Origin of the sequence: Flavobacterium sp. FlaQc-30 (assembly GCF_044005885.1) — a bacterium.
Lineage (GTDB): Bacteria > Bacteroidota > Bacteroidia > Flavobacteriales > Flavobacteriaceae > Flavobacterium.
Genome location: NZ_JBIPCO010000012.1, coordinates 1 through 57,671 on the forward strand (window position 1 = coordinate 1; position 57,671 = coordinate 57,671).

Here is a 57,671-nt window from a genome sequence, read left to right on the forward strand (position 1 = left end):
TTCCAGCGCCAATTCCAGTTAAATCCTGAGAAGTTGCAGCAATTGCATTGGTATCTTTTTTCCAAGAGTAAGTGTATGTTCCAGTTCCGCCGGTTACAGTCAAATCGATAGCTCCAGTTAATTGTCCAAAACATTTTACATCTGTCTTAGAAGTTTCTGTGATAGTAATACCGTCTGTTGGTTGTATAATTGTTATTTGTTTAGTATTACTACATCCTTTTGAATCGGTTACAGTCACGGTATAGGTACCAGCAGCTAAGTTTGTTGCTGTTGCACTAGTTTGAACTGGTGTTGTGTTCCATGAATAAGTATAAGGACCTGTTCCGCCAGAGGCTGTTACAGTTGCAGTTCCTGTCGTACCTCCTTTACATTTAACATCGACGTGAGATGCTGTAGTTTCGGTAATAACGATATTGGTTTGACTCACAACTACAGGTTTGATGTCAGAGCATCCCGATTGGGTATTAGTTCCTTTGATGTAATAAGTTCCAACAGGAGCTGCAGTTGGTGTGTTATAAGGAATAGTTGCAGCAGAGTCTGTCCAATAAGTATAAGTCAAACCAGCAGTACTTCCTGCAGTAATTGCCGGCAAGGTAAGATTCGCAGTTCCATTAACGCAAACTGGCGCCGGATTGGTGATAACTAATGTATTTGTTGCAAAACTTTTTGCTTTTAAAAATACACCCGCGTCCCATTTTTGGTCAGAGGCATCAGCAATTGCCATTTTTATTTTGTAGTTTTTTCCTGCTGTAACAGCATATGTTGCAGTTAAAACTACTGTTGATCCATCAAATTCCATAGTAGCAGAACCTGGCGGGTTATTTACATAATAAGCGACATTATGATCTGGAAAAGAATTGCCGTCTTCATTTGATCCTGCAGAGTGTATATTATTAATTGTTACTGCGTCACCATTTGGGAGCTGCGCAAGATTTATAGCATTGTTGGTATAAGTTCCAGTAATTCCAAAACCACTTAAGAAAAATCCAAAGGCATCATTAAAAGCAGTATGAACATATTCCAAGTACTCTTCTGATGCAAAAACAAATTTAAATTCAACTAAATTTCCATCAGGAATAAAGTCAAATTCTAATATTGATGCATCATGCATTGTTTTACCAGAAATTGCAGTTAAATCGGGATCGCTGGCATCATTTACCATTTCATCCGTTTTGTTGGTATAGGTATTAGGTCCCATTGCAGAGCTTATTTTTCCTGTAGATAAAAGAATACCTTCATCAATAGGAAATGTCGAGGTTGCCTTACTGTAATACCCTAACTGGCGATCTCCAGCAGTATTTGACCAAGAATGATTATTCCAGGTCCAGCTATTGTTGTTGTTCTTTTTGTAATAACCAAAGCGAACATTACTAATGGTTAAACAGCCTGAGGTCAAAACATTTCGAACTAATTGATCGGCAGTATAGCCATTATAACCTGCTGCTGCATTGGCAACATCTATTGAACCAGCAGCAGCTAATGCACTAATGGCAGCAGTTTTTGCAGTGGTTTTTGATGCGGCCTTGTTTGTAGACAGGGTGTTCCCAATTCGCACAGGAACTTCCTGTGCGGAGACAGTCGAAGAATAGAACACGATACCTAAAATCATTATAAAAATAGATTTTAAATTAATTTTAGGAACATCTCCGTTCTGAGTTCTTTTTTGAAAGGGGAAAATATACTTACAACATTCAATCAATTTTCCCACTTTTTGTAGAGTAGATTTAGTTCTCATATATTAGGATTTTGTTTTTGTGGTTTTTGTAAAATGTTAACACAATCAAAATTATAGTAGAGTTTTTGGATTTGTTTTTTTTTCTCTGTAACTAACCTAAAAACTCGTTTAAGTGCTCTTTTTTTATCAAAAAAGGCATGAAAAAAATATTTTTTTTGCCAAATATTGGTAAATTTAATAGTGAGATTTTTTCTCTTTTTGGCTGAAAATCATTTTTTGATATAGGTGTAAATAATTAATAATCAGTTATTTAGTTAAAATTTTACTGATTTGCAAAATATCGACGAACTGTATTGTTTACTAGGTGAAGTACATTTTTTTAGATAAAATTCTAAAGACGGTTTTATGAGTTTTAAAAGTCATGGAATTAATTATTCTTGTTAAAATTTACTTAAAATGTTAACACTAATAAAAAATAGAGAAGGTTTAAAATATCTTTTGTAAATTAGAACTTAAAAAAAATAATGACCTCTTTTTGAGGTTTCAAATCTTCGGCTTATGAAAAATTTAATTTTAATACGTCATGCTAAATCAAGTTGGGAAGCTCCTCTAAAAGATTTTGATCGGCCACTGATGAAGAGAGGAATTATAGATGCGCATGATGTTTCTGCTATTATTTCGAAATATCTTCCAAAAACATATATTATTTGGAGCAGTACTGCGGCACGAGCTTCAGAAACGGCATTAATTTTTGCACAAAACATTTCATATCCTATAGAAAGTATTGTTTATAAAGACGACCTTTATACTTTTGATGATAAACAACTCGAAAAGGTTATTAAATCATGTGATAATAGTTTCGAAAGCGTTATTCTTTTTGGACATAACGAGGCTATTACAAATTTTGTTAATAAATTTGGGGATGTTTTTATAGAAAATGTCCCAACCTCAGGCTTTGTATCTTTACAGTTTGATTCAGAAAGCTGGGATACTATAAATAAAGGCAAAACCCATAAAACAATTTTCCCCAAAGATTTAAAATAAATAGAGTGTACGAACAAAAATATATCGATAGAGAAAAAAGCTGGTTAGCGTTTAACGCAAGAGTACTTCAGGAAGCGGGTGATAATACGGTTCCCCTTTTAGACAGACTGCGTTTTGTTGGAATTTTTTCAAACAATTTAGATGAATTTTTTAGAGTTCGTTACGCTGCAATTAGAAGATTAAGTCTCTCTGGAATTTCTGGCGAAAAATACTTAGGCGGAGTTTCGGCACATCAATTAATTAAAGATATTACCGAAATTGTAATTCAACAGCAATCAGAAAGCTTACGTATTCTAGGAAATATTGAAGCAGAACTTGAAACAGAGAATATTTTTATTATAAACGAAGATCAAATTACCAAAAATCAGGAAAGTTTCCTGAAAGACTTTTTTATGCAAAAATTAAGTCCAGAATTGGTAACTATTATATTGAATGATTTGGCAGAATTCCCTGTTTTAAAAGATACTTTAGGATATCTAGCCGTTCGTTTAGAAATGACAAACAACGAAGTACGTTACGCTGTTATAGAAATTCCAAAAACGATCAACAGATTTGTTGTTCTTCCGTCTGAAGATGAAAAACAGTATGTAATTTTAATTGACGATGTTATTCGTTACAACCTAAAAAACATCTTTAACATATTTGATTATAAAAGTGTTTCAGCACATATGATCAAGATTACTCGTGATGCACAGTTAGATATTGACAGTGATTTGAGTAAAAGTATGCTTGAAAAAATCGCAACATCTGTAAAAGACCGCCGTATAGGCGAGCCAGTTCGTTTTATCTATGATAATTTAATTGAAGATGATACACTGCAGTTCTTTTTAGATAAGATGAAAATTGTTGAAACAGATAGTATAATTCCTGGCGGAAGATATCATAATCGCCGTGATTATATGAGTTTTCCTAATTTAGGACGCTACGATTTATTATACAAACCAAACGAACCTCTGCCAATTCCAGGTTTAAGCCTTGGTGGAAGCATACTAGAAAAAATTAGTAAAAAAGACTATTTATTACACGCGCCCTATCAGTCATTTTCATATTTAACCAAGTTTTTGCGTGAAGCAGCCTTAGATCCAAAAGTAATCAGTATCAAAATTACTTTATATCGACTGGCAAAGAATTCGCAAATTATTAGTTCATTAATTAATGCGGCTAAAAACGGAAAAAAAGTTGTAGTTCAAATTGAGCTTCAAGCGCGTTTTGATGAAGCAAGCAATATTTCTTATGCAGAGCAAATGCAGACCGAAGGAATTGAGCTTATTTTTGGAATAAAAGGTCTTAAAGTGCACAGTAAAATATGCGTTATAGAAAGACTTGAAGAGGGAAAAACGCGCCGTTACGGATTTATTTCTACAGGAAATTTTAATGAAGCAACAGCAAAAATTTATACAGATGTTACTTTGTTTACCTGTAATCAAGGGATTTTGAAAGATGTTACCAAAATATTCGAATTTTTCGATATAAATTATAGAGTACACAGATACAAACATTTAATAGTATCACCGCATTATACAAGATCAAAATTTGTAAAACTTATCGATCGTGAGATTCTGCACGCTTTAGCTGGAAGAAAAACACACATTAAGTTGAAAATGAATAGTTTATCTGATTTTAAAATGATAGATAAATTATATGAAGCAAGTAATGCAGGTGTGAAAATTCAGCTGCAGGTAAGAGGAATTTGTTCTCTGATTCCGGGAATTCCAGGAATGAGCGAAAACATTGAAGCTATAAGTATTGTCGATAATTACTTAGAACATTCAAGAGTTTATATTTTTGGAAACGCAGGTCTTAATGAAGTGTATATTTCTTCGGCCGATTTTATGACCCGTAATCTTGACGGAAGAGTAGAAGTAACCTGCCCAATTTATGATCTTGAAATTAAAAAAGAATTAATCGATAACTTTAATATTGCTTGGAAAGGAAACGTTAAAGTAAGATACCATTCTTATAAATTAGACAATAAGTACAAACCCCGAAATCATCATGCATCGTTTAGAGCACAGTTTGAAACCTATAAATATTATCAGAATAAAATTAAAAAGTTCGAAGAAATTCCACAAAAAGTAAATCAATAATAACAAAAACAATTTCAAATCATAAAGTGAGCATGATTAATATAAGGAAATTTGCAGCAATAGATATTGGATCAAATGCCATGAGGCTTCTGATATCGAATGTTGTAGAGCAAGATGGCAAAGAACCGCAGTTTAACAAAAGTTCACTTGTTCGTGTGCCAATTCGTTTGGGACAAGATGCCTTTACAGTAGGTGAAATTTCAGAAGAAAATATAGATCGAATGGTTGATGCGATGAAAGCATTCAATCTTTTGATGAAAGTACATAAAGTAGAACGCTATATGGCGTTTGCAACTTCGGCAATGCGCGAGGCATACAATGCAAAAGAGGTTGTAGCTCTAATTAAGAAAAAAGCCGACATAAAAATCGAGATTATTGATGGTAAAAAAGAAGCTGCTATCATAGCTTCAACAGATTTGCATCATTTACTAAAAACAGATGAAACCTATTTGTTTGTTGATGTTGGAGGTGGAAGTACTGAGTTTACTTTATTCTCTGACGGAAAATTGATTAATTCCAGATCTTTTAAAGCAGGAACCGTTCGTTTATTAAATAATATGGTGCACGATGTAGTTTGGGATGAAATTGAAAAATGGATTAAAACCAATACCGCAGATTACGACGAAGTAACTCTTATAGGTTCTGGTGGAAACATCAATAAGTTGTTTAAAATGTCTGGAAAACAGCAAGAAAAACCGCTTTCCTATATCTATATAAATTCGCAATATGCGTTTTTAAATTCACTTACTTACGAACAACGAATTGCCGAATTAGGATTAAATTCAGATCGTGCCGACGTAATTATTCACGCAACAAGAATTTATCTTAATGCAATGAAATGGAGTGGAGCACGCCAGATATACGTTCCTAAAATTGGACTTTCAGATGGTATTGTAAAAGCAATGTACTACGGAAAAATTTAATTTTAAATATTCTTTTGCCACTAATTTCACGAATTGTTTTTTTTTAGTTTTTATTGAAAAATTAGCGAAAATTAGTGAAATTCGTGGCAAACTTTATACTTTAACTACATGAATAAAACTAGACTCGAAGCCTTTAGTGATGGTGTTTTAGCGATCATTATAACTATTATGATTTTAGAAATTAAAGTGCCCCAAGGACATGAGTTTGCAGATTTGAAACCACTTATTCCGAAGTTTTTAAGTTATATTTTGAGTTTTATTTACGTTGGAATTTACTGGAATAATCATCACTATTTAATTCATGGATTATCAAAAGTAAACGGAAAAATTCTTTGGAGTAATCTGCATTTACTATTTTGGCTTTCTTTAATTCCAGTTTCAACAGGCTGGATGGGAGAACATAATTTTGAAAAAGCAGCAATGGCTTTGTATGGTATTATTCTGCTGCTTTGCGCGATTTCTTATGTAATCCTACAAAAAACAGTTCTTGATGTTGAGGGGAAAAATTCGGCTTTAGCCAAAGCTTTAGGAAGAGATTTAAAAGGAAAAGCCTCAGCAGTTTTATATGTAATTGGCATCGCAGCTTCCTTTTATAATGTTATTATTTCTGGAGCCGCTTATTTTATAGTTGCCATGTTGTGGCTTATTCCAGATAAAAGAATTGAAAGAGTTTTTTCTTAAAAGAGTAATTTTAATACTATAAATGAAAGCTGTTTTTCAATCCATTCAGGATTTATCCAATGAAGAATTATCACATTTAGATGATTTAATCACGTTTAGAAAACTCAAAAAAGGAGATTTTTTACTGGAAGAAAATCAGGTTTCTAACGAAATCGTATTTATAGAAAAAGGAATTCTTCGTTCCTTTTTTATGAATCATAAAGGTGATGAAATCACCAATTGTTTTGCTTTTGAAAATGATTTTATGGCGTCATTTGCCAGCTTCATAACACAAGAAAAAGCCGAAGAAAATATTCAAGCATTGGTTGATACAGAACTGCAGGTTTTAGATCGAAATGCATTAGAAAAACTTTATAAATCAAGTTACAACTGGCAGGAAATAGGCAGGAAGTTAACCGAAATGGAGTTTGTAAATCTTCAAAAACGAATGGTTGATTTTCAAAAATTATCTGGTGCAGAACGTTATGAAGCACTTTTTAGAAATCACCAAAAATATCTTCAACTGATTCCGTTACAATATTTAGCATCCTATTTAGGAGTTACACCTAGACATTTAAGCCGAATTAGAAAAGCTGTTTTTTAAGCCGCTCAATTTTTTTTTATTTGGAGGAAAAGATCGGTCCGAATTTAAATTTGTGTTTAGCTTTTTTTAGGACATTTGTCTAGTAAAAGAAAACGGGCAAAAAGTATTTTTGAAAAAAGAAAAGCATGAAAAAAATACTGATTATAAATGGACATCCAAATCCGGACAGCTTTAATTTTGCCATGGCTGCCGAATATCAAAAAGGCTCATCAGCTTCTGGAGCAGTTGTGGAAACAATTACAATTGCAGCGCTGAATTTTAATCCAAATTTAAAATTCGGATATCAAAAACGAACCGAATTAGAGCCCGATTTATTAGAATCGTGGGAAAAAATTCAAAGAGCCGATCATTTAGTTTGGGTACATCCAGTTTGGTGGGGTGGACTTCCTGCAATTACAAAAGGCTTTATAGATCGATTATTTTTACCTGGAATGGCATTTCAGTACAGAGAAAATTCTGTTTGGTGGGATAAATTATTAAAAGGAAAAACAGCGCATATTATCACAACTCTAGATCAGCCCGGCTGGTACTACAGATTGTTTTTTGGAAGACCAAGTGTGAATCAATTAAAGAAATCGACTTTAGAATTTTGCGGTGTAAAACCAGTAAAAGTAAGTTATATCGGAATCATAAAAACAGCAAAAGAAAGTCAAAGAAAAAAATGGCTTGAAAAAGTGTATAATTTCGGGCTTCTAAATAAATAATGCTGCTAAAGTTAATTGCTGTTTTCTTGTAAAAACAATTTTGCGAAAATTCGCAATGAAAAGAGTATAAAACTATCCAGGTAAATCTAATCCAAATGTTGAACGTAAAAGCTCAATGTTTGGATTTATTTCATGCAAACGATTGTATTTATCTTGATCGTTAAAACTTCTTTTAGTCTCGAGTTTTTCATTTACAATTACTTCAATTGTGATATCGTGATTGTGCAGGTGACCTCTTAAATGCCCTAAAAGAGCATTCATCTGACTTTCGAATTCTAGCTTAGAACCTTCGTTTGGAAGTTCGTAAGTAATATTGGTTCCATTTAAAACAGGATCGTTGATTAACAAGATCGACTCCATAATCTTCAAGCCTTTTTGACCTAAACGCTCTGCATATTTATTCCATTGCACAAGCATTTCAGTTTCGGTAAACTCTTCAATAGGTAGAATAGATGTGGGTTTAACGTAAGTTTTACCACTTTGCTCTAATTCTTTTTTCTTGCGAATACTAGCCAAAGAAAAGGCAGAAACTTTTGGCTCGCCTCCAGTTTCATTTCTTGGAGTTTCAACTTTAGGAGTTTGAACTTTTGGTGTTTCTGGAACAGCAGTATTTGTAACGACAGAATCAGTATTGACTTTTTCTTCTGTTTTTAAAGTTTCAGTTTGACTTTCGACTTTCGTCCCGATACTTTGAGATGGACTTTGAACTTCAACAATAGAAAAACTTCCGTTTTTATAATAAGTAGGCGGTATTATGTATTGCTCAACTTTTTTTTTTCTCCATCAAAGTTGATAGAGGCTAACTGCATCAAGCATAATTCAACTAAAAGACGTTGATTTTGACTCAATTTATATTTTAAATCACAGTCATTTGCAATATCAATTCCCTTTAATAAAAATTCTTGGGAGCATTTTTGAGATTGAACACCATACATTTGCTGCGCTTGTTCTCCAACTTCTAATAAAGAAATAGTTGCAGGAGTTTTACTAACTAACAAATCTCTAAAATGAGATGCTAAACCAGCAATAAAATGATGCCCGTCAAAACCTTTTGATAAGATATCGTTGTAAGCCATTAAAAGATCTGGAATTTTATTTTCCAAAATCAAATCAGTAATGCTGATGTAAGTTTCGTAATCTAAAACATTTAGATTTTCAGTTACAGCTTGACGTGTTAAGTTTGTTCCGCAATACGAAACTACACGGTCAAAAATAGATAAAGCGTCACGCATTGCGCCATCTGCCTTTTGAGCAATAATGTGCAAAGCATCATCTTCAAAATTGATTCCTTGACTTTGAGCAACATCTGCTAAATGTTCTTTAGCATCTTTTACTGTAATTCTTTTAAAATCAAATACCTGACAACGAGATAAAATCGTCGGAATGATCTTGTGCTTTTCTGTCGTCGCTAAAATAAAAATAGCATGTTTTGGCGGTTCTTCTAATGTTTTTAGAAAAGCATTAAAAGCAGCCGAAGACAACATATGCACCTCGTCAATAATATAAACTTTGTATTGCCCAGTTTGTGGCGGGATTCGAACCTGATCAATAAGATTACGAATATCATCAACCGAGTTGTTTGAAGCGGCATCCAACTCAAAAACGTTAAATGCAAAATCTTCATTAGGATCATCATATCCAGGCTGATTTATTTTTCGAGCCAAAATACGTGCGCAGGTTGTTTTTCCAACTCCACGCGGTCCTGTGAATAAAAGAGCAGAAGCAAGGTGATTGCTGTCAATAGCATTCAACAAAGTGTTCGTAATGGCTTTTTGTCCCACAACATCCTTAAAGGTCTGCGGGCGATACTTACGAGCCGATACTACAAATTGTTCCATATTCTTTTTTATTCGATAGCAAATATAGGCTGAAAATTACCAAATCACAAATATGAAATTCATAAATCTCGGAGAAGATTTTGAGTGGTTTGAATATGAGAAAGTAAGATGTGTAAATTAATAATTTAAAAACTATGATTTATAAAATTGAACGTACATGAAATGAAGTCCCTATTGTAAAAATGCAGATATAATTAAGCTTTTTTCTTGCAAAGTGTCGCCCTCACGGAAATTGTAGAATTGCAATCATCATCAATAATTGTTGGTCAGTTTTGAGAACTAATATTGGAGTATGATTTAGACTAAAAAAAATGATCAATTAATTCCATCTTTTTTAAGTTTTAAAAGCTTACTATTTTGTAATAAATAAAGTACTATTTTTATCTTCAAAAAATACTTACAAAAGAATTGTTCTTAATGTAAATAAAAAAAATAATCAGAGTTTTAAAAAGTAAGGGATGAGGTATTTATTGTTAATTTTTATATTATTATTTAATGGTTTGGTTTTTAGTCAAAACAATAAAATCGAGAAAGAGCGAATAATACCTTCTGATATTGATTTTAAGGGACACGTAAGAAAAATTACAATTAGAAGTTTAATGCTTTATAGAATGAGTGAAAAAAATGACTCTATTCGAAGTGTTTCAGAAGTTTATTTTTCAAAAAACGGAAAAATCCAATCTCTTTTTCTTTATGATAAATTCACTAAAGATTCATGGAGAAAGGTCGAATTTGATGTGTTGGAAAGAATTACCACTATTACAAGAATTAATGATAGTGTGAAATTTGATATTGTGAATCAGTATTTCAGTAATAATTCCGAATTTCCAGACTCAACAAAAACATTTAGTAATAAGAATTATAAAGAAAAATATATAAATAGATTTACTAAAAATTTAGTTACTAAGCAAGAGCGCTATGTCAATGATGTTTTGCAGGATTTTAGGGTTTATAAATACAATGACCAAAATCAATTGATTGAAGATTTGTATACTAATCCAGAAAATGAAAAAGGAGAAAGATTAGTGATAAACGAATCTGGTAAAGGTACCAAATTGTCATTCTATCCAGAAAAACAAACGCTGTATGAATACATGAAAAATAAGGATACCACAATCGTTGTAAAAATAAGCCCAAGATATTCACATAAAGAAGTGACAAAAAAACTAAAAAACAAAGAGTTTGAAATAACGATTGAGGAGAAATATAATAAGGATTTTTTAGAAAGTACCGTGAGGACTTGGATTTCAAAAGACTCATTATCAAGATGTAATTACATATACGGAGTAAAAGGCAAAATTAGAAGCTATTATAAAACCTTTAAAAATCCTAAGAAAATAATTTATATATCAAAAAGTGATTTTTCTGATGACGATCAAGAAAAAGTTATTACACATACTGGTGAGATCGTTTATGATAAATTTAAAAACTGGATCAAAAAAACATATTTTAAAGAAGGAGTAATAGAAAGTAGGATAGAAAGAGAAATTGATTATTATTAATAAATGCAAAATGCGGTAATTCAATTTTGTAAAGCAGAATCTAATTATCGAAGTCAAAAATCCCCGTTTGTAATTTTAAAACCTTAATTTAAATGAAAAAATATCTGTTATTATTCGCAATTGCATTTAGTTTTATTCAGCTTCAAGCACAAACCGCTCAAGATACATTAGAAATTAAACGAGCAGCTTTGGCATATATTGAAGCGCAGCATAATCCAAATCTAAAATTGATGGAAAGTGCCTTGCATCCTAGAATGGTAAAAAGATCAGTTTTTAGAAATAAAGCAGCACAGAAGGATTATATCTCGGAGTTTTTCGCTGAAAACATGGTTATACTGGCAGAAACTTATAATGTAAAAGGCGATAAATTTCCAAAGAATCCAAGAAAAGAAGTCAAATTGTTAGATGTTTCTGCAAAAACAGCATCGGTGAAATTGCTTGCAGATGCATGGATAGATTATATGCATATTGTAAAGACAAATGGTGAATGGAAAATTATAAATGTACTTTGGCAATACAATGATGTAACTCAGCATGAATAAATAATTACCTTCTTTTTTATTGAAAAGTTTTTTTTAAATCAGACAGTATTAGTTACCAATTTTGGGTAACTTTGTAGTCTAGAAAGTTAAATCATGGGAAGAAATACGTCAATATCGCTTGGAAATCATTTTGAAAACTTCATTGAAAATAGCCTTTCAGAGGGAAGGTTTAAAAACGCAAGTGAAGTTGTTAGAGCAGGATTACGTCTTTTAGAGGAAGAAGAGAATAAATTACTTCTTTTGAAAAAAGCTGTTCAGGAAGGATTTGAGAGCGGACGTGCTGAGAACTTTGATTCTAAAAAACATCTTGAAAGTTTAAAAGCAAACAGAAAAAATGGCTAAATATCATTTGACAAATAAAGCTGTTGAAGATTTAGCAGATATTTGGAATTATACTTTTGATGAATGGTCAGAAAATCAAGCTGATAAATATTACCTATTACTTTTAGATTCGTGTCAGGAAGTGGCTGAGAATCCAAATCTTGGAAAAAAATATGATAATGTCGCAAAAAGTTTATTTGGTTTTAAGTCAAACGAGCATATTCTTTTTTATCAAATTATTTCAGAGAGCGAAATTGAAGTTGTTAGGATTCTTCATGGAAGAATGGATTTAAAAAGTAAGTTTTAATTCTTTTGTAAAAAAGGCACTAAGATAAAATTCTTTTTTATGTCATCCCGAGGAACGAATAATTTTCGCAAGAAACTCTGCAATGTAAATAACCAATTTTTTGGCGAGCTGCTAATGAAAATTTCTTAATTCTTCAAGATGACATAGATTGTGATTACTTTAATAAAATGAAAAGTTACAACAGGATCAAGTCCTGAAAATTACCTTCCTTTAATGCTTAAATCAAATAAAAGTTTGGCAGTTTCTTGATCTGCATCGGCAGAAAAACCTGCTACAAAAACACCTTTTTTGCCATTACTGGACTTAATTCCGTATACAACTGCCTCATCGCCTGGGTCTGATTCCCCTTCGTATCGATACACATGTACAATTTCAAATTTCTCAGGATTTTTTTTAAGAATGTCTGAGTTGAGATTAAAATCGCACGTAAACCCTTTTTCATGCAATTGATCTAAAGCTTTTGAAACAGTTGCGTAGTGATACATCCTAATCATAATATTTGAATTTAAAAATTATCGAATTTTAAAGATAACTATTTTAAAATTAAAAAGTTATGATAAAATTCATAAAAACGGAAATTTAAAATCATTATTCTTAGTTCATAAATCGTTACTTTTGTAGAGCAGACCGCCTTATCGCTGCCCGCTACGGTGGGGAGAGGAAAGTCCGGACACCATAGAGAAGCATAGCGGGTAACACCCGTCGGTCCCGATAGCTATCGGGATTAGGACAAGTGCAGCAGAAAGTATGTACAGGTAATGCTGTAGTGAAACCAGGTAAACTCTATGCGGTGAAATACCAAGTATATCAGCATTTAAGGGCTTCTCGTCCGTTGTTGAAGGGTAGGTAGCTCGAGTTCCGAAGTAATTCGGAATCTAGATAAATGATAAGGCCTTGATTTATCAAGGACAGAATCCGGCTTATAGGTCTGCTTTTTTTATATATTTGTGAAACTCTACTAACCTGTTTTCATGAATATAACCGCTCCAAAATCTTCTTCAAAGGCAAAAAAAAGCCTTTTTAATACCATAATCACAAATCTTACTTTTTGGGTTTTAATAGCCATAATTGCGGGTATTTTACTTGGACATTTTTCGCCTGAAAATGGAGTGAAAATGGAAATTTTAGGAGCGAAATTTATAAGTCTTATCAAGTTGTTTATCGGCCCGATTATTTTTCTGACGATTGTCTTGGGAATTTCTGGAATGGGTAATTTAAAAAAAGTGGGGCGAATTGGTGTAAAAGCCTTAGCTTATTTTGAAGTTGTTTCCACCGTAGCTTTAGCTATTGGTGTTGCAGTTGCTTATATTTTTAAACCAGGAAAAATTGATAAATCGGGATTAACTTTAGGCGACGCAAGTCAATATACAAACGGCGCGGCAAAAGATTTTTCATGGCTGGAGTTTTTTCTTTCCAATTTTACATTGCAGGTTTTGCTAGCGGCTATTGTATGCGGAATCGCTTTAAATTTTTATAAAAAAAGAGAACAAACCATTTTAGTTTTAGAACGTTTTTCAAATGTCGTTTTCTTCGGTTTAAAATACGTTATGTATCTTGCACCAATTGGTGCTTTTGGTGGAATGGCTTACACAATTGGAAAGTTTGGATTAGGAACTTTAATTCCGCTTGGTAAATTAATGCTTTGTGTTTATTTAACGATGGCGTTGTTTGTTTTTCTAATTTTAGGAAGCATTCTGCGTTATTATAAAATAAGTATCCTTTCGATTTTAAAATATATAAAAGAAGAACTTTTATTAGTTCTAGGAACATCATCTTCAGAAGCTGCTCTGCCAAGTATTATGGTTAAACTAGAGCAAATGGGCTGCAGTAAATCAGTTGTAGGATTGGTGATTCCAACAGGATATTCTTTCAACCTCGACGGAACTTCGATTTACTTATCAATGTCGGTAATATTTTTGGCTCAGTTGTATGATGTACATTTGAGTTTCTTTGAAATTCTTACTGTTATTGGTATTTTAATGATTACTTCAAAAGGTGCTGCAGGTGTTACGGGAAGCGGATTTATTGTTTTAGCTTCTACTTTAACAGCACTTCATAAAATACCAGTCGAAGGTTTAGCGTTTCTATTAGGAGTAGATAAATTTATGAGTGAAGTCAGAGCCATTACAAATCTAATTGGAAATACGGTGGCGACAATTATAATTTCGAAAACTGAAAGAGATTTTACAGAGCTTGATTTGAATCCTGTTTTGGAGGAGTAATAGTAATGCTCAGGTGAGAAATGGATTTAAGGTTTTTTTTGTCATTTCGAGGAACGAGAAATCACACTTGTAATTCGACAAAGATTCGAGACTCTTGTCACGGAGTTTCTTGTGCGATTTCTCGTTCCTCAAAATGACAGAAATATGCGTAATAACGGGTGTAATTAGCGACAAAAAAAGACTATGAAAAGAATTGGAATTTTAGGACTTGGCGGCGTTGGCGGCTATTTTGGCGGACTTTTAGCGAAAGCATATTATAAGTCTGATGATGTTGAAGTGATTTTTATTGCGCGCGGTGAAACTCAAAAAGCGATTGCCGAAAACGGATTAAAAATTGTAACCGATGATTCTGAGACAATTGTTTTTCCTAGTATAGTTTCTAATAACCCTGACGAAATTGGCGAATTAGACTATTTAATTTGTGCAACAAAAACGTATGATATTGAAGAAAGTTTATCGTCTTTGAAAAAATCAATTAAGAATGAAACAGTGATTCTGCCTTTATACAATGGTGTTGATGCACAAGAAAGAATTCAGAAAATATTTCCTGAAAATGAAGTTCTGCAAGGTTGTGTTTATATTATTTCGATGATCTTTTCGCCCGGAACAATTCGGAAAATTGGCTTTTACGAAAAGTTGTTTTTTGGTTCTAAAACCGCACCATTTTCAAAATTAGAAGAGCTGCAAAACATCTTCAAAAAAGCAAAAATAGAAAGTTACTTGGCTGCGAATATAGAAGAAACAGTTTGGGAGAAGTTTATTTTTATTTCGGCATTAGCTTCTGTAACTTCTTATTTAAATCAGAATATTGGCGAGATACTGCATCATTTAGAATCTAAAGTAATTTATATCGAACTGCTTCATGAAATCGAAGATGTGGCGCAGGCAAAAGGTTTAAAATTACCAGAAGATATTGTTGCACAAACTATTATAAAGTTAGAGAAATCTCCCAAAGAAGCAACATCATCTATGCATAGAGATTTACTAGCAGGCAAAAATACCGAAGCAGTTTCGCTCACACAATTTGTTGTAAACGAAGGAAAGAAATATGGTGTAAAAACGCCTCTTTATGAAAAGATTGCAGCTATTTTAATTAAATAATGCAATAATATATTGTAAGAAAATAATTTGTTTTTTTAAGTTGTGGTATGTTTTTAATGTTATTTTTGTCGAAACCAATTTAAAAACAACCAATGAAGAAAAATTACCTAATTCTATTACTTTTTGTTCTTTTTATAAATGCTGTAAATGCACAAGATGATGCTCCGACTGCAGTAGCAAAACATCAATTTAAAATAAATTTATTACTGCCTGGATTTGTTTATGAGCACGGATTTAATTCTAAAAACACCTTATATTCTGAAGCAAGTTTAGGTTTAGGTTTTCAAGCCAATTCAAACAATTCGAATTTTGCCATTTATCCTACCATTAATGAACAGTTTCGTCATTATTATAATCTTGAAAAAAGAGCAGAAAAAGGAAAAAGAACAGCAAGAAATTCTGGAAATTATTTAGCAGCAAACGCGGTTTATAGTTTTGGTTCGATATCTACAAATGATGATTATAGAGAAGCTTCTTCTTCGTTTACGCTTGGTGCTCTTTGGGGATTACAGCGTACTTATAAAGGAAGATTTAACTTAGAATTTAATGCTGGTCCGGGAGTTAATTTTGACGAATATGACACGGAATTTGTTCCAATCATAAATTTCACCTTAGGTTGGGTAATTGGAAAATAAAGTTCGTTTAAAATAGAAAAACCTTGATTCGTCAAGGTTTTTCTATTTTAAATTCTAAGCCAATACTTCGAACGCTTTCAATACTGATTTTTGGATCTGAATTAAAATACTTTCTAAGCCTGCTTATAAAAACATCCATGCTGCGCCCCGAGAAATAATCGTCTTTTTTCCAAACAGACATTAAAATTTGTTCTCTTTTTAACAGCTGATTATGGTTCAGATATAAATATTCAATAAGTGAAGCTTCTTTTTCTGTGAGCTGCTGAACGTGATTTTTGTTGTTTAGAGTTAAACGCTCGTTGTCAAAAATATATGAGCCAATTTCAATTGTGTTATTTCCTTCTAAACTTCTCTTTTGCTCGATTCTCTTAAGTATGTTTTGCAAACGCAGAATCAGTTCGTCGACTTCAAAAGGTTTCGCTATATAATCATCGGCACCTAGTTTTAATCCAATGATTTTGTCTTCCTGCAGCTTTCTTGCTGTTAGAAAAATAAATGGAGTTTCGGGATTGATTGTAATCATTTTTTCAGCCAATGAAAACCCGTCCAATTTTGGCATCATAACATCCAGAATACAAATATCAAAAGTCTGGTTTTTAAAATGATCTAAAGCTATTTCGCCATTTTCTGCCCAAGTTACTTCAAATTGATGAAGCTCTAAATATTGTTTTAAAATTGCTGCAAAGTCAAAATCGTCTTCAGCTAAAAGTAATTTTTTCAAAATAGGGTAATTAAACTTTTAATAAAATAGTAAACTGAGTTCCTTTTCCTAAATCGCTAATAACGTTAACAGAACCCTGATGCGCTTTTACGATTTGATCAACATAATATAATCCTAAACCCAAACCTTTTGTATTGTGAAGATTTCCTTGCTCTACACGATAAAATTTATCAAAAAGAAGTGATTGTTTGTTTTTTGCAATTCCAATTCCGTCATCTTCAAAACAAATAGAAAACTGATTTTCTACGATTTTTGTTTTTACTGTAATTGTGTTCGATCCATATTTTACGGCATTTTCTAAAACATTTAAAAAAGCAGTTGTTAAATGAAATTTATCCAGAACTAAAATCGTTTTCTGAGTTTGAAAATCAGTTTTAAGATTGATTTTTGGAAAAGCAATTTTAAAATCATCAACGATTATCTGCAGGAAATGCTCAGTTTCAATTTTTTCCTTTTGCAATTCGATTTCATTTTCGGCCAAAGAATTTGCCATAACTTGATCAATCAAACTTTGTAGACGATTGTTCTGGCGTGAAATTGTATTGACAATTGAATTAAAATTTTCGTCGTTGTCACGAATGTGTTTCTGCTCTAAAATTTTGGTCGAAATGCCCAACGTTGCTAAAGGAGTTTTAAGTTCGTGAGTAATATTATTGATAAAATCTGTTTTTACATCACTTACCTTTTTTTGCTTAATTAAAGCTTTGAGTGCGATTACAAAAAGCGAAATGAGTGTAAGAATTGATAATAATGACAAAACAAGAATAAAAGTCATTCGTTTTAAAATAATCAGTTCCCAATCGATAACCGAAACATACATAGAATCTTCGGTAAGTAATTTATATTCCTGATTTCCAAAAGTTCCGTTTGTAGTGCCAACATAATTTCGAACTAAAAAAGCGTGATTCAGCGAATTTAGGTTTCCGTACAATTTATTCTGAATAAAAGGCTTTTCAGAAAAAATAGTATCTCTTTTTTTTGCGTGTTTGTAAAGAATAAATTTGTTGAGAACAATAGCAAAGTCAATTTTGAAATTGGGTAAATCTCTTTCGAACTTTCGTTGAATTCTTTCTGTTAACACGTCATTATATTTACTCTCTAAAATGCCTTTTTTAATATCAATTTTAGAATTTTTGCCTTTAATATATTGTTCCGATAAATTCTTATAAAGCGCTTCTTTTTTAGAAACTAAAACGGCATCAATATCACTGTAATTATTTGTAATTGCTGCAATTTCATTCTTGATCTGAGTATGAAACTGAGCCACTTTATAATCATAAGCAGTTTTTACCAAATAATATTGTACGGTCGACAAGACAAGCAGAGCGACAACCGAAAGTGTTATTAATAAATTGATTCTTTGTTTCATAAACGTAAAAATTCATTTCAAAAATAGTGCTTTTACTAGATATTCTAGACATTAACTCCGCATTAACCTTCAATTAACCTACGTAATTCTTTTTTAGAAGCATTTTTGCATCATCTCAAAACAAAAAACTTTGTATGCCATTAAAACTCCTTTTAGCACTTTTACTTTTTGTTCTTTCGTTTATTGCAAATGCACAAAATGAAACTACCAAAGACTCGATTTCAAATCAATTGAACGAAGTTGTTATCAATCAGAATAAAAAGATTTTTACAAACTCAAACGGAAATATAAAAGTTGACGTTGCCAATTCTATTTACAATTCAATTCCAAATACAGTCGATTTGCTGGCGAAATTACCAACCGTTTTAGTGAGTCCAGATAAAGAAAGTATTACGGTTGTAGGCAAAGGAAGTCCGTTGATTTATATTGACAATCAAAAAGCAGGAATGAACGATTTGAATGCTTTGGTTCCAGCCGATATTAAAACTATCGAAATTATTCAAAATCCATCTGCAAAATATGAAGCCGAAGGAAGATCTGTAATTTTGATTACAAGAAAGTTTAGTAAAAAAGATAGTTTTAGAACCGATATTTCTGAAACAGCGTCTTTTAAAAAACAGTTAAATAATTACCTCGGATTTAATTCCAGTTTTAAAAAGAATAAATTAGAATGGAAAGCAAACTTTAATTATAATCGTTTAAATCCATGGGAGAATCACAGTATCAATTACCAAATTCCAAATGCAGAAATCGCTTCCAAATATGATGTAACGGCGCAAACCAATAGAAAACAATTTATTTTGGGAGGCGGCGTGTTTTATAAAATAAACGAAGAGGATTATTTCTCGTTTAGTATCAATAGTAAATTGCAGACGGATACTTTTCCTATAAATACAATTACCGATAATAAAAATAAGGATGTAGAGAATAATGTTGTTACGTATAGTGATAATGAGGGAGACAAGAATTTTGTAAACGCATTTTTGAATTATTCTAAAAAAATAAAAGCAATTGATCTGCTTGTTTTTAGTGGTTTTCAGTATTCAAATTTTGATCAAAAATCTTGGAGTAATGTGCAAGATAATTTTAATGATACACAATTTGAGAGAACTCAAAATCGAGATCAGGATTTTAAAGTGAATGTTTTTTCGGGAAGAATTGATATGGAGAAAAAGTTTAAAAACGATCTGAAATTAGAAGTAGGAGGATTGTATTCATCAGCAAATTCAAAATCGGATATTGATATTTATTATTATAAAACGGATGTTGATGAAATAAGTAATTATGATTTTAAAGAGCAGAATTTGGCAGGATACAGTCAGTTTTCAGGAAAGATTAAAAAGGTTAATTTTTCATTTGGAGTCAGAGTTGAAAATACGAATGTTAACGGAAAGTTTAAAAGTGATTTATTGCCTTTGGTTGATAAAAACTACACAAATTTCTTTCCAAAAGCACAATTCACATTTCCGATTGACAGTACAAAAAACATTCGTGTAAACTATTCAAAAAGTATATCAAGACCCAATTATTCGTCTTTAAGTCAGGGAGCAACCTATATAAATCCGTACTTTTTATATGCCAGAAATATATTTTTAGATCCTACCATAATCAACGAAATTTCGTCGACTTTTCAGTATCACGATAAAACGGTTAAGTTGAGTTATTATAAAAATACAAATCCAGTTTATAATAGTTTTACGTTTGATGACCAGAATAATATAATGACTTTTAAAGATGTGAATTTTGATAAAGAAACAGGTTTTAATCTTGATTTCGAAGTGCCTTTTACTTATAAGTTTTGGACAACAAATAATTCGCTGCTTTTTATTTTAGAGAAAATTGAAGATGCTTCGGCAGTATTTATGACTTCAAAACCCTATTTTTATTATTACTCTAATAATGAATTTAAGCTTCCAAAGGAATATAATTTTGTATTGAATTTTTGGGGATTGACAAAACAGAAAGTTGGCGTTTTTGAAAGAAACCCAATGTTTGTTGCTGATATGGCGGTTTCGAAAACCTTTTTCAAAAAATGGAATTGTACTTTAAGCTGGAACAATATTTTTAAAAACACGATTAGAACCGAAGATTTTACCATTAATACTGTGAGTTCTAAAGCACGATATGTAGTCGATTCTTATGAAATTTCGATAGCCTTAAAATACTCTTTTGGAAAAGTAAAAGAAAGTGAGTTTAAAGGAAAAAGTATTGATGAGAACGAAAGCAGAGTTAAATAAAAAAGAAAAAACCTTGAAAGTTCAAGGTTTTTGTACTGTAAAAAGAAAACTATCCTTCGTCTTCTTCTGTAATTTTTATTGGAGTATCACCCGGTAATTCCTCATCGTCATCAGTCGAATTTAATTCGAAGAAACTAAAGAACGAACCACCGTAGCTTTTTTGAAATGAAAAATTACTCAAATGATCTAGTTTTGTGTATTTAGAATGTTCGATAATCATCATGCCGTCTTCGTGAAGTAAATCTCTTTCGAAAACCGTTAAAACAATTTTTTCAAAAGTGTTTTGATCTAATCCATAAGGAGGATCGGCAAAAATAATATCGTATGATGTTTTGCAGTTCTCCAGAAATTTAAAAACATCGCTTTTTGTAGCTGCAATGTCAAAATCATATTCTGATGAAACTTGTTTAATAAATTTTACGCATCCAAAATCACCATCTATAGAGGTAATTGGTGCGCTTCCGCGTGATGCAAATTCGTAGCTGATATTTCCGGTTCCCGAAAATAAATCTAAAACCTTTAAGCCGTCAAAACTAAAATGATTATTCAAAACATTAAATAATGCTTCTTTACTCATATCAGTCGTAGGTCTTACAGGAAGGTTTTTTGGCGGAAAAATGCGGCGTCCTTTGTATTTTCCTGAAATAATTCTCATGATTGAAATAAGATATAATGTTTTTGATTCTGAGCAGTTGTGTAATTGTTTTTTTCTTGTAATGCACTCACGTCTAAGAAAGATACATTACGAATATATTTGTATGCAATTGCATAAAACGGATCGTTTTGGGTTATTGAACCCAATAATTCCAGTTGAAAAAGCTCTGGATTTAAATTGGTTTGTTCGGCTGTAAAAAGCAAATAATAAATAAAATCTTCTGGAGTTTGATACTCGAAAGAGTTAAATAATAATAGTTTTTGGTTTTGAACTACGATAACCTCAAAATGATTTGGGTTAAAGTTTACCACCATTTTTTTCTCGTCATTATTTCTTGAACCTTCCAAGATTTTTTCGACTAGAATACTATTTACGTGTTTGTACTCAAAAGATCCTACATTATCAATTAGAAAATTATTGATATTTATGTACGGGATATAAACAGAGTTCATTTCGTAGTTTGAGATTTTATCAAAAGTGAAAAAATCAGATTCAAATACTTTTGTACTATACTGTAAGTAACTGCCTAGATAATTTTCATCGAATAAAGCAGTTGGTACAAAAGTCGAAAGGTTGTTGTTGTGAATGACTAGAATATCATCGTAGGTTTCTTTTAATTCAGGATAATTTTTAAATGATGCTGAAAATAAGTCCTCGATTTTATTTTGTTTTTGAGTAGTATCAAATTGAACTTCGTTAAACGAAGTAATGGTATTATTTAAAGTATCAAAACAGCAAAATGAAAATCCGTTCAGTGAAACCTGAATCGAAAGTTTTTTATAATTTTTGGAAATAATGTTAGTGTTTTGTAATGACATATTGATTTACAATTCGTTACCTGTTTTACAAGAAAGAATTTAAGGCGACTACAAACTTACAAATTAAAAAGGAACAATTATAATTGCAATTTCAAAAAACAATTTCAAAAACATTTTAAAGTAAGGTTAAGTTTTCTTTATCATATAAGCGAGATAAGGAATTAAGCCTAGAGTATGTTTGTTTTAATTTTTAAGATCATTTAAGTAATGTCAACAACAAACGGTTAAGATGTTTAGCATAATCTTAAGTTTACTTACATCACTTATATGGTTTCAAATTATTGCCATTGCCATTAAAATAAGCGACCTTTGTATTTCAAATTTTCTTTATGAATTCAGCATTGTTTTACGGCATTTTACAAAAAAGATTTCCATTTGCACCTACATACAAACAGGATATTTTTTTTCAAAAAATTGCTATTTTTTTAACCGAACCGGTTAACGATACCATTTTTGTATTAAAAGGATACGCAGGAACTGGAAAAACAACGGTGATTTCGACAATTGTAAATAATCTTGGCGATATTAATAAAAAGTTTGTTTTGCTTGCACCAACTGGACGCGCGGCAAAAGTAATTGCTAATTATTCGAATACACCTGCTTTTACGATTCATAAAAAAATATATTTTCCTAAAAAGTCTTCGGGCGGAGGAGTTGCTTTTACCAAACAAGTCAATAAACATAAAAATACCATTTTTATAGTCGACGAGGCTTCGATGATTTCAGACAGCACTTTAGACAGCGGTTCGCTTCTGGATGATTTGATTAACTATGTTTATTCGGGAACCAATTGCAAAATGATTCTTTTAGGAGATACAGCACAGCTTCCGCCGGTAAATTTAGATATAAGTCCAGCGTTAGATATTCAAACTCTCGGAATACATTACGATAAAGAAATTGAACATATTGAACTAGATGAGGTAATGCGTCAGGAAGAAAGCTCGGGAATTTTGTTCAATGCAACTGAATTACGTGAGTTATTGAAGGAAAGTTTTATTACAGAGTTTAGATTCAATGTAAAAAAGTTTAAGGATATCGTGCGTCTTATAGATGGTTATGATATTCAAGATGCAATAAATACTGCTTATAGTAATTATAGTATTGAAGATACCGCTTTTATTGTACGATCTAATAAAAGAGCAAATCAATACAATGAACAAATTCGGACTAGGATTTTGTTTAAAGAAAGTGAACTTTCTGTAGGTGATTTTTTGATGGTAGTTAAGAATAATTATTTCTGGCTTAAAGAAACAGATGAAGCTGGTTTTATTGCCAATGGCGATATTATTGAGGTTCTGGAAATGTTTGGAATCAGAGAACTGTACGGATTTACTTTTGCGAGAGTAAAAATAAGAATGGTCGATTATCCAGATCAAAAGCCTTTTGAAACAGTATTGCTTTTAGATACCATAAAAAGTGAATCTCCGTCATTGACTTACGAAGAATCAAATCGTTTGTACGAAGAAGTAATGAAAGATTACGAAGATGAAACAACTAAGTATAAAAGGTTTCAAAGAGTAAAAGAAAACGAATATTTCAATGCTTTGCAGGTGAAATTTTCCTATGCTATAACGTGTCACAAATCACAGGGAGGACAATGGAATACGGTTTTTATAGAACAGCCTTATTTACCAAATGGTATCGATCGCGATTATATTAGATGGCTGTATACCGCTATGACACGTGCCAAAAATAAGTTATATTTGATAGGGTTTAAAGACGAGAGTTTTGAGGAGTAATTTTTTAGCCACAGATTAAAATGATTTTCACAGATTTTTTTAATAAATGATGCGCTAAAGTTTTTTTTGAAATCATTTTAATCCTTTTAATCTGTGGCAAATAATATTTTACAATGACAACACTAAACGACTTACATTCGATTTCTTCAACGTTTTCGAATACAGATAAAATGCCGGTACTATTTTTAGGACATGGCAGTCCTATGAATGCTATTGAAGAAAATCAGTTTGTGACGGGTTTTCGCAATTTGGCAAAAACATTACCGCAGCCCAATGCTATTTTATGTGTTTCCGCACACTGGTTTACTAAAGGAACCAAAGTTACTTCGATGCAAATGCCAAGAACAATTCATGATTTTGGAGGTTTTCCACAAGCATTATTTGATGTGCAATATCCCGCACAAGGAAGCCCTGAATTGGCATTAGAAACTAAAAGAATTTTAGATCCTGTTGAGGTAGATTTAGATGAACATTGGGGATTAGATCACGGCGCTTGGAGTGTAATAAAACATTTATATCCAGAAGCAAATGTTCCCGTAATTCAGTTGAGCATTGATTATACTAAATCAGGTCAATTTCATTTTGAATTGGCGCAAAAACTACAATCACTGCGTCGTAAAGGAGTTTTAATTATCGGAAGCGGTAATATTGTGCATAATCTTAGAATGGTTGATTTTAGAAATTTTGATAAAGACAATTACGGTTACGATTGGGCAATCGAAGCTCGAGAAACGGTGAATAATTATTTATTAGACGGCAATTTTCAACCGTTAATAGATTTCGAAAAAATGAACAAAGCAGTTCAATTGGCAGTTCCAACTCCAGAACATTATTTGCCTTTATTATACACTTTAGGATTAAAAGAAAAATCAGAAGAATTGAGTTTGTTTAATGATAAACTTTTAGCAGGCTCATTGAGTATGACGTCAGTCAAAATTATGTAGAAATTGTGTAGAAATTTTACCGCAAAGCACGCAAAGGTTTTATTTACAAAGCTTATAAAAACGCAAAGTTCGCAAAGCTATATTGATAAAGCTTCGCGAACTTTGTGTTTAATTAACGTAATCCATAATAAAAATCTTTGCGCCCTTTGCGGTAAAATGCGTTTCGCAGATCAGGTTACAAAGTAGTCTATTTTTCTAAATTATACGCATATAAATATCCATCTGCACTTCCAAAATAAATAGTGTTATTATTTACAAAAGGAGAAGAAAGGATTGAACCTAATTTGTAAAATTGATCCATTACTTTTTTGTTGTTATCGTAGTAAGACAGATCTTCGTTTTGACCTGCATATCCAAAATCTAAAAGATCATTTTTTAAAATAGAGTTTGCATATTGTTTGCGATTATCAGTGCTTATAGTATTTGATTTTTTTCCGTCAGAAAGTAAATCCAGCGAGAAGAAATTTCCAGTGAAATCACCAAAATAAATTGTGTTTCCTGCTATTGCAGGTGAGTTATAAACATAGCCATTTGTTTTGAATCGGTATTTTTCGGCGCCGGTTTTTGCGTCAAGAGCCAATAAAACATAAGTGTCAGAAGTTCCTACATAAATAGTTCCATTTGTAATGACAGCAGTGCTTAGAATCCAGGAATTTTCAGCATCATATTTCCAGATTAGTTTTCCTGTTTCAGCATCAAGTGAGAAAAAGTGTGGATCTCGCGCTCCAAAATATACTTTTCCATCAGAAACTGCCACAGACGATTGTATTCCTTTAAAACCTATTTTGGTAGAAGTAGCAAAATGCCATATTTCTTTTCCGTTTTCTGCATTAAGTGCGTATAAAATAGCATCCCAGCCACCAATAAAAACTTTGTTTTTATCTATAACAGGAGTTCCATGAACAGGACCATTAGTTTTGAACTTCCAGTTTACATTTCCGGTTTTTGTATCAAGCGAATAGATGTTTCCGTCGCTGCTTCCAAAGATAACTTGAGCTGTTTTTTTGTTTTGATATACGACTGGCGATGATAAATAAAAACTCCATAAATCCTCCATGTATTGTGTTTCAGGTTTCATTCCTCCGCCGCCTTTTTCTCCCATCCAGTGTTCTCCACCAGTTTTAAATTTCCAAATTTGTTTTCCTGTTTTGGTATTTACTGCATAATAATTGCCGTCAAAACTTCCAAAGAAAACTGTGTCTTCGAAAATGCTTGGTGAACTGTGAATCGCGCCATCTGTTTTGAATTTCCATTTTAGATTTCCAGATTTTTCTTCAATTGCATATAAAAAACCATCTTCGCTGCCAATATAAACAATGCCGCTTTTGGTAATGGGTGAGGAGAAGATTTTACCTTCGGTTTTAAATTTCCATTTTAAAGTTGTCAGCGGCTGATAACCATCGCCGTCAAAAATGTGATTTGCAAATGCATTTAATGGAACAGCATTATTTTTTTGGCTTAAAGCCGAATTAATAAAAGTTAAATTCAATAAAAACAGAACCAGAATCGACGATTTTCTCATACTTTTTTTTCTGATAAATATACTTTATTTTTTAAAACATTGGCAGTCAGTTTTGTAACGATCTACAGTAATTATGTTTTTTATCTTAGGTTTGAATAGTTACATTTGTTTTACTTAAAAAAGATTTACAATGAAAATAATAGCGGTAATTCCGGCACGATATGCTTCGACACGTTTTCCTGCAAAGCTTATGCAGGATTTAGGAGGTAAAACAGTAATTCTAAGAACATATGAAGCTGCGGTTTCGACAAAACTATTTGATGATGTTTTTGTGGTAACCGATTCTGATTTGATATTTAATGAAATCGTTTCTCATGGCGGAAAAGCAATTATGAGCATCAAAGAACATGAGTCTGGAAGTGACCGAATTGCTGAAGCTATAGCCAATCTTGATGTCGATATAGTTGTAAATGTACAAGGTGATGAACCTTTTACAGAAGCGGCGCCCTTAGAGCAGGTTTTGTCTGTATTTAAAAATGATGCCGATAAGAAAATTGATTTAGCTTCGTTAATGCGTGAAATTACAGATGAAGATGAAATCAATAACCCAAATAATGTAAAAGTGGTGGTCGATCAATCACAGTTTGCATTGTATTTTTCTAGATCAGTAATTCCATATCCAAGAGATAAAGATGCTGGAGTTCGTTATTTTCAGCATATCGGAATTTACGCGTTTAGAAAACAAGCGTTATTAGACTTTTACAGTCTTCCTATGAAATCTTTAGAAGCTTCTGAGAAGTTGGAACAATTACGTTATTTAGAATTCGGAAAACGCATAAAAATGGTCGAAACAACACACGTTGGAATTGGAATTGATACAGCAGAAGATTTAGAAAGAGCCAGAGCGATGCTACGTGATATTTAATTACCCGTAGTTTGAACACTGATTGAGCACTGATTGAACGGATTCGCTTTCGCGAAAGCGCGGATTAAAAACGGATTTCTAATTTAATATGCGCGTTTTTTGTCATTTCGACGAAGGAGAAATCTTCGTAAGAAACTCCATGCAGTTAATCTCCAATCTTTGTTGAGCTGCTTGTGAAGATTTCTCCTTCGTCGAAATGACATACTCGGCGGTTACTTTGAATAAAGAATATCTTTGTCGAATTTCAAGTGTGATTTCTCCCTTCGGTCGAAATGACAAACTTTATGTATAAAATAAAAAAGCTCCAAAATATTTGGAGCTTTTTCTATATCTAAAACATTCTAAAATCCTTAATACAAACTAGGATATTTAGAAGGGTTAACTTCGTTCATCATGCTGTATACTTTCTCAAAAATATCTTCGGCTGAAGGTTTAGAGAAATAATCGCCATCAGTTCCGTAAGCAGGTCTGTGTGCTTTTGCCGCAAGTGTTTGTGGTTTGCTGTCAAGATAATTGTAAGCGTCTTGCTCTTCTAAAATTTGTTGCAGGATAAAAGCTGAAGCTCCGCCTGGAACATCTTCGTCGATTATTAATAGACGATTTGTTTTAGCGATACTTTTTACAATGTCTTTATTGATATCAAACGGAAGTAAAGATTGAATATCAATTACTTCACAGTCAATTCCTAAGTCTAATAATTCTGTTGCAACTTGTTGTACCAATCTTAAAGTTGATCCGTAAGAAACTAAAGTAATATCAGAACCTTCTTTTAAGGTTTCAACAACACCAATTGGAGTTTTGAATTCACCAAAGTTCAAAGGTGTTTTTTCTTTTAAACGGTAACCGTTAAGACATTCAATTACTAAAGCCGGTTCATCACACTCTAAAAGAGTATTGTAGAATCCTGCCGCTTGCGTCATATCTCTTGGAACTAAAACGTGAATACCACGAATCGCATTAATAATCATTCCCATAGGAGAACCAGAATGCCAGATACCTTCTAAACGGTGCCCACGTGTTCTGATAATTAACGGCGCTTTTTGTTTTCCAACAGTTCTATATTGTAAGGTAGCCAAATCGTCACTCATGATTTGTATCGCATACAATAGGTAATCTAAATATTGAATTTCTGCAATTGGACGTAAACCTCTTAAAGCCATACCAATTCCTTGTCCAAGTATAGTTGCTTCACGAATCCCGACATCGGCAACACGAAGTTCTCCGTATTTTTCCTGCATCCCTTCAAGACCTTGGTTAACATCACCGATGTTTCCAACATCTTCACCAAAAATCAAAGTTTCTGGATATTTAGAGAATAATGCGTCGAAATTATCACGCAGAATCATTCGGCCGTCTGAATCTGGTTTAGCATTTTCTCCATATTCAGGTAACACTTTTTGTACTGAGAATACATTTTGCTCAGATTCAGAATGTAAATTACTGCTGAATTTTTCTTGAGTAACTGCTATATAATTAGTAATCCAGTTTGATAAAAGCATTTTGCTGTTTGGTACTTCAACAAAGCGAAGAATTTTTCTAGCAAAAACTAAAATTTCCTTTTTTAAAGGTGCTTTTATTGCACTTAATTCTGAAATGTATTTTTTAATTCTGTCTTTATGGTTGATGCTTGCTTCTGCAATTTGTTCCAATAAAGCCAAAAGATTTTTTTGATCTTCAATAATTGGATTGATGAAAGAGTTCCAAGCTTCTTTTTTAGCTTCTAGAACTTCTTTTTTCAATTCAAAATCAATCTCTGCTAGTTCTTCTGGAGATGCAATATTGATAGCAATCATCCATAAACGCATCTGACGAATACAATCGAAATCTCTTTCCCAAGCTAATCGTTCACCATTTTTATAACGTTCGTGAGAACCTGATGTAGAGTGCCCTTGAGGTTGTGTTAATTCGTTAACGTGAATTAAAACTGGAATATGTTCTTCACGAGCAATAGCGCCGGCTCTTTCGTATGTAGAAACTAATTCAGCATAATCCCAGCCTTTTACTCTAAAAATTTCATATCCTTTAGAATCTTCATCACGTTGATATCCTTTTAAGATTTCAGAGATGTTTTCTTTTGTAGTTTGATGTCTGGCGTGAACAGAAATACCATATTCATCATCCCAAACACTCATTACCATAGGAACTTGTAATACTCCTGCAGCATTTATGGTTTCAAAAAACAAACCTTCAGATGTACTTGCATTTCCAATAGTTCCCCAAGCTACTTCATTTCCGTTTACCGAGAAGTTATCTTTGATGGTGATACCGTCAACATTTCTGTAAATTTTTGAAGCCTGAGCTAATCCCAATAATCTTGGCATCTGTCCAGCTGTAGGTGATATATCTGAGCTTGAATTTTTTTGTTTAGTCAGGTTTTTCCAAGATCCGTCTTCATTTAAACTGTGCGTAACAAAGTGTCCGCCCATTTGTCTTCCCGCAGACATTGGATCAAAATTTAAATCAGTGTGACCATATAAACCAGCAAAAAACTGTTGTGGAGTTAATTCTCCAATGGCCATCATAAAAGTTTGATCGCGGTAATAACCAGAACGGAAATCTCCATTTTTAAAAGCTTTTGCCATTGCTAGCTGCGGCACTTCTTTTCCGTCACCAAAAATTCCAAATTTAGCTTTTCCTGTTAAAACTTCCTTACGACCTAAAAGGCTACATTCACGACTTGTAACTGCAATTCTGTAGTCGTTCAATACTTCAGTTTTGAAATCTTCAAACGTTAAAGTAGTATTGCTTTTTTCTTTTATCATAATCTTGTGGGTCATGTTGAGACTGCGAAATTACTTAAAAACAATTAATAATCATAATTCTTTAAAATAAATATAATTTAATTATTTGTATTTAAATTCAAAAAACTACGTATTTTATTTATGTTATTTTTATTATTTTCGTTATTTTAATGATAATTATTTATGTTTTTGTTTAAAATTAATTCAATTAAAACCATTTTCGGGTGAAAAGATTAACTAATGTTTTTGGCGAGAAGGTAATTATGAATCGAATTTTTTCATTGTATTTATTTTGGGTGATTTCCCATCCATTATTAGAATAAACTGGAAAATATAATTCAAAATAGTCTGGAACTAAATTTAACCGAATACCGCTGTCATAAGCAAAATATTCACTTTGATGTTTGTTTTTTATCAAACCTATATCACCATAAACTTCAATCCAATTCCAGATTGCATAGCTGGCATTTAGAGTTGTCATCCATTGGTTAGCATATGCTGGTGCAAGTTTAGACTTAAAACCTCCTTCGGCCATAACATATTGCTGACTAAAAAATCCTGTAGTTTCTGATCTTCCGAAAAAGTTATAGTCAAAAAGGTAATCTGTAGGTCTGTCTAAACCAAAACTAAAATAATCTGAATTTGTTGTGTTGTAAAGGAAAGTTCCCGCGTATAATCTTAAATTTAATTTATGATTGTTTTCAAATAAACGTCTGTATTCTACTTCTCCGGAAAGTTTTCCAAAATCTCCTGAAAACTGAATGTCATTCATATAACTAAAATGATTAATCAGTTCTGTTTTTGTATTAGAATATCTAGCATTGAAAATAGAGTAGTTTGGTTTAGAATTGTCTGTAATGTAAGTACTTGCTTCTCGATTTACAATTACTTGTCTAAACATAAAAAGCTGTTTTCTATTATCTCTAAAATTTTCTTCACGAATTCTAAATTGAACCATTGGGTTCAAACGCAAATAAGTAGCGTCTGGAGCGTAATGATAATAGTTTTGACTAATAGAATAACGAATATTATACAAGGTGCTGTGACGATAATTTTCGCTCCAAACAAAAGCCGATGATCCTGAGAGAGTTCCGGCTTTAATCGAATAGGCAGGAGTAATATCAAATGTAAACGGTTTGTCCAGAATGGTTTTATTATGAAAACGCATTCCGGGCGTAAAACCATCGTATAAGTTGTATGACAGCGTAGGGATATATAAGATCTGATTGTAATACGGATCTTCTAGATCTTTTGCAAAATTAAATTTTATCGGACGATTGGTAATGGCAAGCGTTTTTAACGACTTCCAGTTGTTTCTCTGGTTAAACTCAGGAACTTCATTCTCGTAGTTTATGACAATTTTGTCCGCATTTTTACGATCAAAATAATAGATTGAATCATTTTTTTGAGGTTCAATCCATTGTTTAAAAACAACTTCATTTTTTTTAAGTCCAAAAATAGGAATTGGAGCATAAATACCCGTTCTGTTTTTAACCGAAAAAGCAATGCTGTCTGCTGTTCTAGAAACGCTCGAAAATTTGTAATCAATAATATCACGAGAATCAATAATTGTTTTAAAAAACCAATCGATTTTTTTTGGACTTTTATTAATTAATATTTTTTCAAAATCATATCGGTTAGTTTGTTCTTGTTTATTCAGATTGTAAAATTCTTGCACACTTTCTGGTACAATATTATGGTTTAAATAATCATCTAAATAACTTAAACTCAAACCGGCTCTGTATTTACTTGCAATTTGTTCGTTAAACTTTATTAAAGTGTTTTTAGGATCTCCAAGAGGTTGATCCAAGTTTTTGCGAGCCATCAGCATATAATAATAGCTGTATTGCTCATTAAAAGTTAAATTGGTGATGTTATAGCTGTTAAACAGTTTCATTTTAGAAAGCTTGCCCAGCATTTTTTGATCCAAATGATTCTCTTCCATGTATTTTATCATGGCGTAAATCTGGATTCCGTCAAAAATCCAGTTGTCTTTTCTAGGGTCAAGACGAAGACTGTTTTTTAGATAATTGTTGAGGTAGGTTTTGAAAAAAGTAATTTCGAACATAAACTCATCTGTAAACGGACTTATAAAGGAAGGGAGCTGATTGAGTCCGTAAAACGGATTTCGATTGTAATCAGCCTGCGAAACAGTGATTTTTTCATGTGGATATTTCCCGATAAACTCGTTAGCAAAAGCGGTAACTCTATTAATGACAATTGCTTTTTGAGTTTCACTGATCTTTTTATTGCTTAGATCCGAAAGAACTTCCAAAGAACCATTGCTGTAGCTTTTGAAATTATTTTGTTTTTCGATTATTAAATTGAAATCGATTCTATTATTTCCAGAATACGAATACGTGCTGAACAAAGGATTTGAAACATCTTTTGAAATCGAATTTAAATCGGTAGTAATGGAATAATTGGCTGGTACTTTTATTTCAACCTGATAATCTGTAACGGCATTTGCAATGTCATCGAGGTTGAAATTATTGTATTTTGTAAAACGGTGATTTTCAAATCGGGCAGGGCTTAGGAACCAGTTTTTTAAGTTCATTCCGCCATTTTGATCAAAACCGTAATGTGTAAATTTGTCGCTCGGAATTTTAGCAATATAGGTAATATGAAGATCAATTTGTTCTCCCGGACGCAGCTTGCGGTTTAATCTGACCACAATAAAATCGGGATTTTTGGCAGTTCGTTCCCATTCAAGCGCCATAAAATCAGTATCAGTCAGGTTTAAAATTGTTGTATTTCCCCTTTCTGTTGTTTTAGCCACATGAAAACCTCTGTAAAATTCATCCGAAAAACGTTTGGCTAGCGGAGTGTTTTTGTCTGAAAATGCATTGTTCCAGTCATTCAAAACTATCGAAACTAAAGTATCGTTAGAAGTATTTCGATACGTAATATCCTGCTTGATATTTAGTGTTTTAAGTTCAAGATTTACCGCAACTTCCATCTTAGATTGATGTTGGCCGTATTGTTTTACTGAACTGAATAAAACAAAAATAAGGATTATAATTTTAGATAATGATTTCAAGAATTTGGCGTAAAATTTTGGACTGTATCTTTAATGTACGTGTGTTCTGTTATTTTGGTTTTATGTAAAAATAGCATAAAAAAAGCTGTTTTAAAAAACAGCTTCTCTTTTTTATAATAATATAGAATTCAAACATTAGAAGTTTGGACTCAAATCGTATTTCTTGTAGAATTTATCTAAAACGTCAACAACTTCATCTTCAGTGTCTACGATTTTAAATAAGTTCAAATCTTCAGGGCTTACTGTGTGCATTTTTTCGACCAAAACAGTTTTTACCCATTCGATCAAACCAGACCAAAATTCAACTCCAACTAGAATAATTGGGAATTTTCCAATTTTTTTAGTCTGAATTAAAGTAATCGCTTCAAACATTTCATCCAAAGTTCCAAAACCTCCCGGCATAACCACAAAACCTTGTGAATATTTTACGAACATAACTTTTCTCACAAAGAAATAATCGAAATTCAGGTTTTTGTCGTGGTCGATATAGGGGTTAAAATGCTGCTCAAAAGGCAATTCGATGTTTAAACCAACTGAAGTTCCACCGCCTAAATGTGCACCTTTGTTTCCAGCTTCCATAATTCCAGGCCCACCGCCGGTAATTACGCCATATCCGGCTTTACTAATTTTATAAGCAATTTTCTCAGCCAATAAATAATATTTATCGTCTGGTTTTGTTCTCGCAGAACCAAAAATAGATACACACGGACCAATACGTCCCATGCTTTCGTAACCGTTTACAAATTCGGCCATGATTTTAAAAATCGCCCAGCTGTCATTTGTTCTAATTTCATTCCACGTTTTTTGTTTCAAACGGTCTTGAATTACTTTGTCCTCGTCATTATCAAAATCTTCTAATCTCATTTTAGGTATTTTAATTTATTATTCTATTTGTTTTTTTGCACGGTCAAAGGAAGGAGCTCATTCCTGCTGTCCGTTACATTCCCGATAAACAAAAACTACGGCTAAAAAGCCTTGTTTTTCTAAATCGGAAGATGCCGCTCCCGTCAGGGCTAGGACAGTTGGTTTCAAATAAACAGTTGGTTTAATTGAAATATCTTTCTTCAAATACTTGAAATTTTGAAAAAAAGCGGTTACTAAATTAACTCTTTTTTTTAGAATTGTTACAAAAAGTGAAGTTTATAATCTAAAGGTAATGTTTCGGTAATAATGAAATTTGAGTTTTTGTTTCATTATCAGTTTATTACCTATAAAATAAATTTTATAAGCTCTAGGGGAGCGTAATATTTATGACTAATTTATGTAGTTATTTAAAGCTCCATCGGAGCTGTATTGTAGCTTAACCACAATCTTGTCATTTCGAGGAACGAGAAATGACAAGATTATGAAAATCACTTTATTCCAATTCTTTTTTCAAAAACTTAGCCGTATAACTTTTTTTATTTTTAGCCACTTCTTCAGGAGTTCCTTTGGCTACTAATTGTCCACCGCCTTTTCCTCCTTCGGGACCAATATCAATAATGTAATCTGCAAGTTTAATAACGTCCATGTTATGTTCGATAACTAAAATCGTATTTCCTTTATCAACCAGTTTGTTTATAACATCCATCAAAACACGAATATCTTCAAAGTGTAAACCGGTTGTAGGTTCATCTAGAATATAAAATGTATTTCCTGTATCTTTTTTAGACAGTTCTCCAGCTAATTTAATACGTTGTGCTTCACCGCCTGAAAGCGTTGTGCTTTGCTGCCCGAGTGTGATATATCCTAAACCAACATCTTGAATTGTTTTTACTTTTCTGTAAATCTTCGGAATGTTTTCAAAGAACGGAACGGCTTCATCAACTGTCATATCCAAAACATCTGAAATAGATTTTCCTTTATATCTAATTTCCAGCGTTTCTCTATTAAAACGTTTACCTTGACAAGTTTCGCATTCTACATAAACATCTGGTAAAAAGTTCATTTCGATAGTTCTTACACCAGAACCTTCACAGGTTTCACAGCGTCCGCCTTTTACATTAAAACTGAAACGTCCCGCTTTATAACCGCGAATCATACTTTCAGAAGTCATAGTAAATAAGTTTCTAATTTCTGTAAAAACCTCAGTGTAAGTGGCTGGATTTGAACGCGGCGTTCTTCCAATCGGACTTTGGTCAATATCGATAACTTTATCAATATGTTCTAAACCTTCTATTTTTTTATAAGGCTGTGGTTTTTTTACGCCATTAAAATAATAAGCGTTCAAAATTGGATAAAGGGTTTCATTGATTAAAGTCGATTTTCCGCTTCCTGAAACTCCTGTAACACAAGTTAATTGACCTAAAGGTATTTCTATTGAAACATTTTTTAGGTTATTTCCTGTTGCTCCAGTCAGTTTTAAAAACTTTCCGTTTCCTTCACGACGCTTTTTCGGAATTTCCAACTTCATTTTACCGTTCAAATATTGAGCTGTAATAGTGTTAGAAGCCAAAGTTTCTTTCGGAGTTCCAATACTAATGATTTCACCGCCGTATTTTCCTGCCTTTGGGCCAATGTCAATAACATAATCAGCAGTTTCGATCATGTCTTTGTCATGTTCTACTACAATAACTGAGTTTCCAATATCGCGTAATTGTTCTAGGGATTTGATTAATTTTTCATTGTCTCTTTGGTGCAAACCAATACTTGGCTCGTCCAGAATATATAAAACACCAACCAATTGTGAACCAATTTGTGTTGCCAATCGTATACGTTGTGCTTCACCGCCTGAAAGTGATTTTGAACTTCGGCTTAAAGCCAAATAATTTAAACCAACATTCATCAAGAAGTTTAAACGATCTTTGATTTCTTTGACAACTTCAGAAGCTATTAAAAGTTGTTTTTCAGATAAATGGCTGTTTAGGTCTTGGAACCAAGCCGTTAAATCAGAAATATCCATATTACATAATTCTGTAATATTTTTTTCATTGACTCTAAAAAACTGTGCTTCTTTTTTTAAACGGGAGCCTTCGCAAACTGGACAATTTATTTCGTCCATAAAATCTTTTGCCCAACGTTTTATGCTGGTCGTTGCGCTTTCGTCATATTGATTTTTGATGAAGTTTGAAATTCCTTCAAAATCAATTTTATAATCTCGTGTAACACCTAGGTCTTTTGAGTTTATAGTAAATTTATCTTTTCCGCCATAAAGAATCATTGTCATGGCTTCTTCAGGAATTTTTTCGATTGGATCGGTGATTTTAAATCCAAATTTTTCTCCAATAGTCTCTAACTGCTTAAAGATCCATGAAGATTTATATTCGCCAAGCGGAGCAAAACCACCGCTTTTAATTGATAATTTCGGATTTGGAACTATCTTTTTAACGTTGATTTCATGAACAGTTCCTAATCCATTACAATGTGGACAAGCACCTTTTGGTGAGTTAAATGAAAATAAATTCGGTTCTGGATTTTGATACGAAATTCCAGTTGAAGGACACATTAAATTCCTGCTAAAATAACGAACTTCGTTAGAGTCCTGATCTAAAATCATCAATACGTTTTCGCCATGATGCATGGCAGTATTAATACTTTCAGCTAATCGTTTCTGATTGTCTTCCGTATTTTCGATGACCATTCTGTCTACAACTATTTCAATATCGTGCGTTTTGTAACGATCTAATTTCATTCCAGAAACTAAATCTTGTACTTCGCCATTGACACGAACTTTCAAGAATCCTTGTTTAGTAATTTGCTGGAATAATTCGGCATAATGTCCTTTTCTGGCTCTAATAATTGGTGCGAGAATATTAATTCGTTTTCCATTAAAGTCTTGAATGATTAAGTCTTTAATTTGCTCATCAGAATAAGAAACCATTTTCTCGCCAGTGTTATAACTATATGCGTCAGCACCACGAGCATAAAGAAGTCGAAGAAAATCGTATATCTCAGTAATCGTTCCAACGGTTGAACGAGGACTTTTACTGGTTGTTTTTTGTTCAATTGCGATAACTGGCGAAAGTCCGTCAATTTTATCTACATCAGGACGTTCTAATCCGCCAAGAAATTGACGGGCGTAAGCCGAAAAAGTTTCGACATAACGACGCTGTCCTTCGGCATAAATGGTGTCAAATGCCAAAGAAGATTTTCCCGAACCAGAAAGACCTGTTATAACAACAAGTTTTTCACGCGGAATAGAAATATCGATATTTTTTAGATTATGAACTCTTGCACCAAGAACTTCAATAGTGTTGTCTTTATCTAGCATAATTTTGAGCAAAACGCAAAGTTACCACTTTGATTTGTTCTTTTTGTACTAGACTGCAAAACTTTATGTTACAATTAGTAACAAAAAAACGCCAGTATAAACTAGCGTTTTCGTTTTCGGGTTGCCATATATTCTTCGATAGCTTCTTTGGTTGTGTACCAATTGCGGCCTTCTTTATAAGCGTCTATTTTTCCTGTTCGAGCAAGTAAACTTACGTATTCCTGACCGTATGGAGTTTCGGGTTCGCTTACTATATTTACGATTGGCTGGTAATCATAACTGCTTCCCGGCATTGCATTTAAGTAAATATTTAAAGTGCGTTCTAATGCCTGACACATCAAAAGTGTTAGTTTTTGATAATTGCCATTATTGGCTTGATTTAGCGCTTCGTAATATTTTTTCCTGTCATTTTTAAGTATAATAGCAGGGGGAAAACCGCAGCGCATCAATAATAAATTCATACTTAATCGAACAGTACGGCCATTTCCATCAAAAAAAGGATGAATCCAAACTAATTTATGATGATAAATTGTTGCCAGTTCAATGTCGTTTAAACCTAATGGATTTGCGTTGATAAAATCGATCAATTCATCTAAATAATCCGAAACTTTGTTGGCGTTTGGAGGCATAAAATTAGCTCCTGAAATTCGAACGCCGCCATTGCGGATACGACCTGCAAAATCATCTTCGATTGAGCGCAAAACTAAACCATGAATGGAAAGAATATCAATACTTCGAAGTTTGTAATTATCGTCGACAATCGAGTATAAATAATCAATTGCTTTGTCATGATTGTGGGTTTCAAAATGTTCTCGAAGTGATTTTCCTTTTATAGTAATTCCTTCTTGAATTACCATTTGGGTTTCTCGCAAACTCATTGTGTTTCCTTCGATACTGTTTGAATTATAGGTCCATTCTAAAGATAAGCTTTCGCGAATTTTATGCAAAGCAATGTTAGGCAGTGGTCTGCTGGTTTGCAGTTCTTGCCTTTTTTGGTACAATCGATCAAATGTTGATTGAAATTCTGTTCTGTATGTTAGGTCTATATTCCACATTATGCGACAAATATACTTCTTAATATCGGATATGTAAAATTTTTAACGTATCCGATATTAAGGTTATTCTATTGTCATGGATTTTAATTTTGTTCTATAGGCTTCAAGTGCTATAGATTTGGAAATAAAGCCAAAGTATTTGTCATTTCGTAAAACGGGTAAAAATGCTGATTTAGATTTTTCGAATTTGCTCATTACAATTTCCATACTGTCATATGATGAAATTGTTGCGGCTGGTGTTTTCATCACATCTTTAATCAAAGTGTATTTTACACGATATGCATTAAATATAATTTCGCGAATGTCATTAAAATGTACAACTCCTACGAGTTCTTTCTCATTATTTACAACTGCAAAAACGACTTGATTTGAATGTGAAATTAGATCAACTAATTTGCTTAAATGGTCTTCAGGATGCACTGTTAAATAATCACATTGTATAATAGAATCAATGTCTAAAGTCGAAAGAATGTTAGAATCTTTATTGCTGGTAAAGGCATGTCCTTTTTTTGCTAAATTTTTTACGTCAAGCGAATATTTTTCAAAACGTTTAGAAATAGCAAAACTAATAGAGGAAACAATCATAAGCGGAATCATCAGGCCGTAACCTCCAGTTATCTCGGCAATCAAGAAAATTGCAGTTAATGGTGCATGAAATAAACCGCTCAAAATACCAGCCATTCCAACCATTGTAAAGTTGCTGATTGGTAAATGTGATAAACCGATTAAACTTATAAATTTTGAAAAGAAATATCCTAAATAAGAACCTAAGAATAATGAAGGTGCGAAGTTTCCTCCATTACCGCCGCTTCCAATTGTAAGTCCAGAAGCAAATACTTTTACCATCATGGTGCAGCCCACAAACAAAAGAAAAATCCATTGATTGTTTCTAAAACTCTCGAACAAAGTATTGTCTAACAGTTTTCCCGGATCAGTTTCAGATAATGTTTTGATGCTTTCATAACCTTCACCAAATAGTGTTGGGAAAATAAAGATTAAAAGTGCTAAAATTGAGGAACCAATTAACGCTTTTTTATATGGTCCAATTTTTAGTTCGGCAAAATAATGCTCTATTTTTTGAAAATTTCGAGAATAATAAACAGCCATAAAACCGGTTAATAATCCTAAAATGATATAAAAGGGAATGTTATGAAAATCGAATGTTTCTTGCTTTTTAAAAGATAATAATATGCTCTCATCTAATACAATTGCAGAAACTAAAGCTCCAGTAGCCGCCGAAATCATAATAGGTGTAAAGGCAGAAATACTTACATCTACCAATAAAACCTCAATAGCAAAAAGAACTCCTGCAATTGGGGCATTAAACGCTGCTGCAATTCCTGCGGCAACACCACAGCCAATTAGTAAAGTTCGGTCTTTATAAGCTAATTTATAATTCTGAGCATAATTTGAACCAAAAGCGGCACCAGTTACAACAATAGGGCTTTCTAAACCTGCAGAACCTCCTAAACCAACTGTTAACGAGCTTGTAATAATTTGGGCATACATTTGTTTTTTCGGAATAATACTTGCTTTTTTGGCAACCGCGTATAAAATTTGTGATGTTCCCTTTTGGATAGTTCCATTTAGAACTTTGTTAATTACAAAAACGGTAAGCAAAATACCAATTATAGGCAGGATACTATTGATGAAACTCAGTTTTAAAGTTCCGTTGATGTATGTTGCAAACGAAAAAACACTGTGAGCAAATGTCTTTAAAACAATTACAGCAAATGCACATGAAATACCTACCAAAACACTTGATAAAAAAATGAACTGCTTTGGTGTCATAACAGATTGCGACAAAGCAATTATACTTTCTAGTCTTCGAAAAAGTCTTTTTATCATTATTTTTTTTAAAATTTCAGGTGAGGTGCAAATTTAGTTTTAAACATTCAAATTTGCGTAATCTTTCTGCTTAAATCTTTTTCAGACTAAAAACCAGCGGCTTTATCATCTCCTCTAAAATCGGCGCCTCCTTCAAGTTTTTTATTTGGTAAAACCAAAATAGCATCAACCTTGCCAATTACAGGAGTTGTTTTTTCATTAATTAGATAACCTTTTGCAGTTAAACTTTCGAATGTTTTTGTACTGAAAGTGTGAGGCTCAAAAGTAATAATATCTGGAAGCCATTGATGATGAAAACGAGGTGCATTTACTGCTTCCTGCATACCCAAACCAAATTCGTAAACATTTAAAATAGTTTGCAGTACAGAAGTTATAATAGTAGAACCCCCGGGTGTGCCTACAACCATAAATAATTTCCCGTTTTTTTCAACAATGGTCGGAGTCATTGAACTCAGCATTCGTTTTTGCGGTGCAATACTGTTGGCATCATTTCCAACTAATCCAAACATATTTGGAGATCCAGGTTTTGCACTAAAATCATCCATTTCATTATTTAAGAAAAAGCCTAATTCGTCGCAATAGTATTTTGATCCAAAGCCATCGTTTATAGTTGTGGTTGCAGCAACAGCATTTCCAAATTGATCTACAATAGAGTAATGTGTTGTTTCGGTGCTTTCGCTGTATTTAATTTCGCCTTCTCTTATTTCTGATGATAAACTAGCTTTGTCAAAACTAAAAGTAGACATACGTTCTTTTAAATACGAATCAGCTAAAAGTTCCTTAACAGGTATTTTTACAAAATCAGGATCTCCTAAAAATTGACTTCTATCAGCATAAGCTCTTCTTTCGGCTTCTACAATAACCTGAATGGCCTGCTCTGAATTGTGTCCCATTTTTGAAAGATCATAAGGAGCGATCATTTTCATAATTTGAGCCAGACAAATTCCGCCGCTGCTTGGCGGTGACATTGAAGTAATTTTTAATTCCTTGTAATTAAATTGCAATGGTTTTCTCCATTTCGCTTCATAACTTGCTAAATCTTTAAGCGTGATAATACCGCCGTTTTTTTGAATATAATCTACTAATATCTGAGCCGTTTTTCCTTTATAGAATTCATCTTTTCCATTTTTTAGAATTCGTTTTAAAGTATTAGCAAGTGCAGGATATTTGATGGTGTCTTTTTCTTTAAATTCTTTCGCCATAAGCGTATTTGGACCATTTGCTTTTACAATGGCATCATGATAATTTTCAAGCTGTTTTTGTTGTTTTTGAGTTACTACAACACCTCTTTCGGCTAAAGCAATTACTGGCTTTAAAATTTCAGACATAGGCAGAGAACCAAGTTTTTTATGTACAGCAAATACTCCAGCTATAGTTCCAGGTACACCAATTGCCAATGCAGTTTCGGTACTTTTGCCTTTTATAACATTTCCATCTTTGTCTAGAAACATATCTTTTGTTGCAGCCAGAGGTGCTTTTTCGCGATAATCCAAGCTTCCAACTTCACCATTTGCTTTGCGGTAAACCATAAAACCACCACCGCCAATATTTCCTGCATATGGGTATGCAACTGCCAATGCAAGTTCTGTTGCTGCCATAGCATCAAAAGCATTTCCTCCCTTTTTCATAATTGCAGCGCCTATTTTAGAAGCTTCTTCTCGAGCAGAAACTACCATAGCTTTAGATACAACTAATCCAGCTTGTTTTGAAGTTTGGGCAAAACTGCAAATGGAAATAAAATATAATATAAAAGTGATTTTTTTCATGACTAAATAAGAGTTTTTATAAGATCAATTCGATTTTATAATGAAAGTAATTTTTGTTTAGATTGAACTTGTACATCTTTAAAGAAAAGATCAAATTCATGTTCAAATTCTGGATAGAATTCTTTAAGCTCCTGGCTGGCAAATTGCATTTTGGACTGATTTTTTGATCTTCGATCCATTTGTGTTAAAATATGCTGAATACCATCTATAGTTTGATAACTCCAAAGCCAATTTTCTCGAATCATTGTTGGCATTAAGTTCTGTGTTTTTTCTGTAAGAATTGGATAATTTTCATGTAATGACTTGTAAAAGCGATTAATGAAATGATCGAGTTTTTCATCTGAATATTTTTCCCAGTTTTTAGCTAAAAAATGATCGTACATAATATCAACAATTACCCCTGAATAATGATGGTATTTTTCATGAAGTCGCTTAGTACTTTGTCTGAAGGTATCGTGCGAATCCGTATAAGTGTCGATAAATCTATGCAGAAGAATTCCTTTTTGTACATCTTCAGGAAAATGTTGAAATTGTTTCCCACGAATGCCATCGGCCATAAAATTGCCAATTTTGATTAAGTCATTTTCGCCAGAAAGATATATGTGGGCTAGGAAGTTCATTTTTGTGAGGTGCTAAGGTTCTAAGGCGCTTAGTTTCTAAGTTCGCTCTTGTAAAAGTATAAAAACTTTTTTAAATGATTTTGTTATAAAATTGTCCATCATTTTATGATAAGGTTATATCGCTTTAGAAATCTTGGCTTCTTAAGTGCCTGCGACATTAGTTACTTCTATTAAATGGAGATGTTATTTTACTAAAATTTTATAGTATTTAAAAAATCTTAGCACCTTGGCAACTTAGAAGCTTAGTAACTTTTCTATATTTGTAATAAAATAACCATAACGCAGAAAAATGACTTTAATAAAATCAATTTCAGGAATACGAGGAACAATTGGAGGAAAAGTAGGAGATAACCTGACTCCTGTTGATGCAGTAAAATTTGCATCGGCATACGGTACTTTTCTAAAAAACAATACTTCAAAAGAAAAATTAACCGTTGTAATTGGTCGCGATGCCAGAATTTCTGGACCAATGATTCATAATCTTGTTGTAAATACTTTAATAGGTTTAGGAATTAATGTAATCGATCTTGGTCTTTCGACTACACCAACTGTTGAAGTGGCTGTACCACTTGAAAAGGCAGACGGCGGAATTATTTTAACGGCTTCTCATAATCCAAAGCAATGGAATGCTTTAAAATTGTTGAATGAAAAAGGCGAGTTTTTAAGCGGAGCAGAAGGAGCTAAGATCCTTGAAATTGCTGAGGCTGAAGCTTTCGATTTTTCGGATGTTGATAATTTAGGCGAGATTACACCAAATGATGCTTATATGGATATTCATATCGACGAGGTTTTAAATTTACCTCTGGTTGATGTTGAAGCGGTAAAAGCGGCAAAATTTAAAGTAGTTGTTGACGGAGTAAATTCATCAGGAGGAATTATTATTCCAAAATTATTAGAATTAATGGGAGTGGAAGTAGTAAAATTATACTGCGAACCAAACGGACATTTTCCTCATAATCCTGAGCCTTTAAAAGAACATTTGACTGATATTTCAGAATTGGTGGTAAAAGAAAAAGCGCATTTAGGAGTTGTTGTAGATCCTGATGTTGATCGTTTAGCTTTTATCAGCGAAGACGGAGAAATGTTTGGTGAAGAATATACTTTGGTAGCTTGTGCTGATTATGTTTTGAGTAAAACACCTGGAAATACAGTTTCAAATATGTCATCATCTCGTGCTTTACGCGATGTGACAAAAGCACATAACGGAAACTATGAAGCAAGTGCTGTAGGTGAAGTGAATGTGGTTGAATTAATGAAAAAAAATAACGCAATTATTGGCGGTGAAGGTAATGGCGGAATTATTTATCCTGAATTGCATTACGGAAGAGATAGTTTGGTAGGAGTTGCTTTGTTCTTAACTCATTTAGCAAACAAAAAAATATCTGTTTCGGCATTGAGAGCTTCTTATCCGGAATATTATATGAGTAAAAACAAAATCGAATTAACACCGCAGATTGATGTTGATGCGATTTTGACTGCTATGACTGAGAAATATAAAAATGAAGATATTTCTACAATCGACGGTGTAAAGATTGATTTTGCAACTGAGTGGGTACATTTAAGAAAATCGAATACAGAACCAATTATCCGAATTTATACTGAAGCGCCTTCACAAAAAGAAGCTGATGTTTTAGCTCTTCGAATTATTGATGAAATAAAAGAAATTGCTGGAATTTAATTTCGGAGTATAAATAAAAACACCTCTTTCATTTAATTTAGAAAGAGGTGTTTTTTTATGCTTTAATTTGAGATGTATTTAGAATTATTTCTCAATTCTGTGTTTCCATCTTTTATGCGTCCATAAATAATATTCTGGAGCTTCATATATTTGTTTTTCAACTTCTTTTAAGTACTTTTCGGTAATTTCGAAGTTTTCGTAGTCGTTTGGATTGTCTGCCAATGACACGAAAGTAGCTTCATAATAGCCTCTTGCTATTTTATTTACTTTTACAAAAATTACGCTTAAATCATATTTTTTAGCCAGCATTTCGGCGCCGGTATGTACAGGAACTTCAATTCCCATAAATTTCATCGAATGAAAAATTCGGTCTAATTTTGGCGATTGATCACTTGCTAAACCGTACATGCTTAAAATTCCGTCACGTTGATTTTGCGCCATCGTTGGAATCGCTTTTTTGGTTTCAACTAATTCTGTATCGTATTTAGAACGTATTTTTCGCACCAATTTATCAAAATAAGGATTGGCTACTTTTTTATAAACAGCAACTCCTTGAAAAGCAATTTTACGATTTATAGTCAAAAGCCATTCGTAGCTCGCATAATGAGAAGCTACTAGAATAACGCTTTTACCTTTTTCAGCATATTCTTGTACCAAATCAAGATTAGTTACCGTGAATCTTTTTTCCATTTCCTCAGGAGAAATACTCATCGTTTTAATCATCTCGAGGAACATATCACACATATGCTGATAGAATTTTTTCTCGATTTTTTTTCGCTCTTCATCGCTCAAATGAGGTAAAGTAAGCGCTAAATTTGCTTTAACCACTTTTCGTCTGTAACCTACGACATAGTATATCAAAAAGTAGATACAATCTGAAAGTAAATAAAATAAGCGAAAAGGAAGTATAGAGATAAGCCAAAGTAAAGGATAGGCCAGTATATAAACGATAAATTGCATGTAATATTTTTTTACAAATATAATTTAAAAATGAATAACCACCGATATTTTGGTTTGTGACGGAGTTATCTATGAGAATGACTATATTTACATTTCATATTAAATATTGTTTATGAATACCATTTTGATTGGAATTATTGTGGCGAATGTACTAATTAGCTATAAAGGATTTAATGATCTTTCTTTTTTTAGAAAATACGAATTTCATGTTGGAAGTATAAGAGCAGGAGAGCAGATACGAATGCTGTCATCTGGTTTTTTGCACGTCGATATGATGCATTTAATTTTTAATATGCTTACACTTTGGTTTTTTGCGCCGGTTGTTTTGCAATGGCTTGGAACCTTTTCTTTTGTTTTAGTTTATTTTGGCAGTTTGATTTTTGGCAGTCTGCTTACGATGTTATTTCATAAAAACGATTATAATTATCGAGCAGTAGGAGCTTCGGGTGCCGTTACAGGAGTTTTATATTCAGCAATTTTATTGCAGCCAGACATGATGCTCGGAATATTTTTTGTCATACCAATGCCGGCGTATCTTTTTGGAATTTTGTATTTATTGTATTCGATTTATGGAATGCGCGCTAAAAATGACAATATTGGGCACACGGCACACTTTGGCGGTGCTATGGGCGGTTATTTGATTACATTGATAAAAGTACCTTCATTAATTGTAGATCATAGTTTGATGGTTATTTTATTAGCAATTCCTATTTTGATCCTTTTTGGTATGGCAAAAATGGGCAAGTTATAAGGACTGGCACAACTTTTGAAAGATCAATTTCAAATAACTTAAATATAACAAAAATGAAGAAAGTAGTATTATTTTTAACAATCATGTTTATGACTATGTCTTACGCTCAAGAAACAAAGCAAATTCCTCAAATCAATGTAAATGGTGAAGGAAAAGTAAAAGTAGCCCCTGATCAGGTTTGTATTTCAGCTACAGTTGAAACAAAAGGGAATAATGCTAAAGATGTTAAAAAGCAAAATGACGAAAAAATGGACGCTGTTTTAAAATTCATCAAAAAAATGAATGTGCCAACAGCTGATTTCAAAACAAAACAAGTAGCGCTAAATCCGCAATACGACTACGAGAAAAAGAAAACCAGTTATAATGCTACGCAAACAGTTGAAATTGTATTGAAAGATTTATCAAAATACGATGAGTTAATGGAAGGTTTAGTACAGCAGGGAATTAACCGTTTAGACAAAGTTTCTTTTGAAACTTCTAAATTAGTACAACTTCAATCAGAAGCTCGTAAACTAGCGATGAAAGATGCTAAAGCAAAAGCAGAAGATTATGTTTCTGTTTTAGGACAAAAAGTGGGTAAAGCTTATACAATCTCTGATAACTCTCAGGTGTATTACCCAAGACCAATGTATGCAGCAATGAAATCAGCAGAAGCTATGAATTCTGCAGGTGCTTCAAACGAAACTTTAGCAATTGGAGAAATCGAAGTTACTGCAAATGTCAGCGTAAGTTTTGTTTTAGACTAAGACTTATAAAATTTCAAAATATAAAATCCAAATTCCAATGTAAAATTGGGATTTGGATTTTTTTTTTGAGTTAGATTTTTGAGTTTCGATTTTATATTCTCTATGATGAGTTTTATGTCATTCTTTTTTTGCTAAGGCATAATTCCCAATTAAAATTGTAGAAATACTGAACCTCCAAAATGATCATTTTGGAGGTTTTTTTGTTTTAATGCGGTTTCTTATTTTGATAATTCTTTAAAAAAATCTACTGCTATTTCTAATTTCAGACCGTTGATTTAAAAAAAATCTTACACCGAGTAAGTAGATGTGAAATGTGTTAAGTGGTTTGTATTTAGTTTGTTAAACATTGTTGTTTACTAGAGTTAACATTTCTTTTGTAAAAAAAGCAATTAAAATTTTGGGGTTATTATTTTAAAATATACTTTTGTTCTATCAAATTAGTAGAGTTTAAAATGCAAGAGGCACCCAAAGATTAAAGATTATAAAAGATTTTTCATTTTTGAATATACAGAAAACCAATAAACATATATGTTTTACAGGTTATTACGGTTAACAATTCTTCAATCTCAAATTCATACCAATTTTTTAATCAAGATACAGCCTTAGTATTAGGGCCGAGTTCTTGTGAAATCAGTTCAAATAATAGTAATCCAAAATAAAAAAAATGAAAAAGCGAATGTGCAGCTAATAAAAAACCATTTCTGTTGCAGCAGAAATGGCAGAGCTTAAAGAAATTGTTCATCTCTTAAAAGGAAAGCGATAATGGAGTAAATCCGTTTTCGGCTCACCTTATTTATTAAACTAAAACAAAGTAATGAAAAAAATATTAAATAGATATACATGGTTGTGTATTTTGTTGATTTCCATAGGGATTAATGCACAAGAGACAAAACCTCTAATTCAATCTAAACTCGAAGGAATAGTAATCGATGCCATTACAAAAGAGCCGGTTATTGGCGCTTCAATAAACATAAAAGGTACTACACATGGAGTTGTAACCGATTTAGATGGAAAATTTTTCTTCCAAACAGGGCAAAAGTTCCCTTACACTTTAGTAGTTAGCTATTTGGGTTATAAAAAAAAGGAAGTTGTAGTTAATCAAAATTCAGTTACAATTGATCTTACTGAAGAACAAAATGTACTTTCAGAAGTTGTAGTTACAGCATTAGGAATTACAAAAGAAAAGAAATCTTTAGGATATACGACACAATCACTTAAGAACAAGGATATTGCAGATACAAAAGAAACGAACTTTTTGAATAGTCTTGCCGGAAAATTGGCAGGTGTTCGTATTACAAATTCACAAGGAGATATGGGATCTTCACGTATTATTATTCGTGGAGAAACTTCGATCGCAGGAAATAATCAGCCATTATTTGTGGTAGATGGTGTTCCTGTAGATAACTCACAGTTGAACTCTGGAGGCGCAACTCGTGATTTTAAAAATGCAATTTCGGATTTAAATCCTCAGGATATTGAAACATTGACGGTATTAAAAGGACCTAACGCGGCAGCGCTTTATGGATCTCGTGCTGCGCATGGTGTTGTTTTGATTACTACAAAATCTGGAAAAAGTCAAAAAGGACTTGGTATAAGTGTTAGCTCGGGTATAACAATTTCGCAAGTTGCTACTTTGCCTAGTTTTCAAAATTCATTTGGACAAGGTTCAAACGGAAGATTTAGTTACGTAGATGGTAAAGGAGGCGGTATTAACGATGGTGTTGATGAAAGCTGGGGACCTAAATTAGACGGACGTCTTATTCCTCAATTTTACTCTAATGGTCAGGCAGTTCCTTTTGTGGCAAATCCTGATAATGTGAAAGACTTTTTTAATACAGGACTTACTTTTGATAATAGTATTTCTGTTGCCAGATCAGATGATAAATCGGATTTCCGTTTAGGAATAAACAATCAAAAACAAAATGGTACGGTGCCAAATAGTGAAGTAAATAAAACAAACTTTACGATTAACACCAATTATCAAATATCTAAAAGTGTAAAAATAGGAGTAACAGGAAATTATATTGTTACAGATGCTCCTGCTTTACCAGGTGGACCATCAGGAGGGCGTGCTGCTGGGGTAATGCTGCAGTTTCTTTGGTTCGGACGTCAGGTTGATATTAATCAGCTTAGAAATAATAGAGACGTAAATTGGAACAACAGTTACTACAGTAATCCATATTGGAATGCTTACTATAATACGACTAGTCAGCAGCGTAATCGTTTGATAGGAGATATTCATTTGGATGCAAAACTTGCAGACGGACTTAATTTTAAATTCCGTACAGGAGTTGACTATTATAACGATCGCAGAAAATACACGATTAAGTATGGTACAAATGGAACTCCTTTTGGATCGTATGCCGAAGATGCTTACACAGTAAGCGAAAGCAATACTGAAGGTATCTTTACGTATACTAAAAAACTGAGCGAAGATTTTAGTTTGGATGCTCTTGCCGGATTCAATATTCGTAACCACAGCGATGCAAACAATTATCAAAAAGCACCACGTTTAGCGGTTCCTGATTTATATACCTTAAACAATTCAAGAGACCCGTTAACGTCATACAATACATTATCAAAACTAAGAGTGTACAGTGCATATGCTTCGGCACAATTTGGATATAAAAATTATGCTTTTTTAAATGTTACGGCTCGTAATGATTGGTCATCGACATTACCGAGCAGCAACCGTTCGTATTTTTATCCGTCTATCAATGGTAGTTTAGTGTTGTCTGAAGCTTTGAATTTAAAAAGCAATACGCTTGATTTCTTAAAATTACGCGGCGGCTGGTCTGAAGTTGGTAATGATGCAGATCCGTATCAATTGTCTACAGTTTATAATTTTCAAACTGCATTTGACGGAAATCCTATTCAGACATCTTCACAGAAAAAACTGAATGAGAATTTGAAACCAGAAACAACTCGTTCAACTGAAGTTGGTTTAGAAGCTTCTTTCTGGAAAAACAGATTGCATTTTGATGCAGCTTATTACAATACGAATAGTTTTGACCAAATTTTAGAAATAAAAACAACAGCTTCAAGTGGTTATAATTCACAATTAATCAATGCAGGAAAAATAAACAACCGTGGTATAGAAGTTCAATTGGATGGAACTCCTATTCAAACGCAAGATTTCAAATGGAATGTTGGTGTTAATTATTCTAAGAATATCAGCAAAGTTGAGATTCTTGATTACGATAAACAAATTCAAAACTATACGATTGGTACTTCGGGAGGTGTTGATGTTTTAGCATCTGTTGGGCAGGCTTATGGCGCACTTTACGGTACGGCATATCAGCGTGATGCAAGCGGAAATATTGTAGTAGGAGCAAACGGATTACCAAAAGCTGATCCGCAAAAGAAAGTATTAGGACATTATACTCCAGATTATCTTGCAGGTGTGACAAACACATTGACTTACAAGAATATCGAACTTTCATTTCTTGTTGATGCGAGTGTAGGTGGTGAGCTTTTTTCAGGAACTAATAGAACGGGTAATTATACAGGTGTATTAGCGCAAACTCTTCCGGGTCGTGATGCTGCTAATGGCGGATTAAGTTATTATTATCCAAGTAATAACACTGCAAATCCGAAAACACTAGTTGCTGGCGGAACTGCTCCAAGCGGAGTAACGGTATATGATGATGGAATGATTTTTAAAGGTGTGTATGCTGATGGAACGGCAAACAATCAAGTGATTAGTGCACAGGAATACTACAAAGCATCATACAATATCAGCGAGGCTTATATCTACAGCTCGACTTTTGTGAAGTTAAGAGAAGTAAAACTAGCTTACAATTTAAATAAATCATTTGTCAAGAAGTTGGGATTGGACGCTGCAAGTATAACTGCTGTAGGTCGTAACCTGTTCTTTATCTATAAAGATGCACCAAATATTGATCCTGAAACAGCTTTCAATACTGGAAATGCTCAAGGTTTGGAGAGTTTAGCTTTGCCAACAACAAGAAGTTACAGTCTTAATGTTAATCTTAAATTTTAAAAACGCGAAATCATGCTTAAAAAACTATCATATATAACACTATTTGCATTGACGTTCGTGTCTTGCAGCGATACTTTGGATGATATTAATAAAAATCCAAATGCAACTGAAACTCCTTTAGCACCTTATTTGTTAACTGGATCATTAAAACAAGGAGCTGATTTGTATTGGGGCGATAATACAAACTTTAACTCATCTTTGTTATTTGTACAGCATTGGGCTAAAATTCAATATACTGAGCCTGACAGATACGATGTGTCTAATACTTCTTTTACATCATTATGGAATACTGGTTATGCCACTTTGATTACAGATTTGAATACGATTTTGAACTTTTCTGATCAACAGGCAAATTCCAATTATAAAGGGATTGCATTAACCCTGCGTTCATGGACATTTTTGTTATTGACAGACGCTTATGGAAGTATTCCTTACAAAGAAGCGGGTTTAAAAGTAACTCCTGCTTATAATACACAAAAAGAAGTCTATACAGGATTGCTTGAAGATTTAAAACAAGCTCAGTCTTTGTTAAGTGCCACAAACGGTACTGTGACTGGTGATTTGTCTTATAAAGGAGATATTTCAAAATGGAAAAAACTGGTAAATTCGCTTCGTTTGCGTATCGCATTGAGAATTTCAGATAAAGAACCAGCTTTGGCTAAACAAGCTGCGATTGATGCAACTACAGATGCTGCAGGAGTATTGAGCAGCAATAATGATACTTTTAAATTTACGTATACCAGTTCGCCTCAACAAAACCCTGCTTCAGCTTGGTTTGAAACTCGTGATGATTTTCGTGTTTCAAAAACATTAGTGGATAAATTAACAGAGTTATCGGATCCGCGTTTACCGGTTTATGCGCAATTGCCAACAGATAAAAGTGTCGTTAAATATGTGGGAGCAGGTAATGGATTAACTAATAGCGATGCCAATAGTCAAGGTTTTGCGAAGACATCAAAACCAGGAACTTATTTCCTGACTTCATCATCGCCAGCCGTAATTGTTTCTTATTCAGAAGTATTATTTAATCTTGCCGAAGCAGCAGCACGAGGTTATATTTCGGGAGATGCGGAGCAGCTTTATAAAAATGCGATTACAGCATCGTTTAATCAATTTGGAATTACAGATGCGACTGCTATTTCTAATTATCTTAATCAGGTATCTGTAAAGTATGATGCAACAAATTATGCTAAATCGATAGGCACGCAAAAATGGATTGCATTTTATGGGCAAGGTCTTGATGCTTTTACAGAATGGAGAAGACTGGATTATCCTGTGTTGAAAGCGGGACCATCTACAGTTTTGGATGGACAAATTCCGTCTCGTTTCTTCTATCCTGGAACGGAGCAGTCTTTGAATGGATCTAATTATCAAACAGCAGTTTCTGTTCAAGGAAAAGATTTGCTTACAACGAAATTATGGTTTGATGCAAAATAAATTGGATTCTGAAAAGAGTGTTCAGATTTAATTTCAGCCATTTATTCATTAACAGTTAAAGTTAATTTTTGAAAAAAATCAAATAGATCACTATCCTGATCCAATGTGATCAATTTGTAAAAGTCCTAATGAGAATTAGGACTTTTTTTGTGGGCTTTAGAATCTGAGAATAGGATAAGTTTTAAATATTTACAGTCTTGTATATCATGATTTTGATACCGTATTCAAAGGACTAAATTTGAATTTTATTTATTTCTAAGTCTTTACTATTACAAGATAGTTTTCTTTTTTCTTATCAAAAAGATTCCTTTTATCTGCTATATTTCTTATTTTTAGTATTTTAAATCGGTAAAATAAATAAGAGCATGATTATAGATGTAAAGCGTTTACTTTCTTATTCGTTGTTGTTTCTGATAGTATTGTTGAAACCAAATACTGGAACAGCTCAGTTATTAGGTACGAGCAAAGCTGCAACTGAAGAACCTGCGAAGATTCCAGAAGATTCACTTGGTAGAAGAACACCTCAAGGAACTGTTAATGGATTTATTAAGGCTCTTGGCGACCAAAATTATTTACGTGCCAGTCAATATCTGGTGCTAAGTAAACGTTCCTATCGCAAAACTGCCGAAAGAATACGTATAGCAAAAACTTTCCAACAGTTGTTAGATCAGGGAGGTACATTTTCGCCTTCGTCAATTATCAGCAGTAAAGAAATTGGACGTATAGATGATGATTTGGCAACGGGTGTTGATCTCGTGGGAAGTATCTCTACAGACAGAACAGCCATACAGCTTTATTTAGAAAACCAATCCGATGACAGTCAGCCGTCAGTATGGCTTTTTTCTGCAGAAACAGTTGAAGCAATTGCCTCCGCAGATATTTCTGGAGAAAAAACTTTTTTAGACAGGGTATTACCTGATGTTTTAAAAGAGCGAAAATTAGGAAATGTTCCTGTTGGTCATTGGGCGGTAGTAGTAATCATGACTTTAGTATGTTATTTGCTTGCCAGGCTGCTGGTTTTTGTAATTGGTTTTCTAGTGCAAAAATTTTGGAAAAAAGCAGCAAGCGAAAAGGGTGACGCCGTTATAGAAGCTTTTTCACTGCCAATTCATATGTACCTTACCGTAATTCTATTTGTCGCATTTACACAGCGCATGGGAATTTCTATAGTAGTTCGTCAGCGCTTTAGTATTATTATATTGACAATTGGAATTCTAGCTTTCTTGATTCTGCTTTGGAGAATGACTGACTTTGTAAGTATGTATACGCGCAGCAGAATGAATAGAAGCGGTCGTATTTCTGCCGTTTCAGCCGTTTTATTTTTAAGCCGTACCACAAAAGTAGCCATCGTTATTATTGGTATTATTGCGATACTAGGTATTATTGGCGTAGATGTTACCGCTGGACTTGCAGCATTAGGAATTGGAGGTATCGCATTGGCATTAGGTGCACAAAAAACAATAGAAAATTTTGTAGGCAGCGTGAGTCTTATTGCAGATCAGCCTTTGAGAGTTGGAGATTATTGCCGAGTTGATGATATTAAAGGAACAGTAGAATCGATCGGAATGCGTTCGACTACGCTTCGTACTTCTGCACGTACAATTGTAACGATTCCTAACGGGCAGTTATCAGCCAGTAAAATAGAAAATTATGCTCATCGTGATCGTTTTATCTTCAATCCGATATTTACTTTTAGGATGGAAACAACGCCAGATCAAATGCGTTATTTATTGGTAGAACTTCGATCGTTATTGTATGCTCATCCTGCGGTGCTTAATTCTCCGCCTATTGTACGATTTACAGGTATTACTGCCGATGCTTTGAAAGTTGAAATTACAGCATATATAGAAGCTGTAACTTTTGAAATATCACAGGAAGTGCAGGAAGATATATTATTACGAATGATGGATATAATAGAACAAAGCGGAACATCTTTGGCTTATCCATCGCAAACACTTTATATGGCTCGCGATACACCCATGTCAAGCGAAAAATCAGCAGCAATTTCTGAGACCGTTAAAAAATGGAAAGAAAATAATGAATTACAACTGCCTAAATTTGATCCTAAACGTGTCGAAGAAATAAAAGACAGTCTTAAATATCCAGGTGATGGCAGTTTTAAGCCAAAAGAAGAGTAAAAATACTATTATTATTATCTTAAATAAAACAGATCGTAAGATTATTGTTCTAATTGATTAAATCAGTTGATTTTCAGTGTGTAGTAGTTTGATTGTTAAAGAAAATGGAGGATTACGTGGTGATAAAAAAAAGTTAAAAGCATTCTGTATTTTAAAATGGCACAATAAATGCCTGCAAAAAAAACATGAATAATCAGAATGCATAATCAGTATTCTAAAAATTAAAACAATGAAAAGATTAAAAAGTATGTATGTTTTTGTGGTAGTATTATTATCAACATTTACATATGGTCAGGAAAGTTTAAAAATGTTTGTGAAAGAAAATAAAGTGCCATGTCAAGGTGTTGGTCCTATGGAATGTCTTCAGGTAAGGTATGAAAATGATAAAGAATGGCAGCTTTTTTATAGTCATATTGAAGGTTTTAATTTTGAAAAAGGAAATCGATATGAGTTATTGGTAAAAAGAACAAAAAGACAAGAACCCATTCCTGCTGATGCTTCTTCATACCTTTATAAATTAGAAAAGATTATTTCTAAAACTCCTGTAAATAAGGAAAAAGGAATTTATGATACCAAAATGATTTTAACGCAGTTGAACGGAAAAAAGATAAACAACGGAAAAGCATTTATTACAATCAATAATGAAACTGGCACAATAAGCGGTAAAAATGGATGTAATAACTTCAATGTGAAGTACACAAAGCTCTCTTCAAAAAATCAGATTAAAACTGCTGCTCCTTTTGGAACTTTAATGGCTTGTGATCCTGAAAGTATGAAATTAGAACAAGATTTTAGCGCAGCGATAACAAATAAAAAATTCAAAATCGTAAAGAAAAACAATAAAGTTCAATTCAAAAATTCGAAGAACAAAATTGTTATGGAATTTTCTATTCCAACTCAAAATGAACTTTGGAGTTTTATTGGTAAAAACAATTGGAAACTAATCGCACTTGAAAATGTTGGACAGGATTACGGAAAAGCTTCTATTAAATTTAATCCAGCTGAAAAGAAAGTGAGTGGAAATACAGGCTGTAATAATTTCTCTGGAACTTATGAAAGTAATGGTGACCAAGTTTCTTTTAATAATGTTGCTGTTACTGCAATGGCATGTATTGGCGAAGAGGGTAATAAAACAGAACAAAAAATACTATCTTATTTAAACAATAAAGACCTGCGTTTTGATGTAGCAGATCAAACTTTGAACTTTTATCTTAATGATAGATTGGTTATGATGTTTGGAATTACAAAATAAACTAATGTTGCAAAGTCATCTTAGAGCAGATTAAAGATTTACAAAGAATAATTACAAAACCAGTGAAGTTAATTCACTGGTTTTTTTTTATAGAATAATTTATTAATTTTATAGTAAATCTTTTTATTATGAAAGTAATTGAACATTGCTATTCTCTTGAAAACAAATGGATTGATGTAATGGCAAAAGCTATGGGAGGAACTGTTGAGGGGAACTTCATAAAAGGAGATAATGAAACCTATACCGGTACTCATTTTGTTTTATTAATGGAAGAGAGGATTTCGGCAATGCTCATTGATGTTTCATACAAAGAAACAGTATTGTTAAAGTATAAAAATGATTTAAAAAGATTCGTAGGCTTGTATTTTTATATGACTAACCATAATATAGATTTTATATTAGATAAAGAAACTTCTGTAGTAGGTAAGTTTGATTATAATTTGACAATAATAGACAGTTCCTTAGAAACAGATTATGCTGTAAACAAAGGAACAGGGACATATGTTATTTGCATCTTCATGGATAAAACAGCATTAAAAGAATATATGGATAAGGTGCCTAGACTTAAAACGGTATCCAAAGATGTTTTTAATGCCGAAAAAAATACAATTATCAGTATGGGAAGAATGAGTACTGAGAGTTCTATTTTGTTAAATGATTTTAGAAAAATACCCTATGACAGTTTTTTATTTGAACTTTATTTTAGAGGACTTGTTTATAATTTAATAGGTGATTATTTAGATCAATTAGTAGAGAAAAAAATCATAATTGGTAAAGTCATAGGAGATGACATAAAGAGCATTATAGCTTCAAAAGCTTTATTGCTAAAGTCCATTGAAGGAATTTTTCCAGGCATAGAATTTTTGGCTGAGCAAGTACACATGTCGCCATCTAAATACAAAAAGTTATTTACAAAAATTACTGGATTCAGCCCTGGAACTTTTTTTTCAGACAGTAAATTAGAGCTTGCCAAAGAATTATTAGAAACGGGACAATATACAGTTAGTGAAGTCTCTGATAAATTAAATTATGCTAATATCTCTTATTTCGCAAGACGATTTAGTAGTAAATATGGAATTTTCCCGAAAGAGTATCAAAGTCAATTATAAAATTATTTATGAGCCAATTACTGCAAGAATTTAAGCATACGTATTCGTTAACATCGGACTGGCGACAAAGTTTTGTTGACGGTTTGGGATGTACAATTGTTAATGAAAATATGTATTTTCCTGAAGAAATAGCGACAGGTTCAAGCTGCTTTTCTGAAATTCTTCCAGATGTTTCAGTAGTACTCATTGATTGTGTAATCAATAAACCACTAAGGTTTACACGTGTCCCGTTTGAAGATGATTTTTGGATCGTATATTACGATTTAAGCGATAGTATTAGTAAACACATTGTAGACGATGTAAACCATACAACAGGATACAAATCAAAACTAAATTTTGCTATTGTCGATAATAAGATAAATAGCAGCTATCTATCGACCGTTGGAGAGCGATTTTATGCAATAAGACTGCTGATTCGTAAATCTTATTTGAAAACGTTTTTTAATGATGCTGAATTTGAAAAGGATTTTAAAGATGTTTTTGATAATAAAAAAAAGAAAATGTTCTTTTACGGACACATCGACAGTCGAAGCAAAGTTGTACTCAATGCTCTAAAACAACAACAAATAAATAATCTTAATTATGAATTTCTGCTAAAAGGAGCCGCTTACAATTTACTTGCATATTTAATTGAAAGATTAAACACTAAGATGCCTAGTATGGGAACTCATTTAGAGAAAGATATTGAAGCAGTTATGCTAAGTCAGCAGCATTTATTATCCAATCTTTTAATTCCGTTTCCTGGGATCGAATTCTTAGCCAATATTGCTAATATGTCGCCTACAAAGTATAGATCTTTGTACAGCAGTATATTTGGAATGAGCCCGCCGTTATTTTTTAAAATTGAAAAACTACTTCTCGCAAAAGAGTTATTAGAAAGCGGCAGTTTTAAATTAATCAGTGATGTTGCTTATGAATTAGGATATAATAAAACCACTTATTTCTCATCTATTTATAAAGATTACTTTGGTGTGCTGCCTAATACAGTGCGTAAATAGAGCAATAAAGACATAAAGATTTAGTAAAAAGGGAGAGTTGTATGATAATTAATTTCTAATAATTAAGTTTAAAATAAGTCGTAGTTTGTGATTTTTCAAAACCTAATTTTTCAGCAAGTTTGTACGAGCCAATGTTTAATTCTCTACAAGCCCAAACAGGTTCGAATCCCTCTTCTACACAGTATTGAATTAGTGCAGAACAGACTTTGTAAGCGATATTTCTGCCTCTAAATTGTTCTTGTGTTTCAATTCCTAATTCAAGATACCTGTTATGTACAAAAGCTGAGAATGCAAGTGAAGCAAGT

At 32.8% G+C, this 57,671-nt stretch carries 46 protein-coding genes and 1 other RNA gene (1 of these 47 running past the window's edge); 27 read left to right on the forward strand and 20 right to left on the reverse strand.

What is annotated here, in order from left to right; all coding sequences use genetic code 11:
* Positions 1-1,735 (reverse strand): choice-of-anchor L domain-containing protein (locus tag ACHRV0_RS21085; RefSeq protein WP_395442398.1); only part of this gene is annotated, 1,735 nt, incomplete at its 3' end.
* Between the two features lie 498 nt (positions 1,736-2,233).
* Here ACHRV0_RS21085 and ACHRV0_RS21090 point away from each other — a divergent pair.
* The 6 genes from ACHRV0_RS21090 to ACHRV0_RS21115 all read left to right on the forward strand — a co-directional run bounded on the left by ACHRV0_RS21090 (position 2,234) and on the right by ACHRV0_RS21115 (position 7,697).
* Positions 2,234-2,719, forward strand: a complete 486-nt coding sequence (locus ACHRV0_RS21090) for a histidine phosphatase family protein (RefSeq protein ID WP_089056043.1) — start codon at positions 2,234-2,236, stop codon at positions 2,717-2,719.
* A 5-nt stretch (positions 2,720-2,724) separates the two neighbouring features.
* A complete protein-coding gene (gene ppk1, locus ACHRV0_RS21095) occupies positions 2,725-4,806 on the forward strand; it encodes a polyphosphate kinase 1 (protein WP_395442399.1) in 2,082 nt (693 codons plus the stop codon).
* Positions 4,807-4,838: 32 nt separating this feature from the next.
* On the forward strand, positions 4,839-5,729 hold the full coding sequence (locus ACHRV0_RS21100; RefSeq protein WP_129026129.1) for a Ppx/GppA phosphatase family protein: 891 nt from the start codon (positions 4,839-4,841) through the stop codon (positions 5,727-5,729).
* A 108-nt stretch (positions 5,730-5,837) separates the two neighbouring features.
* Positions 5,838-6,410 carry a TMEM175 family protein gene (locus ACHRV0_RS21105; protein WP_395442400.1) on the forward strand — a complete coding sequence of 191 codons (573 nt, stop codon included), beginning with the start codon at positions 5,838-5,840 and terminating at the stop codon, positions 6,408-6,410.
* A gap of 22 nt (positions 6,411-6,432) precedes the next feature.
* Positions 6,433-6,993 (forward strand): Crp/Fnr family transcriptional regulator, encoded by a 561-nt coding sequence (locus ACHRV0_RS21110; RefSeq protein WP_129026127.1) that lies wholly within the window; start codon positions 6,433-6,435, stop codon positions 6,991-6,993.
* Between the two features lie 125 nt (positions 6,994-7,118).
* Complete coding sequence (locus ACHRV0_RS21115; protein WP_129026125.1) at positions 7,119-7,697, forward strand: NAD(P)H-dependent oxidoreductase; 579 nt, start codon at positions 7,119-7,121, stop codon at positions 7,695-7,697.
* A 72-nt stretch (positions 7,698-7,769) separates the two neighbouring features.
* Here ACHRV0_RS21115 and ACHRV0_RS21120 read toward each other — a convergent pair whose 3' ends face one another.
* Positions 7,770-8,213: a DNA polymerase III subunit gamma/tau gene (locus tag ACHRV0_RS21120; RefSeq protein WP_164975077.1), complete on the reverse strand. Its 444-nt coding sequence runs from the start codon at positions 8,211-8,213 to the stop codon at positions 7,770-7,772.
* A 236-nt stretch (positions 8,214-8,449) separates the two neighbouring features.
* Positions 8,450-9,535 (reverse strand): DNA polymerase III subunit gamma/tau, encoded by a 1,086-nt coding sequence (gene dnaX / locus ACHRV0_RS21125; RefSeq protein ID WP_395442401.1) that lies wholly within the window; start codon positions 9,533-9,535, stop codon positions 8,450-8,452.
* Between the two features lie 458 nt (positions 9,536-9,993).
* Between dnaX and ACHRV0_RS21130 the strand changes: the two genes are divergently transcribed.
* The 4 genes from ACHRV0_RS21130 to ACHRV0_RS21145 all read left to right on the forward strand — a co-directional run bounded on the left by ACHRV0_RS21130 (position 9,994) and on the right by ACHRV0_RS21145 (position 12,207).
* Positions 9,994-11,037, forward strand: coding sequence for a hypothetical protein (locus tag ACHRV0_RS21130; RefSeq protein ID WP_395442402.1), 1,044 nt, complete (start codon positions 9,994-9,996; stop codon positions 11,035-11,037).
* Positions 11,038-11,129: 92 nt separating this feature from the next.
* Positions 11,130-11,579: a nuclear transport factor 2 family protein gene (locus ACHRV0_RS21135; protein ID WP_395442403.1), complete on the forward strand. Its 450-nt coding sequence runs from the start codon at positions 11,130-11,132 to the stop codon at positions 11,577-11,579.
* A gap of 93 nt (positions 11,580-11,672) precedes the next feature.
* Positions 11,673-11,921, forward strand: a complete 249-nt coding sequence (locus ACHRV0_RS21140; RefSeq protein WP_395442404.1) for a type II toxin-antitoxin system ParD family antitoxin — start codon at positions 11,673-11,675, stop codon at positions 11,919-11,921.
* On the forward strand, positions 11,914-12,207 hold the full coding sequence (locus tag ACHRV0_RS21145; RefSeq protein ID WP_395442406.1) for a type II toxin-antitoxin system RelE/ParE family toxin: 294 nt from the start codon (positions 11,914-11,916) through the stop codon (positions 12,205-12,207). The genes ACHRV0_RS21140 and ACHRV0_RS21145 overlap by 8 nt, the downstream gene beginning before the upstream one ends.
* A gap of 200 nt (positions 12,208-12,407) precedes the next feature.
* Here the strand turns inward: ACHRV0_RS21145 and ACHRV0_RS21150 are convergent, their stop codons facing one another.
* Positions 12,408-12,701 carry a hypothetical protein gene (locus ACHRV0_RS21150; protein ID WP_089056090.1) on the reverse strand — a complete coding sequence of 98 codons (294 nt, stop codon included), beginning with the start codon at positions 12,699-12,701 and terminating at the stop codon, positions 12,408-12,410.
* Positions 12,702-12,826: 125 nt separating this feature from the next.
* On the opposite strand from ACHRV0_RS21150, the gene rnpB reads away from it, so the two are divergent.
* The 4 genes from rnpB to ACHRV0_RS21170 all read left to right on the forward strand — a co-directional run bounded on the left by rnpB (position 12,827) and on the right by ACHRV0_RS21170 (position 16,165).
* An RNA gene (gene rnpB / locus ACHRV0_RS21155) (RNase P RNA component class A) lies at positions 12,827-13,146 on the forward strand.
* A gap of 32 nt (positions 13,147-13,178) precedes the next feature.
* Positions 13,179-14,429, forward strand: coding sequence for a cation:dicarboxylate symporter family transporter (locus tag ACHRV0_RS21160; RefSeq protein ID WP_395442408.1), 1,251 nt, complete (start codon positions 13,179-13,181; stop codon positions 14,427-14,429).
* 183 nt (positions 14,430-14,612) lie between these two features.
* Positions 14,613-15,530 carry a ketopantoate reductase family protein gene (locus ACHRV0_RS21165; protein ID WP_395442409.1) on the forward strand — a complete coding sequence of 306 codons (918 nt, stop codon included), beginning with the start codon at positions 14,613-14,615 and terminating at the stop codon, positions 15,528-15,530.
* A gap of 92 nt (positions 15,531-15,622) precedes the next feature.
* Positions 15,623-16,165: a DUF3575 domain-containing protein gene (locus ACHRV0_RS21170; RefSeq protein ID WP_129025904.1), complete on the forward strand. Its 543-nt coding sequence runs from the start codon at positions 15,623-15,625 to the stop codon at positions 16,163-16,165.
* Between the two features lie 31 nt (positions 16,166-16,196).
* Here ACHRV0_RS21170 and ACHRV0_RS21175 read toward each other — a convergent pair whose 3' ends face one another.
* A complete protein-coding gene (locus ACHRV0_RS21175; RefSeq protein ID WP_395442411.1) occupies positions 16,197-16,886 on the reverse strand; it encodes a response regulator transcription factor in 690 nt (229 codons plus the stop codon).
* Positions 16,887-16,896: 10 nt separating this feature from the next.
* Positions 16,897-18,255, reverse strand: a complete 1,359-nt coding sequence (locus tag ACHRV0_RS21180) for a sensor histidine kinase (protein WP_395442412.1) — start codon at positions 18,253-18,255, stop codon at positions 16,897-16,899.
* Between the two features lie 134 nt (positions 18,256-18,389).
* On the opposite strand from ACHRV0_RS21180, the gene ACHRV0_RS21185 reads away from it, so the two are divergent.
* A complete protein-coding gene (locus ACHRV0_RS21185; protein ID WP_395442413.1) occupies positions 18,390-20,492 on the forward strand; it encodes a TonB-dependent receptor domain-containing protein in 2,103 nt (700 codons plus the stop codon).
* Positions 20,493-20,541: 49 nt separating this feature from the next.
* Here the strand turns inward: ACHRV0_RS21185 and ACHRV0_RS21190 are convergent, their stop codons facing one another.
* A complete protein-coding gene (locus ACHRV0_RS21190) occupies positions 20,542-21,147 on the reverse strand; it encodes an RsmD family RNA methyltransferase (protein WP_089056136.1) in 606 nt (201 codons plus the stop codon).
* Entirely contained in the window at positions 21,144-21,965 is an 822-nt protein-coding gene (locus ACHRV0_RS21195; RefSeq protein ID WP_395442414.1) for a DUF3822 family protein, read from the reverse strand. The genes ACHRV0_RS21190 and ACHRV0_RS21195 overlap by 4 nt, the downstream gene beginning before the upstream one ends.
* 329 nt (positions 21,966-22,294) lie before the next feature.
* On the opposite strand from ACHRV0_RS21195, the gene ACHRV0_RS21200 reads away from it, so the two are divergent.
* Positions 22,295-23,704 (forward strand): ATP-dependent RecD-like DNA helicase, encoded by a 1,410-nt coding sequence (locus tag ACHRV0_RS21200; RefSeq protein ID WP_395442415.1) that lies wholly within the window; start codon positions 22,295-22,297, stop codon positions 23,702-23,704.
* A 113-nt stretch (positions 23,705-23,817) separates the two neighbouring features.
* Positions 23,818-24,648 (forward strand): 4,5-DOPA dioxygenase extradiol, encoded by an 831-nt coding sequence (gene ygiD, locus ACHRV0_RS21205; protein ID WP_395442416.1) that lies wholly within the window; start codon positions 23,818-23,820, stop codon positions 24,646-24,648.
* Positions 24,649-24,835: 187 nt separating this feature from the next.
* Here ygiD and ACHRV0_RS21210 read toward each other — a convergent pair whose 3' ends face one another.
* Positions 24,836-26,170, reverse strand: coding sequence for a PQQ-binding-like beta-propeller repeat protein (locus tag ACHRV0_RS21210; RefSeq protein ID WP_395442417.1), 1,335 nt, complete (start codon positions 26,168-26,170; stop codon positions 24,836-24,838).
* Positions 26,171-26,300: 130 nt separating this feature from the next.
* Here ACHRV0_RS21210 and kdsB point away from each other — a divergent pair, with 130 nt between their 5' ends.
* On the forward strand, positions 26,301-27,035 hold the full coding sequence (kdsB, locus tag ACHRV0_RS21215) for a 3-deoxy-manno-octulosonate cytidylyltransferase (protein ID WP_395442418.1): 735 nt from the start codon (positions 26,301-26,303) through the stop codon (positions 27,033-27,035).
* 350 nt (positions 27,036-27,385) lie between these two features.
* Here kdsB and ACHRV0_RS21220 read toward each other — a convergent pair whose 3' ends face one another.
* The 9 genes from ACHRV0_RS21220 to ACHRV0_RS21260 all read right to left on the reverse strand — a co-directional run bounded on the left by ACHRV0_RS21220 (position 27,386) and on the right by ACHRV0_RS21260 (position 42,294).
* On the reverse strand, positions 27,386-29,797 hold the full coding sequence (locus ACHRV0_RS21220) for a thiamine pyrophosphate-dependent enzyme (protein ID WP_129025680.1): 2,412 nt from the start codon (positions 29,795-29,797) through the stop codon (positions 27,386-27,388).
* A gap of 187 nt (positions 29,798-29,984) precedes the next feature.
* Positions 29,985-32,735 carry an aminopeptidase gene (locus ACHRV0_RS21225; protein ID WP_395442419.1) on the reverse strand — a complete coding sequence of 917 codons (2,751 nt, stop codon included), beginning with the start codon at positions 32,733-32,735 and terminating at the stop codon, positions 29,985-29,987.
* A gap of 216 nt (positions 32,736-32,951) precedes the next feature.
* Positions 32,952-33,680, reverse strand: a complete 729-nt coding sequence (locus tag ACHRV0_RS21230) for a TIGR00730 family Rossman fold protein (RefSeq protein ID WP_068845660.1) — start codon at positions 33,678-33,680, stop codon at positions 32,952-32,954.
* Positions 33,681-33,737: 57 nt separating this feature from the next.
* Complete coding sequence (locus tag ACHRV0_RS21235; protein WP_395442420.1) at positions 33,738-33,884, reverse strand: hypothetical protein; 147 nt, start codon at positions 33,882-33,884, stop codon at positions 33,738-33,740.
* Positions 33,885-34,173: 289 nt separating this feature from the next.
* Positions 34,174-37,005, reverse strand: coding sequence for an excinuclease ABC subunit UvrA (gene uvrA / locus ACHRV0_RS21240; protein WP_395442422.1), 2,832 nt, complete (start codon positions 37,003-37,005; stop codon positions 34,174-34,176).
* A 101-nt stretch (positions 37,006-37,106) separates the two neighbouring features.
* Entirely contained in the window at positions 37,107-38,060 is a 954-nt protein-coding gene (locus tag ACHRV0_RS21245; protein WP_395442423.1) for a Fic family protein, read from the reverse strand.
* Between the two features lie 63 nt (positions 38,061-38,123).
* Entirely contained in the window at positions 38,124-39,908 is a 1,785-nt protein-coding gene (locus ACHRV0_RS21250) for a chloride channel protein (RefSeq protein ID WP_395442424.1), read from the reverse strand.
* Positions 39,909-39,994: 86 nt separating this feature from the next.
* A complete protein-coding gene (ggt, locus tag ACHRV0_RS21255) occupies positions 39,995-41,674 on the reverse strand; it encodes a gamma-glutamyltransferase (protein ID WP_395442425.1) in 1,680 nt (559 codons plus the stop codon).
* Between the two features lie 35 nt (positions 41,675-41,709).
* Entirely contained in the window at positions 41,710-42,294 is a 585-nt protein-coding gene (locus tag ACHRV0_RS21260; RefSeq protein ID WP_129025669.1) for an ACP phosphodiesterase, read from the reverse strand.
* A gap of 289 nt (positions 42,295-42,583) precedes the next feature.
* Between ACHRV0_RS21260 and glmM the strand changes: the two genes are divergently transcribed.
* A complete protein-coding gene (gene glmM / locus ACHRV0_RS21265) occupies positions 42,584-43,972 on the forward strand; it encodes a phosphoglucosamine mutase (RefSeq protein ID WP_089056123.1) in 1,389 nt (462 codons plus the stop codon).
* An 84-nt stretch (positions 43,973-44,056) separates the two neighbouring features.
* On the opposite strand, the gene ACHRV0_RS21270 is transcribed toward glmM, so the two are convergent.
* Entirely contained in the window at positions 44,057-44,932 is an 876-nt protein-coding gene (locus ACHRV0_RS21270; protein WP_395442426.1) for a lysophospholipid acyltransferase family protein, read from the reverse strand.
* A 112-nt stretch (positions 44,933-45,044) separates the two neighbouring features.
* Here ACHRV0_RS21270 and ACHRV0_RS21275 point away from each other — a divergent pair, with 112 nt between their 5' ends.
* The 8 genes from ACHRV0_RS21275 to ACHRV0_RS21310 all read left to right on the forward strand — a co-directional run bounded on the left by ACHRV0_RS21275 (position 45,045) and on the right by ACHRV0_RS21310 (position 57,366).
* Positions 45,045-45,683: a rhomboid family intramembrane serine protease gene (locus tag ACHRV0_RS21275; RefSeq protein ID WP_395442427.1), complete on the forward strand. Its 639-nt coding sequence runs from the start codon at positions 45,045-45,047 to the stop codon at positions 45,681-45,683.
* 53 nt (positions 45,684-45,736) lie between these two features.
* Positions 45,737-46,429 carry an SIMPL domain-containing protein gene (locus ACHRV0_RS21280; protein ID WP_395442428.1) on the forward strand — a complete coding sequence of 231 codons (693 nt, stop codon included), beginning with the start codon at positions 45,737-45,739 and terminating at the stop codon, positions 46,427-46,429.
* Between the two features lie 814 nt (positions 46,430-47,243).
* On the forward strand, positions 47,244-50,432 hold the full coding sequence (locus ACHRV0_RS21285; RefSeq protein WP_395442429.1) for a SusC/RagA family TonB-linked outer membrane protein: 3,189 nt from the start codon (positions 47,244-47,246) through the stop codon (positions 50,430-50,432).
* 12 nt (positions 50,433-50,444) lie between these two features.
* The gene (locus ACHRV0_RS21290; RefSeq protein ID WP_395442430.1) at positions 50,445-51,869 is read left to right on the forward strand and encodes a SusD/RagB family nutrient-binding outer membrane lipoprotein; all 1,425 of its coding nucleotides are present in this window, start codon (positions 50,445-50,447) and stop codon (positions 51,867-51,869) included.
* Between the two features lie 365 nt (positions 51,870-52,234).
* The gene (locus ACHRV0_RS21295; RefSeq protein ID WP_395442431.1) at positions 52,235-54,007 is read left to right on the forward strand and encodes a mechanosensitive ion channel family protein; all 1,773 of its coding nucleotides are present in this window, start codon (positions 52,235-52,237) and stop codon (positions 54,005-54,007) included.
* A gap of 229 nt (positions 54,008-54,236) precedes the next feature.
* On the forward strand, positions 54,237-55,259 hold the full coding sequence (locus ACHRV0_RS21300; protein ID WP_395442432.1) for an META domain-containing protein: 1,023 nt from the start codon (positions 54,237-54,239) through the stop codon (positions 55,257-55,259).
* Between the two features lie 128 nt (positions 55,260-55,387).
* Positions 55,388-56,368, forward strand: coding sequence for a helix-turn-helix domain-containing protein (locus ACHRV0_RS21305; protein WP_395442433.1), 981 nt, complete (start codon positions 55,388-55,390; stop codon positions 56,366-56,368).
* Positions 56,369-56,376: 8 nt separating this feature from the next.
* Positions 56,377-57,366: an AraC family transcriptional regulator gene (locus tag ACHRV0_RS21310; RefSeq protein ID WP_129025825.1), complete on the forward strand. Its 990-nt coding sequence runs from the start codon at positions 56,377-56,379 to the stop codon at positions 57,364-57,366.
* Between the two features lie 55 nt (positions 57,367-57,421).
* Here ACHRV0_RS21310 and ACHRV0_RS21315 read toward each other — a convergent pair whose 3' ends face one another.
* A protein-coding gene (locus ACHRV0_RS21315) for a GNAT family N-acetyltransferase (RefSeq protein WP_395442435.1) crosses the window boundary here: on the reverse strand, positions 57,422-57,671 show its 3' end. It continues 566 nt past the right edge of the window; the window shows 250 of its 816 coding nt (coding positions 567-816); the start codon falls outside the window, past its right edge — the gene reads right to left on this strand; it ends in the stop codon at positions 57,422-57,424.

Bases quoted from the DNA above. Each gene is read 5' to 3' on its own strand.
- ACHRV0_RS21090 (WP_089056043.1), top strand. From the start codon at position 2,234: ATGAAAAATTTAATTTTAATACGTCATGCTAAATCAAGTTGGGAAGCT.
- ACHRV0_RS21100 (WP_129026129.1), top strand. From the start codon at position 4,839: ATGATTAATATAAGGAAATTTGCAGCAATAGATATTGGATCAAATGCC.
- ACHRV0_RS21105 (WP_395442400.1), top strand. From the start codon at position 5,838: ATGAATAAAACTAGACTCGAAGCCTTTAGTGATGGTGTTTTAGCGATC.
- ACHRV0_RS21110 (WP_129026127.1), top strand. From the start codon at position 6,433: ATGAAAGCTGTTTTTCAATCCATTCAGGATTTATCCAATGAAGAATTA.
- ACHRV0_RS21115 (WP_129026125.1), top strand. From the start codon at position 7,119: ATGAAAAAAATACTGATTATAAATGGACATCCAAATCCGGACAGCTTT.
- dnaX (WP_395442401.1), bottom strand. From the start codon at position 9,535: ATGGAACAATTTGTAGTATCGGCTCGTAAGTATCGCCCGCAGACCTTT.
- ACHRV0_RS21130 (WP_395442402.1), top strand. From the start codon at position 9,994: ATGAGGTATTTATTGTTAATTTTTATATTATTATTTAATGGTTTGGTT.
- ACHRV0_RS21135 (WP_395442403.1), top strand. From the start codon at position 11,130: ATGAAAAAATATCTGTTATTATTCGCAATTGCATTTAGTTTTATTCAG.
- ACHRV0_RS21140 (WP_395442404.1), top strand. From the start codon at position 11,673: ATGGGAAGAAATACGTCAATATCGCTTGGAAATCATTTTGAAAACTTC.
- ACHRV0_RS21145 (WP_395442406.1), top strand. From the start codon at position 11,914: ATGGCTAAATATCATTTGACAAATAAAGCTGTTGAAGATTTAGCAGAT.
- ACHRV0_RS21150 (WP_089056090.1), bottom strand. From the start codon at position 12,701: ATGATTAGGATGTATCACTACGCAACTGTTTCAAAAGCTTTAGATCAA.
- ACHRV0_RS21160 (WP_395442408.1), top strand. From the start codon at position 13,179: ATGAATATAACCGCTCCAAAATCTTCTTCAAAGGCAAAAAAAAGCCTT.
- ACHRV0_RS21165 (WP_395442409.1), top strand. From the start codon at position 14,613: ATGAAAAGAATTGGAATTTTAGGACTTGGCGGCGTTGGCGGCTATTTT.
- ACHRV0_RS21170 (WP_129025904.1), top strand. From the start codon at position 15,623: ATGAAGAAAAATTACCTAATTCTATTACTTTTTGTTCTTTTTATAAAT.
- ACHRV0_RS21180 (WP_395442412.1), bottom strand. From the start codon at position 18,255: ATGAAACAAAGAATCAATTTATTAATAACACTTTCGGTTGTCGCTCTG.
- ACHRV0_RS21185 (WP_395442413.1), top strand. From the start codon at position 18,390: ATGCCATTAAAACTCCTTTTAGCACTTTTACTTTTTGTTCTTTCGTTT.
- ACHRV0_RS21190 (WP_089056136.1), bottom strand. From the start codon at position 21,147: ATGAGAATTATTTCAGGAAAATACAAAGGACGCCGCATTTTTCCGCCA.
- ACHRV0_RS21195 (WP_395442414.1), bottom strand. From the start codon at position 21,965: ATGTCATTACAAAACACTAACATTATTTCCAAAAATTATAAAAAACTT.
- ACHRV0_RS21200 (WP_395442415.1), top strand. From the start codon at position 22,295: ATGAATTCAGCATTGTTTTACGGCATTTTACAAAAAAGATTTCCATTT.
- ygiD (WP_395442416.1), top strand. From the start codon at position 23,818: ATGACAACACTAAACGACTTACATTCGATTTCTTCAACGTTTTCGAAT.
- ACHRV0_RS21210 (WP_395442417.1), bottom strand. From the start codon at position 26,170: ATGAGAAAATCGTCGATTCTGGTTCTGTTTTTATTGAATTTAACTTTT.
- kdsB (WP_395442418.1), top strand. From the start codon at position 26,301: ATGAAAATAATAGCGGTAATTCCGGCACGATATGCTTCGACACGTTTT.
- ACHRV0_RS21220 (WP_129025680.1), bottom strand. From the start codon at position 29,797: ATGATAAAAGAAAAAAGCAATACTACTTTAACGTTTGAAGATTTCAAA.
- ACHRV0_RS21225 (WP_395442419.1), bottom strand. From the start codon at position 32,735: ATGGAAGTTGCGGTAAATCTTGAACTTAAAACACTAAATATCAAGCAG.
- ACHRV0_RS21230 (WP_068845660.1), bottom strand. From the start codon at position 33,680: ATGAGATTAGAAGATTTTGATAATGACGAGGACAAAGTAATTCAAGAC.
- uvrA (WP_395442422.1), bottom strand. From the start codon at position 37,005: ATGCTAGATAAAGACAACACTATTGAAGTTCTTGGTGCAAGAGTTCAT.
- ACHRV0_RS21245 (WP_395442423.1), bottom strand. From the start codon at position 38,060: ATGTGGAATATAGACCTAACATACAGAACAGAATTTCAATCAACATTT.
- ACHRV0_RS21250 (WP_395442424.1), bottom strand. From the start codon at position 39,908: ATGATAAAAAGACTTTTTCGAAGACTAGAAAGTATAATTGCTTTGTCG.
- ggt (WP_395442425.1), bottom strand. From the start codon at position 41,674: ATGAAAAAAATCACTTTTATATTATATTTTATTTCCATTTGCAGTTTT.
- ACHRV0_RS21260 (WP_129025669.1), bottom strand. From the start codon at position 42,294: ATGAACTTCCTAGCCCACATATATCTTTCTGGCGAAAATGACTTAATC.
- glmM (WP_089056123.1), top strand. From the start codon at position 42,584: ATGACTTTAATAAAATCAATTTCAGGAATACGAGGAACAATTGGAGGA.
- ACHRV0_RS21270 (WP_395442426.1), bottom strand. From the start codon at position 44,932: ATGCAATTTATCGTTTATATACTGGCCTATCCTTTACTTTGGCTTATC.
- ACHRV0_RS21275 (WP_395442427.1), top strand. From the start codon at position 45,045: ATGAATACCATTTTGATTGGAATTATTGTGGCGAATGTACTAATTAGC.
- ACHRV0_RS21280 (WP_395442428.1), top strand. From the start codon at position 45,737: ATGAAGAAAGTAGTATTATTTTTAACAATCATGTTTATGACTATGTCT.
- ACHRV0_RS21285 (WP_395442429.1), top strand. From the start codon at position 47,244: ATGAAAAAAATATTAAATAGATATACATGGTTGTGTATTTTGTTGATT.
- ACHRV0_RS21290 (WP_395442430.1), top strand. From the start codon at position 50,445: ATGCTTAAAAAACTATCATATATAACACTATTTGCATTGACGTTCGTG.
- ACHRV0_RS21295 (WP_395442431.1), top strand. From the start codon at position 52,235: ATGATTATAGATGTAAAGCGTTTACTTTCTTATTCGTTGTTGTTTCTG.
- ACHRV0_RS21300 (WP_395442432.1), top strand. From the start codon at position 54,237: ATGAAAAGATTAAAAAGTATGTATGTTTTTGTGGTAGTATTATTATCA.
- ACHRV0_RS21305 (WP_395442433.1), top strand. From the start codon at position 55,388: ATGAAAGTAATTGAACATTGCTATTCTCTTGAAAACAAATGGATTGAT.
- ACHRV0_RS21310 (WP_129025825.1), top strand. From the start codon at position 56,377: ATGAGCCAATTACTGCAAGAATTTAAGCATACGTATTCGTTAACATCG.